Annotated in this window: 39 protein-coding genes and 1 pseudogene (1 of these 40 only partly in view); 18 read left to right on the top strand and 22 right to left on the bottom strand. The window is 73.5% G+C overall.

Annotation, left to right across the window (positions count from 1 at the left end; translation table 11 throughout):
* Positions 1–125: 125 nt before the first annotated feature.
* The 7 genes from RM844_RS28565 to RM844_RS28535 form a co-directional block, all read right to left on the bottom strand.
* Positions 126–359, bottom strand: a complete 234-nt coding sequence (locus RM844_RS28565) for a hypothetical protein (protein WP_311670307.1) — start codon at positions 357–359, stop codon at positions 126–128.
* 146 nt (positions 360–505) lie between these two features.
* Complete coding sequence (locus RM844_RS28560; protein WP_311670311.1) at positions 506–1,426, bottom strand: sugar kinase; 921 nt, start codon at positions 1,424–1,426, stop codon at positions 506–508.
* Between the two features lie 44 nt (positions 1,427–1,470).
* Positions 1,471–2,118 (bottom strand): bifunctional 4-hydroxy-2-oxoglutarate aldolase/2-dehydro-3-deoxy-phosphogluconate aldolase, encoded by a 648-nt coding sequence (locus tag RM844_RS28555; RefSeq protein ID WP_311670306.1) that lies wholly within the window; start codon positions 2,116–2,118, stop codon positions 1,471–1,473.
* 253 nt (positions 2,119–2,371) lie between these two features.
* A complete protein-coding gene (gene dgoD, locus RM844_RS28550; RefSeq protein ID WP_311670305.1) occupies positions 2,372–3,517 on the bottom strand; it encodes a galactonate dehydratase in 1,146 nt (381 codons plus the stop codon).
* 53 nt (positions 3,518–3,570) lie between these two features.
* On the bottom strand, positions 3,571–4,356 hold the full coding sequence (locus RM844_RS28545) for an SDR family NAD(P)-dependent oxidoreductase (protein WP_394814619.1): 786 nt from the start codon (positions 4,354–4,356) through the stop codon (positions 3,571–3,573).
* Between the two features lie 135 nt (positions 4,357–4,491).
* The gene (locus tag RM844_RS28540) at positions 4,492–5,274 is read right to left on the bottom strand and encodes a sulfite exporter TauE/SafE family protein (RefSeq protein ID WP_311670303.1); all 783 of its coding nucleotides are present in this window, start codon (positions 5,272–5,274) and stop codon (positions 4,492–4,494) included.
* 264 nt (positions 5,275–5,538) lie between these two features.
* On the bottom strand, positions 5,539–6,420 hold the full coding sequence (locus tag RM844_RS28535) for an alpha/beta fold hydrolase (protein ID WP_311670302.1): 882 nt from the start codon (positions 6,418–6,420) through the stop codon (positions 5,539–5,541).
* A 187-nt stretch (positions 6,421–6,607) separates the two neighbouring features.
* On the opposite strand from RM844_RS28535, the gene RM844_RS28530 reads away from it, so the two are divergent.
* Complete coding sequence (locus RM844_RS28530) at positions 6,608–8,608, top strand: AfsR/SARP family transcriptional regulator (RefSeq protein WP_311670301.1); 2,001 nt, start codon at positions 6,608–6,610, stop codon at positions 8,606–8,608.
* Between the two features lie 82 nt (positions 8,609–8,690).
* Here RM844_RS28530 and RM844_RS28525 read toward each other — a convergent pair whose 3' ends face one another.
* The 3 genes from RM844_RS28525 to RM844_RS28515 are packed head-to-tail and all read right to left on the bottom strand — an operon-like array spanning position 8,691 to position 11,841.
* A complete protein-coding gene (locus RM844_RS28525; RefSeq protein ID WP_311670300.1) occupies positions 8,691–9,566 on the bottom strand; it encodes a carbohydrate ABC transporter permease in 876 nt (291 codons plus the stop codon).
* Positions 9,563–10,522 carry a carbohydrate ABC transporter permease gene (locus tag RM844_RS28520; RefSeq protein WP_311670299.1) on the bottom strand — a complete coding sequence of 320 codons (960 nt, stop codon included), beginning with the start codon at positions 10,520–10,522 and terminating at the stop codon, positions 9,563–9,565. Before RM844_RS28520 ends, RM844_RS28525 begins: the two co-directional genes overlap by 4 nt.
* Positions 10,523–10,554: 32 nt before the next feature.
* Positions 10,555–11,841 (bottom strand): extracellular solute-binding protein, encoded by a 1,287-nt coding sequence (locus tag RM844_RS28515; RefSeq protein WP_311670298.1) that lies wholly within the window; start codon positions 11,839–11,841, stop codon positions 10,555–10,557.
* A gap of 300 nt (positions 11,842–12,141) precedes the next feature.
* On the opposite strand from RM844_RS28515, the gene RM844_RS28510 reads away from it, so the two are divergent.
* The 4 genes from RM844_RS28510 (at position 12,142) to RM844_RS28495 (ending at position 18,188) form a co-directional block, all read left to right on the top strand.
* Positions 12,142–13,356 carry an ROK family transcriptional regulator gene (locus RM844_RS28510; RefSeq protein ID WP_311670297.1) on the top strand — a complete coding sequence of 405 codons (1,215 nt, stop codon included), beginning with the start codon at positions 12,142–12,144 and terminating at the stop codon, positions 13,354–13,356.
* A gap of 194 nt (positions 13,357–13,550) precedes the next feature.
* On the top strand, positions 13,551–14,585 hold the full coding sequence (locus RM844_RS28505) for a LacI family DNA-binding transcriptional regulator (RefSeq protein WP_394814618.1): 1,035 nt from the start codon (positions 13,551–13,553) through the stop codon (positions 14,583–14,585).
* A gap of 106 nt (positions 14,586–14,691) precedes the next feature.
* On the top strand, positions 14,692–16,827 hold the full coding sequence (locus RM844_RS28500; RefSeq protein ID WP_311670296.1) for a beta-galactosidase: 2,136 nt from the start codon (positions 14,692–14,694) through the stop codon (positions 16,825–16,827).
* A 248-nt stretch (positions 16,828–17,075) separates the two neighbouring features.
* A complete protein-coding gene (locus RM844_RS28495) occupies positions 17,076–18,188 on the top strand; it encodes an ABC transporter substrate-binding protein (RefSeq protein ID WP_311670295.1) in 1,113 nt (370 codons plus the stop codon).
* A 219-nt stretch (positions 18,189–18,407) separates the two neighbouring features.
* Here RM844_RS28495 and RM844_RS28490 read toward each other — a convergent pair whose 3' ends face one another.
* The 8 genes and pseudogenes from RM844_RS28490 to RM844_RS28455 form a co-directional block, all read right to left on the bottom strand.
* A complete protein-coding gene (locus RM844_RS28490) occupies positions 18,408–18,632 on the bottom strand; it encodes a transposase (RefSeq protein ID WP_311670309.1) in 225 nt (74 codons plus the stop codon).
* Between the two features lie 13 nt (positions 18,633–18,645).
* Positions 18,646–18,829, bottom strand: a pseudogene (locus RM844_RS28485) (NF041680 family putative transposase); the annotation flags it as partial.
* Positions 18,830–19,037: 208 nt separating this feature from the next.
* Complete coding sequence (locus tag RM844_RS28480) at positions 19,038–19,628, bottom strand: SMI1/KNR4 family protein (protein WP_311670294.1); 591 nt, start codon at positions 19,626–19,628, stop codon at positions 19,038–19,040.
* A gap of 153 nt (positions 19,629–19,781) precedes the next feature.
* Positions 19,782–20,213: an SHOCT-like domain-containing protein gene (locus RM844_RS28475; protein WP_311670293.1), complete on the bottom strand. Its 432-nt coding sequence runs from the start codon at positions 20,211–20,213 to the stop codon at positions 19,782–19,784.
* Positions 20,214–20,248: 35 nt separating this feature from the next.
* Positions 20,249–20,509 (bottom strand): hypothetical protein, encoded by a 261-nt coding sequence (locus tag RM844_RS28470; protein WP_311670292.1) that lies wholly within the window; start codon positions 20,507–20,509, stop codon positions 20,249–20,251.
* Entirely contained in the window at positions 20,506–20,868 is a 363-nt protein-coding gene (locus RM844_RS28465; RefSeq protein ID WP_311670291.1) for a DUF2089 domain-containing protein, read from the bottom strand. Before RM844_RS28465 ends, RM844_RS28470 begins: the two co-directional genes overlap by 4 nt.
* 131 nt (positions 20,869–20,999) lie before the next feature.
* Positions 21,000–21,629, bottom strand: coding sequence for a TetR/AcrR family transcriptional regulator (locus RM844_RS28460; protein WP_311670290.1), 630 nt, complete (start codon positions 21,627–21,629; stop codon positions 21,000–21,002).
* Between the two features lie 51 nt (positions 21,630–21,680).
* Positions 21,681–22,457, bottom strand: coding sequence for an SDR family NAD(P)-dependent oxidoreductase (locus RM844_RS28455; RefSeq protein ID WP_311670289.1), 777 nt, complete (start codon positions 22,455–22,457; stop codon positions 21,681–21,683).
* Between the two features lie 192 nt (positions 22,458–22,649).
* Between RM844_RS28455 and RM844_RS28450 the strand changes: the two genes are divergently transcribed.
* On the top strand, positions 22,650–23,174 hold the full coding sequence (locus tag RM844_RS28450) for a hypothetical protein (protein WP_311670288.1): 525 nt from the start codon (positions 22,650–22,652) through the stop codon (positions 23,172–23,174).
* Between the two features lie 318 nt (positions 23,175–23,492).
* Positions 23,493–24,713, top strand: coding sequence for a right-handed parallel beta-helix repeat-containing protein (locus RM844_RS28445; RefSeq protein ID WP_311670287.1), 1,221 nt, complete (start codon positions 23,493–23,495; stop codon positions 24,711–24,713).
* 65 nt (positions 24,714–24,778) lie between these two features.
* Here RM844_RS28445 and RM844_RS28440 read toward each other — a convergent pair whose 3' ends face one another.
* The 3 genes from RM844_RS28440 to RM844_RS28430 form a co-directional block, all read right to left on the bottom strand.
* On the bottom strand, positions 24,779–25,579 hold the full coding sequence (locus RM844_RS28440; protein ID WP_311670286.1) for a hypothetical protein: 801 nt from the start codon (positions 25,577–25,579) through the stop codon (positions 24,779–24,781).
* Positions 25,580–25,673: 94 nt separating this feature from the next.
* Complete coding sequence (locus RM844_RS28435; protein ID WP_311670285.1) at positions 25,674–27,212, bottom strand: MFS transporter; 1,539 nt, start codon at positions 27,210–27,212, stop codon at positions 25,674–25,676.
* Positions 27,213–27,221: 9 nt separating this feature from the next.
* Entirely contained in the window at positions 27,222–27,791 is a 570-nt protein-coding gene (locus RM844_RS28430; RefSeq protein ID WP_311670284.1) for a TetR/AcrR family transcriptional regulator, read from the bottom strand.
* Between the two features lie 159 nt (positions 27,792–27,950).
* On the opposite strand from RM844_RS28430, the gene RM844_RS28425 reads away from it, so the two are divergent.
* The 11 genes from RM844_RS28425 to RM844_RS28375 all read left to right on the top strand — a co-directional run bounded on the left by RM844_RS28425 (position 27,951) and on the right by RM844_RS28375 (position 40,847).
* Positions 27,951–28,994: a lysylphosphatidylglycerol synthase transmembrane domain-containing protein gene (locus RM844_RS28425; RefSeq protein WP_311670283.1), complete on the top strand. Its 1,044-nt coding sequence runs from the start codon at positions 27,951–27,953 to the stop codon at positions 28,992–28,994.
* 96 nt (positions 28,995–29,090) lie between these two features.
* Positions 29,091–31,370, top strand: a complete 2,280-nt coding sequence (locus RM844_RS28420; RefSeq protein ID WP_311670282.1) for an APC family permease — start codon at positions 29,091–29,093, stop codon at positions 31,368–31,370.
* Between the two features lie 487 nt (positions 31,371–31,857).
* Positions 31,858–32,727: a hypothetical protein gene (locus RM844_RS28415; RefSeq protein WP_311670281.1), complete on the top strand. Its 870-nt coding sequence runs from the start codon at positions 31,858–31,860 to the stop codon at positions 32,725–32,727.
* A 2-nt stretch (positions 32,728–32,729) separates the two neighbouring features.
* Complete coding sequence (locus RM844_RS28410) at positions 32,730–33,467, top strand: hypothetical protein (protein WP_311670280.1); 738 nt, start codon at positions 32,730–32,732, stop codon at positions 33,465–33,467.
* A gap of 168 nt (positions 33,468–33,635) precedes the next feature.
* Positions 33,636–34,277 carry a hypothetical protein gene (locus RM844_RS28405; RefSeq protein WP_311670279.1) on the top strand — a complete coding sequence of 214 codons (642 nt, stop codon included), beginning with the start codon at positions 33,636–33,638 and terminating at the stop codon, positions 34,275–34,277.
* Between the two features lie 210 nt (positions 34,278–34,487).
* Positions 34,488–35,159, top strand: a complete 672-nt coding sequence (locus RM844_RS28400; RefSeq protein ID WP_311670278.1) for a hypothetical protein — start codon at positions 34,488–34,490, stop codon at positions 35,157–35,159.
* 133 nt (positions 35,160–35,292) lie between these two features.
* Positions 35,293–36,018, top strand: a complete 726-nt coding sequence (locus RM844_RS28395; RefSeq protein WP_311670277.1) for a hypothetical protein — start codon at positions 35,293–35,295, stop codon at positions 36,016–36,018.
* A 56-nt stretch (positions 36,019–36,074) separates the two neighbouring features.
* On the top strand, positions 36,075–37,187 hold the full coding sequence (locus tag RM844_RS28390) for a LacI family DNA-binding transcriptional regulator (protein WP_311670276.1): 1,113 nt from the start codon (positions 36,075–36,077) through the stop codon (positions 37,185–37,187).
* A gap of 441 nt (positions 37,188–37,628) precedes the next feature.
* Positions 37,629–38,573: a carbohydrate ABC transporter permease gene (locus RM844_RS28385; protein ID WP_311670275.1), complete on the top strand. Its 945-nt coding sequence runs from the start codon at positions 37,629–37,631 to the stop codon at positions 38,571–38,573.
* A complete protein-coding gene (locus tag RM844_RS28380; RefSeq protein WP_311670274.1) occupies positions 38,566–39,477 on the top strand; it encodes a carbohydrate ABC transporter permease in 912 nt (303 codons plus the stop codon). The genes RM844_RS28385 and RM844_RS28380 overlap by 8 nt, the downstream gene beginning before the upstream one ends.
* 44 nt (positions 39,478–39,521) lie before the next feature.
* A complete protein-coding gene (locus RM844_RS28375) occupies positions 39,522–40,847 on the top strand; it encodes an ABC transporter substrate-binding protein (protein ID WP_311670273.1) in 1,326 nt (441 codons plus the stop codon).
* A 14-nt stretch (positions 40,848–40,861) separates the two neighbouring features.
* Here the strand turns inward: RM844_RS28375 and RM844_RS28370 are convergent, their stop codons facing one another.
* On the bottom strand, positions 40,862–42,002 hold the 3' portion of the coding sequence (locus RM844_RS28370; RefSeq protein ID WP_311670272.1) for a P-loop NTPase fold protein. The gene runs 647 nt beyond the window's last position; 1,141 of the gene's 1,788 nt are visible here — the last part of the coding sequence; the start codon falls outside the window, past its right edge — the gene reads right to left on this strand; the stop codon is at positions 40,862–40,864.

The raw sequence follows: 42,002 nt of genomic DNA, 5'->3' as shown, positions 1-42,002 counted from the left end.
GGTTCCAGTGCACGGCGTGCGGGTTCGCGGCCAACGCGGACCACGTCGGCGCGACGAACGTCCTCAACCGGGCCGGGCTGGCCCTCCGCGCGGCGGCCTAGCCACCGACGCAGGAAGCCCGCGCGTTAACGCGTGGGTGGAGTCACGAACTCCCTGATCGCCTCGACGTCGTGCACCGCGCAGGCGTTCTCCCAGCTGGCGATGATCCCGCTCTCGGACGGGCCGGCCGCCGGGCCGTCCCCGCCGAAGGTGTTCCCGGGCGGCCCCGACTCCTCGTTCCCGCCGCATCCCCCGGCGAGCAGCACGGCCACCAGGGCCCCCGCGATCGTGCCGTGCGTCGCGCGACGTTGGTGCTCCACCACTGTCCCCCGTGTTCCGGCCCCGGTGCGGTGGGGCGCACCACAGCGCACCGGGGCTTGGTATCTCCGGGACGCAGCCTCCTACCCGACGCTTACCTGATGCTTTCCTCGGGTGGGCGGGCAGCCGTGCGGGGGACGGGATCGGGTCAGCGGACGGCGTCGCCGGGTGCCGCGTCCAGCAGGGGCAGTTCGTCCCGGTGGGGCAGTCCCTCCCAGTCGCCGTCCCCGGCGACGGCGAACGCGCCGCAGGTCACCGCCCGGTCCAGCCGCTCGGCCGGCCCCAACCCGTCGAGCAGGCCGGAGAGATAGCCGGCGCAGAACGCGTCGCCCGCGCCGACCGTGTCCCGCACCGGCACCGCCCGGGCCGGCGCCGCGTGCCGGCCGCCGGCGGCGGTGAACAACCCGGCGCCGTCCCCGGCCCGTTTGACCACCACCTCGTCCAGGCCACCGGCCAGCAGCTCGGCCACCCGGGCGGCCTCGTCGGCGCCGGCGTCCCCGGCGACCACCGGCAACTCGTCGGCGGACGCGATCAGCACGTCCAGCCAGGGCAGCAGCGGGCGCAGCGCGGCGGCGGCCGCCGCCATGTCCCACAGCCGGGCCCGGTGGTTGACGTCCAGCACGACCCGCCAGCCGGCCGCCCGCCCGTGCCGGGCCGCCGCCAGCACGGCGGCCAGCGGGCCCGGGCCCAGCGCGGCGGTGATGCCGGTCAGGTGCAGCACCCGGGCGCCGGCGGCGAGCGCCGGGCGCAGGTGTTCGGGCTGTTGTTGGGACGCGGCCGAACCGGCGCGCCAGTAGTGCACCCGGGCCAGGTCGGCGACCCGCCGTTCGCGCAGCATCGCGCCGGTCGGCGCCGCCGGGTCGGTGGTCGCGTGGCTGACGTCCACCCCCTCGCCGCGCAGCGTCCGCAGCACCAGCCGACCCGGCTCGTCCGCGCCCAGCCGTCCGGCCCAGGAGACCCGGTGCCCGAGCCTGGCCAGGCCGATCGCCACGTTGGCCTCGGCCCCGGCGACCGTCGCCCGCGGCCGGGCGCCGACCGCCAGCGGCCCGTCCGCCTGGAGGGAGAGCATCGCCTCCCCGAAGGTGAGCGCCGCCACCGGCGCCGTGCCGCCGGTCACGACGCGCCGCCGGCGCCGGCCAGGGCGGCGGTGAACGCCCGGGCCCGGGCGCGCAGTCGCGTCAGGTCGCCGCCGTGCGCCGCGTCACCGACCAGCGGCCCGCCGACGCCGACGGCCAACGCGCCGGCGGCCAGATACTGTTCGGCCGCCGCCGCGTCCACCCCGCCGACCGGCACCACCGGCAGCTCGGGGAACGGGTCGCGCAGCGCCCGCAGGTAGGCGGGCCCGCCGGCCGGTCCGGCGGGGAAGAGTTTGACCGCGGTGGCCCCGGCCGCCATCGCGGCCACACACTCGGTGGGCGTCAACGCGCCGGCCAACACCGGGAGTTCGGCCTCGACCGCGGCCGTCACGCCGGTGCCGAGGGCGGGCGTGACGATCCAGCTGGCACCGGCGTCCCGGGCACGGGCGAGGTCGTCGGCGGTGACCACGGTGCCGGCGCCGATCAGCGCGTCGTCCCCGACCTCCCGGCGGACCTCGGCGATCACCCGGCAGGCGTCGGCGGTGGTGAGCGACACCTCGACCAGGCCGACGCCCTCCTCGGCGAGTGCCAGCACGGTGCGCAGCGCGGCCCCGGCGTCCCGGCCGCGCACGATGGCGGCCAGCCGGTCGCGGCGCAGCCGCGCCAGGAACGGTTCGTGCTTCATCGACAGGCTCCTTCGTTCTCGCTCCGCGCCACTGATCTCGCTCCGCGCCGCCCGGTTCCGCGCGCCGTCCGCCGCGCGGCCGTCCTCCGGGCCGCACCGGCGTTGAGCACCGGGCCGCTCATTGCCGGGCTGTTCGGCACCGGCCCGTTCAGGACCGGGCCGTTCGCCCCCGGGCTGTTCAGCACCGGCCGGTTCACGACCGGGCCGTTCAACACCGGGCCGTTCAACACCGGGCCGCTCACCGCCCGGCCGGTCACCACTCGGCGAACGAGCCGTCCGGGTGGCGCCAGACCGGCCCGCGCCAGTCCGGCGCGCTGTTGTCGGCCGCCCGGACGGCCCGTTCGTCGACCTCGATGCCCAGGCCGGGCGCGGTGGGCCGGCGGAAGTGCCCCTCGTCGAACCGGAACACCTCCCGGTCCAGCACGTAGTCGAGCACCTCGGCGCCGGTGTTGTAGTGGATGCCGATGCTCTGTTCCTGGATCAGGAAGTTGGGCGTGGCGAAGGCGATCTGCAGGCTGGCGGCGAGCGAGACCGGGCCCAGCGGGCAGTGCGGGGCCACCGGCACGTCGAAGGTCTCGGCCAGCGCGGCGATCCGGCGCACCTCGGAGATCCCGCCGGCGTGTGAGAGGTCCGGCTGGAGTACCGCCACCCCGGCCTGCAGCGCCGGCAGCACGTCGGTGCGGGAGAACAGCCGCTCGCCAGTGGCCAGCGGCACCGGCGAGGTCTCGACCAGGCCGCCCAACAGGTGGCTGTACTCGGGGAGCAGGGGTTCCTCGACGAAGAGCGGGGCGCTGTCGGCCAGGTGCGGCAGCACCCGGCGGGCGTTGGCGACGCTGAACCGGCCGTGGAAGTCCAGCGCGAAGTCCCGGTCCGGGCCGAGCACCCCGCGGGCCGCCGCGGCCCGCTCCAGCAGCTGGTCCAGGTCGGCGACGGTGGCCAGCCGGTTCATCCGGCCGCTGGCGTTCATCTTCACCGCGGTGAAGCCGGCCGCCACCTGGGCGGCGACCGCGTCCGCGACCTCGGCCGGCTCGTCCCCGCCGACCCAGCTGTAGGCGCGCACCCGGTCCCGGACCGGCCCGCCGAGCAGCACGTGCACGGGCACCCCGAGGGTCTTGCCGGCGATGTCCCACAGTGCCTGGTCGAGGCCGGCGACGGCGCTGGAGAGCACCGGGCCGCCCCGGTAGAAGGAGCCCTTGGTCATCACCTGCCAGTGGTCCTCGATCCGCGACGGGTCCTGGCCGATCAGGAGTTCGGCCAGCTCACCCACGGCGGTGCGGACGGTGGCGGCCCGGCCCTCCACGACCGGCTCGCCCCACCCGACGACGCCCTCGTCGGTCTCCACCCGGCACAGCAGCCAGCGGGGCGGGATGGCGAAAGTCTCGATGCGGGTGATCTTCACGAAGGACGCTCCTGGCCTGTGCGGGTGGGGGTCGGGATAAGGGGGCCGGCCGGTCAGGCCCCGCCCTTGAGTACGCTCCAGCCGCCGTCGACGACGAGGGAGGCGCCGGTGACGAACGAGGCGTCCTCGTGCAGCAGGAACGCGATGGCCGCCGCCACCTCCTCGGGGCGGCCCAGCCGGCCGGCGGCGGTCTGTTCGGCCGAGGCGCGCCGGTCGGCCTCCCCGATGCCGTCCCAGGCCGGCGTCAGCACCGGGCCCGGCAGCACGGCGTTGACCCGCACCTCCCGGCCGTACTCGACCGCCAACTGCCGGGTGAGGCCGGTCAGTCCGGCCTTGGCGGCGGCGTAGGCCGGCCGTCCCGGCAGGCCGACCAGCGCGTGCACGGAGGAGACCAGCACGGCGCTGCCCCCGGTGCGGCGCAGGTCCGGCAGGCAGGCCCGGAAGCCGAGGTAGGAGCCGGTGAGGCCGACCGTCAGCTGGCGTTCCCAGTCGGCGGGGGCCAGTTGGTCGGCGGCCGCGATGGTGACCGTGGTGGCGTTGCTGACCAGGCCGGCGACCGGGCCGAAGTGTGCGCCGGCGGCCTGGACGGTGGCCGTCCACTGGGCCTCGTCGCCGACGTCGCAGCGCTGGTAGAGGGCGCGGCCGCCGGCCGCCTCGATCTCGGCCACCACGGCCGCTCCGGCGTCCGGCCGCACGTCGGCGACCACCACGCCGGCGCCCTCGGCGGCCAGCCGGTGTGCGGTGGCCGCGCCGATGCCGGACGCGGCGCCGGTGACCAGGACGCAGCGGCCGGCGAACCGGCCCTGGCTCGGGGGTGCGGATGCCACGGCACGCTCCAGACGCGGTTCGGGGACAGCTGGTTGGGCGGTGGTGTCGGGAACACCACACTGGCTCATTAAATATGAATTAACCGGTGCTGCCAAGAGGTGCCAGGCCATCGACGCACCCCAAAACGGCCGGCGCCGCCCGTCGGGTCAGTCGAAGAACACCATGTTGACCAGGGCCACCCCGCCCACCACCACGATCAGCCCGCGCAGCACGCCGGGCGAGAGCCGCCGCCCGAAGCGCGCCCCGGCCAGCCCGCCGGCGGTGGCGCCGGTCGCGATCAGCGCGACCACCACCCAGTCGATCGCCTCCCAGGTGACCAGCATGAAGGTCACCGCGGCCACCGCGTTGACGCCGGTGGTCAGCAGGTTCTTCAGCCCGGTGATGGTCTGGAGGGAGTCCGAGGTCAGCACGCTCAGCAGGCCCACGATCAGGATGCCCTGCGCCGCCCCGAAGTAGCCGCCGTAGATCCCCAGGCCGAAGACCGCCGCCGCCACCCCGGCCAGTCGCCGCCCGGTCGGCGGGCGCGGTTCGGCCCCCGCCCGCCGGCGCTCCGCCCGGCGCCGCACCGCCGGGCCGGCGACCACCATCACCAGGCCCGCCGCCACCAGCAGCGGCACGATCGTCCCGAACGCCTCGGCCGGCAGCAGGAGCAGCAGCAGCGCGCCCGCCACACCGCCGAGCAGCGAGGCGGGCAGCAGCGCCCGCACCAGCCGGCGCTGGCCGGCCAGTTCGGCTCGGTACCCGAACGTTCCCGACAGCCCGCCGCCGACCAGGCCGATGTTGTTCGAGACGTTCGCCACCAGCGGCGGATAGCCGAACAGGGTCAGCGTCGGAAAGGTCACCAACGTGCCGGAGCCGACCACCACGTTGATCATGCCGGCCCAGAACCCGGCCGCCGCGATCAGCGGCCACTGCACCCACTCGGTCACGGCCGGCACCGCCCGGGCACCCGGGGCGGGCGGTCGGCGACGCTCTCGGGCGGACGGACGCTGACCGGCACGGATACCTCCTCGGCGGACGAGTCGGCCCACGGTATCCGAGCCGCCGGCACTCCCGGCAGCCGGTCCCACCCCGTTCGCCGCACTCCATCCGCCGCATCCCGTTCGCCGCGCCCCGTTCAGCGGGGCCGTCCAGCGGCCCGCGCCGCGTCGTCCGCTCGGCCCCGTCGCCCGCACGCGAGCCGAGCCGCCCGCTCAGCCGCGCGCCAGCAGCTCCCGCAGCGCCGCCGCCACCGTGCCCGGCGCCTCCTCGGCCATGAAGTGGCCGCAGGAGACCGTGCGGTGGTCCAGGTCGGGCGCCCACGCGCCCCACAGCGCGGCGGCCTCGTACCCCAGCTGGGCGCCCCAGTCCTGCTGGAGCACCGTCACCGGCATCGCCAGCCGGTTGCCGGCCGCCCGGTCCACCCGGTCGTGCGCCGGGTCGATCCCGGCCGAGGCCCGGTAGTCCGCCACGATCGACGGCACCGCGGCCCGGCAGGCCGCGAGGTACGCCGCCCGCACCTCGCCGGGGATCGCCTCGGGGTCGTTGGTCCAGAGGTCGAGGAAGTGCCCGAAGAACGCGTCCGGCGCGGCCCCGATCAGCCGCTCCGGCAGCCCGGGCGGCTGCGCCATCAGGTACAGGTGGAAGCCGACCGCGGCGCTGACCCCGTGCAGCGCCTCCCACATGTCCAGCGTCGGCAGCACGTCGAGACAGGCCAGGTGGCTGACCGCCAGCGGGTGGTCCAGGGCGGCGCGGAACGCCACCAGCGCGCCCCGGTCGTGCCCCGCCAGCGCGAACCGCCGGTGCCCCAACTCCCGGGACAGGGCGACCACGTCGGCCGCCATGGTGCGCTTGGCGTAGGTCTCGGGGCCGTCCTCGGCCGGCTTGTCACTGGCACCGTAGCCGCGCAGGTCGGGGCAGATCACGGTGTGCTCGGCCGCCAGGTCGGCGGCGACGTGCCGCCACATCAGGTGGGTCTGCGGGAAGCCGTGCAGCAGCACGACCGGCGGCCCCGAGCCGCCGACCGCGGCCGACAGGGCGACGCCGTCGGCGACGGTCACCCGCTGGTGCTCGAAGCCGGGGATGGTGGGTGTCATGGGGAGTCCCTCTCGTGGTGCGGTGGGCGCGGCCACCGGCCGGTCCGGTGGCCCGTGCGCCCGGTTTCCACCCTGGGGCCGGCGAATGAGCAACCGATGAGCGCGCCCGAGCGGCCCGGGCCCGGCGGCGCCGCGCCCCCGGCGTTACGGTGACCGGAGTACGGAAGCAGAGGGCGGGCGGCGACGGATGCGGGTCACGGTGGGAGTCCTGGGGCCGGTGGCGGCCTGGGACGCGGACGGGCGGCCGCTGGGGCTGAAGGGGCCACGGCACCGGGCGGTGCTGGCCCGGCTGGTGGTGGCGCGCCGTCGGGTGGTCCCGGTGCCCCGGCTGGTCGCCGACCTCTGGGACGAGCCGCCGAAGGACGCGGTCAGCGCGCTCCGCACCTTCGTGGCCGCGCTGCGCCGCGCCCTGGAGCCCGACCGGCCGCCGCGCGCCCGCCCCCGGCTGCTGGTCACCGAGGGCCCCGGCTACGCGCTCCGGCTGGCCGACGAGCGGGTGGACGCCTGGCGGTTCGAGCGGGCGGTGACCGACGTCGCCGAGCTGCCGCCGGCCGCCGCGGTGGCCCGGCTGACCGAGGCGCTCGGCTGGTGGCGGGGCCCGGCCTACGCGGACGTGGCCGGGGCCGACTGGGCCCGCACCGCCGCCGGCCGGCTGGCCGAGCTGCGCTGCCAGGCGGTCGAGCGCCGCGCCGAGGCGCAGATCGCGCTGGGCGCCGCCGCCGAGGCCGTCCCCGACCTGGACGCCTACCTCAGCGAGCACCCGTGGCGGGAGGACGCCTGGCAGCTGCTGGTGCTGGCGCTCTACCGGTCCGGTCGGCAGGCCGACGCGCTCGCCGTGGTGCGGCGCGCCCGGCACACCCTCGCCGAGCGGCTCGGCGTCGACCCGGGCCCGCGGCTGCGCCGGCTGGAGGCCGACGTGCTGCGGCAGGCCGAGCACCTCGACCCGGGCCCCGGTGGCAGCGCCGCCCAGATCTGGGCGCAGGCCACGGCGGCCTACGAGCGGGCGCTGCCCCCGTCGGCGCACACCCGGCTGGAGTCCACCGCCGGGCTGATGCGGGACCTGGCGGTCACCGGCGGCGGTGGGCTGGCGGCCGCCGGCCGGCACCGGGTGGCCGCGGTCGCGGCGGCCGAGCAGCTCGGCGACCCGCTGCTGACCGCCCGGGTGATCGGCATCTACGACGTGCCGGCGAACTGGACCCGCGCCGACGACCCGGAGCAGGCGCGTTGGCTGGTCGCGGCGGCCGAGCGGACGCTGGCCGCGCTGCCGGCCGGCGCCCCCGAGCGGGCGCGGGCCCGGTTGTTGGGCACCGTCGCGCTGGAGTCCCGGGGCACCCTGCCGGTGGACCGGCCGGCCACGGCCGACCGGGCGTACCGGGCCGCCGCCGAGGCGGAGCGGATCGCCCGGCGGCTGGCCGACGGGCCGCTGCTGGCCTTCGCGTTGAACGGGGTCTGGATGCAGACCTTCGAGCGGACCGGGCTGGCCGGCCGGCGGGACGCGATCGGCGCCGAGGTGCTCGACCTGGCCCGGCGGCACGAGCTGGTGCGGTACGAGGTGTTGGGCCACCTGATCCGGCTCCAGGCCAGGGCCGCGCTCGCCGACCCGGCCGGCGCCGACCGGCACGCGACCGCCGCCGACCGGCTGGCCGAGCGGCACGGGCTGGCCCTGGTGGGGGTGTTCACCACCTGGTACCGGGCGTCGCGGGTGGCCGCCACCGGGTCCGCGTCGGCGGCCGAGGCCGCCTACCGGCGGGCCGCCGAGGCCCTGGTCGGGGCCGGCATGCCGGGGCTGGCGGCCGGGCTGCCCGCGGTGGCCGCGCTGAGCCTGGCGCTCCGGCACGGCGGGCCGCTCCCCGAGGTGCCGGCGGCGGAGTGGGGTCCTTACGAGGTGTGGGTGCGGCCGCTGCTAACGGCCTGGCGGGGGGAGCGGGCGGCGGCCCGCGCGGCGCTGCGGGCGCTGCCGGCGCCGCCCCGGGACCTGATGAGCGAGGCGCTGTGGTGTCTGGTGGGCCGGGCGGCGCTGCTGGCGGGCGAGCACGCGGCGCTGGCCCGGGCGGTCGAGGCGCTGCGCCCTGCGGCCGGCGAGGTGGCCGGCGCGCAGGGCGGCCTGCTCGATCTCGGCCCGGTGGCGGAGCACCTGGCCGCGTGGACGGCGGAGCTGGCCGGGAACGACCGACCCCGCGACGACTGACCCCGCAGCGACTGACCCCGCGACGCCCGACCGGCCGCCGGCGACGGGTGGTCGCCGGCGGCCGGGCGGGGGCGGAGTCCGCTCAGCCCTTCAGGCCGCCGCTGATCATGTCCAGCCGCCAGAACCGCTGGAGGAAGAGCAGCAGCAGGATCAGCGGGACGATGGACAGCGCCGTGCCGATGATGGCGATGCCGTAGAGCGACGGCTCCCCCGAGCCCTTGGCCAGCAGCGTGTACAGGCCCAGGTTGATCGGGTACTTGTCCTCGTCCGAGAGCATGATGAACGGCAGCAGGAAGTTGTTCCAGCTGCCGACGAACTGCAGCATGAAGATGGTCACCATGCCGGGGAACATCATCGGCAGGCCGATCGAGGTCAGGATGCGGTACTCGCTGGCCCCGTCCAGCCGCGCCGACTCGATGGTGGAGTCGGGCACCGAGGCGTCCGCGTAGACCCGGGCCAGGTAGATCCCGAACGGCGAGATCAGCCCGGGCAGCAGCACCGACCAGTAGCTGCCGACCATGTCGGTCTTGGTCATGATGATGTACTGCGGGATCGCCAGCGTCATGCCGGGCAGCAGGACGCCCGCCAGGATGGCGTAGAAGAGTCCGGTCCGGCCGGGGAACTCGTATTTGGCGAAGGCGTAGCCGGCGGCGGTGGAGATGACCGTGCACAGCACGGCCCCGAGCCCGGCGTACAGCAGGCTGTTGGCCGCCCAGCGCAGGTACTGGCCGTCGCCGTAGGCGAACAGGTCGCCGATGTTGTCGAACAGGCCGGTGCCCGGCTGGAAGGTGAACGTGGAGAACAGCTCGGCGTTCGACTTGGTCGCCGCGACCACGATCCAGGCGACCGGGATGAGGGCGTAGAACGCGCCGATCAGCAGGACGACGGTGGGCAGGATCTTCGCCCGCTGGTGGGGCAGCAGCCCCTCGCGGCGTCGGGTGGCGGTGGCCTGGCTCATCGGATGCCCCCGAACGCCCGGCGCTGGGTGACCTTGAGCAGCACCAGCGAGACGACCAGGGTGCCCACGGCCAGGATCACCGAGCCGGCGGCGGCCAGCGGCAGGTCGTCCCGGATGAACCCGTCCCGGTAGATCTGCATGAGCGGCACCCAGGTCTGGGAGATCTCGTTGGTCATGGGGCTGAGCATGGTGGGCTCTCCGTATACCTGGATGGTGCCGATGAGGGCGAACAGCCCGGTGATCACCAGGGCCGGCGCGACCAGCGGGATCTTGATCCGCCAGGCGATCCGCCACTCGCTGCACCCGTCGATGCGGGCCGCGTCGTAGAGCTCGGCGGGGATGCCGCGCAGGGACGTGTAGATGATGATCATGTTGAAGCCGACGCCGCCCCAGATGGCGATGTTGGCCAGCGAGGGGAAGATGGCGCCGCCGTCCAGGAACGGGATGGTGCCCAGCCCCAGCTTGTCGGTGACGTAGCTGAACGGGCTGGTGGACGGCAGGTACATGAAGCCCCACATCAGCGAGGCGACCACGCCCGGCACCGCGTAGGGGATGAACACCGCGGTGCGGGAGAAGCGGCGGGCGCGGGAGCTGGCGTTGTCCAGCAGCAGTGCGAAGAGCAGCGCCAGGCCCAGGGTGAGCGGGACGGCGATCAGCCCGTAGAGGGTCAGGCGGCCGAAGCCGGCCCAGAAGTCGCCGTCGGCCAGCACCTGGGTGTAGTTGGCGAGGCCGACGAAGACCTCGCTGCGGATGCCGAAGACGCCCTCGTCCACGATGCGCAGGCCCTGGGTGCTCAGGAAGAGCGAGTAGCCGATGGGTATCGCCACGAAGGCGGCGAACAGCACCAGGGCCGGGGCCAGCAGGACGAACGGCGCGCGGGTACGGGGGCCGCGCCGGCGCTCCCGCGCCGGGCGGCGTGGCCGGCCGGTGTCGGCGGCCGGGGTGGTGGAGGTCATGGATGCCCTGTCCGTTGCGGGGTGGAGGGGAGTCAGTCGGTGACGTCGAAGCCGACGCGCGTCATGTCGTCGAGCACGGTGCGATGGGTCTCGCGCAGTGCTTCGGCCAGTGGCCGCCCCCCGCGGACCGCGGCGGAGACCGCGTCGTTGTAGGCGTCGGCCGCGGTGCTGACGTTGGGGCCCCAGGCGATGGAGGGCACGGTGTGGTCGGCGGCGTAGGCGGCCACCTCCCAGTAGTCCTCCTGCTCGCCGGTGAGCGGCGGCGCCGGGCTGGCGGCGGCGGTCTCCTGCCCGCTGAGACTGGCCGGGTACTGGCCGTCGGCGATCTGCAGGTCGACGGCCTCCGGCGCGGTGTTCATCCACATCGCGAACTCGGCGGCCTCCTCCGGGTGGTCGGAGTTCTTGGTGACGGTGAGCGCGGTGCCGCCCTGGAGCGCGACCTCGGGTCCGTCCCCCTCCCAGTGCGGGAGCGGGGCGATCGCCCAGTCGCCGGCCTGGCCCTCGGCGATGCCGTAGATCACGCCGGGCGCCCACAGCGCGGACGGCCAGGTGAGCACCTCGCCGCGGTTGACCCGGTTGTTCCACTCGGGGGTGAGCAGCGGCTCGGACCGGACCAGATCCTGGTCGATCAGGTCCTGCCAGTACTCGGCGACCCGCATGGTCGGCTCGTCGTCGATGCCGACCGTCCACTCCCGGTCGGCCACCGACCACCAGGCGGCGCCGGCCTGTTGGGCCAGACCGGCGAAGTTGCCGAACTCGGTGGGGGCGAACGTCGCCAGGTGGGTGTTCGGGTCGCGCTCCCGCACCTGCGCCGCGACCTCGGCGAACTCCTCCCAGGTGGCCGGCACCTGGATGTCCAGTTCCTCGAACCTGGCCCGGTTGTAGAGCAGCACCATCGGGCCGATGTCCTGCGGGATGCCGTACACCTCGCCCTCGAACCTGGTCATCTGCCAGATCTCGGGGGAGAACTCGTCGGTCACCGCCTCCGTGTAGGGGGCGATGTCCGCCAGTACGTCGGAGACGACCATCGCGGGGACGGTCTGGTACTCGACGCAGGCGATGTCCGGGGCGTTGCCGGCCCGGCTGGCGGTGAGCAGTTTGGTCGCGGTGTCGGTGCCGCCGCCGGCGTCGGTGTGCCGGACCTGGATGTCCGGGTGCGCGGCGTTGAACGCCGCGACCTTGGCGCCCTGCGCCTGGCTCCAGCACCAGTAGTCCAGGGTCACCACGTCCCCGTCCGCCGGCCCGCCGGCGCAGCCCGCCAGCAGCAGTGCGGCGCCGGCCAGCGCGGTGGTCAACCGGGTGCGATGTCGATCAGCCATTGTCTCTCTCCCCTGGACCCGGTGCTCCGGCCGGCGCGGGGCGGCCTCGCGTCGGCCGACAGCTGTCGGCCGGTCCCGACGCAGGACGGCTCAAGCCGGGCAGTTGGTTTCGTGCCGGAGTCAACCTAGGCCACTGGGGGAAGAGTGTCACTACCCTTGACCGGAGAAACCCGGCATCAGTGGTCGGCTGGGCCCTCAGGACGGAGATAGTTAATTGCGTATCAAAACCCAGGCGCGGGCTGTTCTCGTCGCCGCCCGCGTCCTCCCCACCGTCCGCGCCGTCCGCGTAGGGGTGCCCGGATGACCGACGACCGCCGGGGACCGCGGCCCCACCGCCCCGCGGGCCGCCCGGCGCTCGACCTCTGGGGGACCGTGACCCCGGCCGCCCGGCCGGTGGTCCGCGAACTGCTGGTCAACGGGCCCGGCACCCGCACCGACCTGGCCCGCACCCTCGGCCTCTCCGGCGGCAGCCTCACCCGGCTGACCAAACCGCTGGTCGAGGCCGGGCTGGTGGCGGAGCGCAGCGTGGTGCACGACCCGGACAACGGGCGGCCCACCCGCCCGCTGGACATCGCCGGCGACGGCCACCGCTTCCTCGGCGTCAAACTCACCGCCGACCACCTCTACGCCGTCGTCACCGACCTGCGGGCCACCGTCCTGGCCGAGCGCGCCGAGCCGCTGGCCGGCCGGACCCCGGAGGCGGTCTGCGCCCAGGCCCGCCGGCTGCTCGACGAGATGGGGCCCGACGGCCCGCCCGAGGCGGCCGGCGTCAGCCTCGGCGGCCACCCGCGACCGGCCGGCGGGGCCGGCCCGGACGGCACGGCCGAGCAGCTGTGCGACGCCCCGTTCCTCGGCTGGCGCGACGTCCCACTGGCCCGGCTCTTCCGGCGGACCACCGGCCTGCCCACCGTGGTGGACAACGACGTCGCCGCGCTGGCACACGCCCAGCACTGGTTCGGCGCGGCCCGCGGGCACCGGGACTTCGCCCTGGTCACGGTCGGCGCCGGCATCGGCTACGCGCTCTTCCTCGACGGCCGGATGCGCCCCCTGTCGGCGCTGGACCTGAACGGCTTCAGCCACCATGTGCTCGACCCCGGCGGGCCGTTGTGTCCCGACGGGCACCGCGGCTGCCTCGCCGCCCACCTCTCCACCCAGTCGCTGCTGGCCGCCGCCGCCCAGGGCCTGCGGCGCCGGGTCACCCTGCGGGAGGTCACCGAACTGGCCGTCGCCGGCGACCCGATCTGCCGGAGCGTGGCCGGCTCGGCCGCCTGGGCGCTGGGCGCGGTCGCCGGCACCATCGCCAACCTCACCGGGGTGCGGACGGTGATCGCCGCCGGCGAGGGCGTCGAACTGGTCGGCGCCGCCCGGGCCGCGCTCGCCGACGGCATCCGGCAGCGCCGCCACCGGGACCACCACACGCTGGAGGTCTCCCTCGGCCCCGACAGCTTCACCGAGTGGGCCCGCGGCGCAGCGGTGACCGCGATCCGCGCCTTCGTGGTCCGCGACCCGGCCTGACCAGCCGTTCCACGTCCGCGCCAGCCGCGCGCTGAGCCCGCCGGGCGGCGGCCCGGTGTTGACGGGAGCGGCCTGACTGCGTAGACATGACTGCGCAGTCATACGCGGTGCTCCCGACACGCGGAGCCCGCCACGGTGGTGTCGTCAAACGGTCCGGTCAAACGGTCCGGTCAAACGGTCGGGGGAGAGCGGTCATGGCACGAGGGGCGACCCGGGGCCCGGGCGCTGGCGCGCCCCGCGGGGTGGACGTCGCCCGCCGGGCCGGCGTCTCGCAGAAGACGGTCTCCCGGGTGCTCAACGACGAGCCCTACGTCTCGGCCGAGGTGCGCCAGCGGGTGCTGGCCGCCGCCGCCGAGCTGGGCTACCGGCTCAACACCGCCGCCCGGGCGCTGGCTTCGGGCCGGACCGGCTCCATCGGCGTGGTCACCCTGGGCACCGCGCTCTACGGGCCGGTCACCATGCTGATGAGCATCGAACGGGCCGCCCGCGATGCCGGCTACGCGCTGCGCGTCGTCAACACCGTGGAGGGCGACCCGGACGGCATCACCGCCGCCGTCAACTCCCTGGTGGAGCAGGGGGTGGACGGGGTGGTGGTCTCCGAGCCCATCGACGAGGGCGCCTTCTCGTTCCGCCCCGACGTCCCGGTGCTGGTGCTGGGAATGCCGGCCGCCTTCTTCGCGCCCCCCGCGGTGACCGTGCCGGGCCACGCCGCACAGGCCGCCCGGTCCGCCACCGAACACCTGCTGGAGCTGGGCCACCTGACGGTCCATCACGTCGCTGGTCCGGCCCGCTGGTACGCGGCCGGGGACCGGCTGCGCGGCTGGCGCGCGGCGCTGGCCGCGCACGGCCGCCCCGAGCCGCCGGTCATCGAGGGCGACTGGTCGGCCGCCTCCGGCCGCGCGGCCGGCCGGCGGCTGGCCGCCGACCCCGGGGTGACGGCGGTCTTCGCCGCCAACGACGAGATGGCCGTCGGGGTGATCCGCGCCCTGGTCGAGGCCGGCCGGCCGGTGCCGGCCGAGGTCAGCGTGGTCGGTTTCGACGACATCCCGCTGGCGGCCTACCTCAACCCGCCGCTGACCACCGTCCGCCAGTCCTTCGACGCGGTGGCCAGGGAGGGGCTGGCGCACCTGCTGCGGGCCATCGAGGGGCCGGACGCCGCCCCGCCGCCGGCCGGCGACCCACCGGTGGAGCTGGTCGTGCGCGGCTCCACCGCGCCCCCGCCGGCCTGACGCGCCCGTCAACCACCGCCGCCCGCCCGGGAGACGGCTCGGCGGGGCGCCCGACCGTCCACCACCAGCGACCACCGCACGCGGATACCAACCCGGAGGTTCTGTCATGCCCGAGCTGCCGCCCCGCGTCCTCTTCGGCGCGGCCTACTACCACGAGTACCAGCCCTACGAGCGGCTGGAGACCGACCTCGACCTGATGGCGGAGGCCGGGTTCACGGTCATCAGGGTCGGCGAGTCCGTCTGGTCCACCTGGGAGCCGGAGAACGGGCGCTTCGAACTCGACTGGCTCCAGCCGGTGTTGGACGGTGCCCACGCCCGCGGCATCTCGGTGCTGCTGGGCACCCCGACCTACGCGGTGCCGCCCTGGCTGGCCCGGCTCTACCCGGAGATCGCCGCCGAGCGCGCCACCGGCGAACGCGTCCCCTGGGGTGCCCGGCAGGAGATCGACATCACCCACCCGGCGTTCCGGTTCCACGCCGAGCGGGTGATCCGCCGCATCGTCGGCCGGTACGCCGAGCACCCGGCGGTCATCGGCTACCAGGTGGACAACGAGCCGGGCCTCGAACTCCTCCACAACCATGGCGTCTTCCAGCGCTTCACCGACCACCTGCGGGCCAGGTACGGCGACGTGGCGACCCTCAACCGCGAGTGGGGGCTGGTCTACTGGTCGCACCGGCTGTCCACCTGGGCCGACCTGTGGCGGCCGGACGGCAACGCCCAGCCGCAGTACGACGTCGCCTGGCGGGAGTTCCAGGCCCGGCAGGTCACCGAGTTCATCGGCTGGCAGGCCGACCTGGTCCGCGAGTACGCCAGGCCCGGCCAGTTCGTCACCACCTGCGTGGACTACCCGCGCCCCGCCGTGGACGACTACCGGCTGGCCGGCCGGCTGGACGTCACCTGTGGCAACTCCTACTACCCGATGCAGGACGCGCTGGCGCACCCCGGCACGGCCACGCCCGCGGACGCCCGGCCGGCCGACGACGCCTCCCGGACCTGGGCGGTCTTCCAGAAGGCCGACTGGATGTTCGCCTCCCGCCAGGAGCCCTTCCTGGTCACCGAGACCAACGCCAACGCCATCGGCTCGCCCTGGGAGAACCTGCCGGCCTTCGACGGCCAGTGGCGGCAGGCCGCCTGGGCGCAGATCTCCCGGGGGGCCCGGATGATCGAGTACTGGCACTGGCACACCCTGCACTTCGGCACCGAGACCTACTGGGGCGGGGTCCTCCCGCACAGCGGCCAGCCCGGCCGCACCTACCGCGAACTGGCCCGGCTGGGCGCCGAGTTGAACACCGCCGGCGCGCTGGTCGCCGGCCTGCGGCCGGACGCCGACCTGACCCTGGTCTACTCGACGCCGAGCAAGTGGCTGATGCGGAAGTACCCGCCGCTGGCCACCGCCGACGGCGGCCCGGACGCCGAGTCCTACCACGGCATCCTCGACCCGTTCTACCGGGGCGCGTTCGACGCCGGCCGGCAGGTCAGGCTGGTGCACGACCGGCAGTTGCACGACCCGACCAGCGCCGGCCCGGGCCCGAGCCCGGAGGAGGCCGCGCGCCGGCACCCGGTCCTGGTGGCGCCCGCCCTCTACCTGGTGGACGACGCGACGATCGACTGGCTGGCCGGCTACGCGCACGCCGGCGGCCACCTGGTCCTCGGCCCGCGCACCGCCTACGCCGACCAGGAGGCCAGGGCCCGGCACGAGCCGGCGCCCGCCCGGCTGGTCGCCGCGGCCGGCGTCACCTACGACGAGTTCAGCAACCTGTCGCGGGACCTTCCGGTGCGGGCCACCGCCGACGGCCCGCTGCGGCTGCCGGCGGAGGCCACCGCCACCCGCTGGGTCGACGGCCTGACCGTCACCGACGCCGAGGTGCTGGCCACCTACGAGCACCCGCACTTCGGCCGCTGGCCGGCCGTCACCACCCGCCGGCACGGCGCGGGCCGCGTCACCGTGGTCGGCACCGTGCCGGGCCGCGCGCTGGCCAGGGCCCTGGCGGGGTGGCTGGCGCCCACCGCGGCCCACGGCTGGTCGGGGCTGCCGGACTCGGTCACCGTCGCCACCGGCACCGCGCCGGACGGCCGCCGGACGCACATCCTGCACAACTGGGGCTGGCGGCCGGTCAGCGTGCCGGCGCCGGCCGAGCTGACCGACGTGCTGGCCGACGCGGCCGTGCCGGCCGGGGCGGCCGTCGAGCTGGCCGCCTGGGACGTCCGGGTGCTCGCCGGCCCGGCCGCCGGACGGGACTAGGGGGTGTGTCGAGAGTGGCTCGCTGAGGTGCGGGCGCTGGGTGCTTGGTGGTGCTGATGTTTGCTGGGCCCGGCGGCTCGGCGAGCGGATAGTCGGTTGACTACTCGCTCTGGTGGCGGATCCAATCACCAGCGTGATCACCCGGGCGCTCCTGCCGCGGCGAGACGTGATGAATGCGGACCGGCGGCCCTGACGAGGTGCGGTTCGGGCAGACCGTGACCGCATAGCCCCAAGGGAGACGTTAACCGATGACCACACCACCATCGCCGTCCGGAGCGGAGCACGCGGAGGGGGCGTCAGTCCGTGTGGGCGTACTCGTCCCTTTGACGCGGCCAGGCTGGGCCGAGGCGGGGCGACACTTGCTCGCGGGGTTCGAGCTGGCCGTTGCCAAGGTCAACGACACAGGCGGGATTGACGGCCAACCACTGGAGCTGGTGGTCCGGGACACCGCGGCCGATCCGGAGCGGGCCTCGGCGGCCGTGGACGAACTGGCCGCCCTGGGCGTGGCTGTTGTGGCGGGCGAGTATCACAGCGTCGTCGCCCGCGCCGCCGCCGGCCGGGCCGACGCCCTGGGCGTGCCGTTCCTCTGCTCGTCCGCGGTGCTTGACGAGCTCACCGAGGAGCCGACGGAGTGGGTCGCGCGCCTTGCCCCGGCGCAGTCCCGTGGCTGGCGGATCTACGCGGACTTCCTCCTCGGTGCGGGACGTCGCCGGATCGCCGTGGCGACCCAGCCGAGCGTCTACTGGGCGTCCGGGACCCGCGTCCTGCGGGAGCACCTGGCTTCACACGGCGGCACTGTCGTCGAACTCGACGCGAGCGCGCTCACCCCCGAGGCCCTGTGCGATGCGCTCGTGGACCACGGCGCGACGGCGCTGGTCCTGCTGGTCGGCCACCCGGAGCCGGCGGTGCCGATCGTCAGGGCCGTACGGGATGACGTGCGGCTCGCGGAGATCCTGATCGGCGCTCCGGCCGGACAACCGGAGTTCGCTGAATGGGCCGCGCTTCTGGGCGAGGACGGCGCCGAGATCCCGTTTCTGCGTTACCTGCCCGAGGTCCTCGGCCCGCTCGGCGAACGCGTCGAGAGGGAGCTTCGCGGGCGTCTGGGCGAAGCGCCCTCCTTCGTCGCCTTCGAGGGCTGGGACACCGTCACCGTCCTCGCCGAGGTGTTGCGTTCCCACGGCACGGACCGGGCGGCCATCGCCGAGTCATGGCCGCGCGTGGTGGTCGATGGCACCCGCGGGCCGATCCGGTTCTCCCGCACCACGGGCATCAGCGTCTGGCAATGGGCTTGGACACCGATCCAAGTCGTTGACCGGGACCCCGCGGAGCCCGATCGCTTTCGGATCCTGCGCGCCGGCTGAGAGGGCGCGGAGGCTCGACTGCCCAGGAGGCCAGACAGATCTCATAGCCATTCGTTCCGCGGAGAGCCTCCTCGCTGCCCGGCCGTCACCAGGATCGTCATGGGTTTCTGGCCCTGCTCGACGGCCAGGCGCGACGTGGTGCCGAACCCGCCGCGCGAGCGGCCCAACCCGTGATCACGAGACTCGGCGAACACGCCACCCGCCGGCTCCCTCTGCAGATCACCCTTGCTTGCGGGCCCCGGCCGCATGCTGATGAGCGCGGCAGACCGTGGAGTCGACGTTCAGGTTCCACGTGATCGCACCGTCCGCGTCGGCCATGGACGGAAGGCGGGCGAGGCTGCGGTGCCAGGTGCCGTTCCGCTGCCATCGACGGAAGAGGTCGTGGACCCGATTCCCGGGCCCGTACTCGGCGGGAACGTCCCGCCACGGAACACCGGTCCGGATCCGGAACCGTATGTCGTCCGGGCCGGGCAGGCGAGGTGAGCGCGGATGTTCCTGAACCCCCGGCGAACCCGGGCGGGGGTGAGCCGGTGCGTGGCGGTGGGTTTCTCCCACGGCCGGCGAAGGTCCTCGGCGAGGGGACGGGCGAGCCGGAGCTGGGTGTGAGCGACGATCAGTGTCCAGGTCCAGCGGTCCGCCGCCCATCTGGCAGCAAACTCATCCTCACGGCCTTCGTCGTGGTCACGTGCACCTTGGTCGGAGCACATGATCAGACGAAGGCCGCCCCTGCGTCCGGCAAATCCCCAGGTGAGCGACCTAGTGCGAGTCGTCGTTCGATGCTGGCGCCACATCGATCCACATATGCCGAGGCGAGTACGACCCACCGGGCTCAACAGCGCCTCCGTCTGCTCACCAGTCGATTTCTCCGGCCTCGTCTACGGAAGGATGGGCGACGGGATGGAGCAAGTCGGCCCGATCGTGGTGTTCCATGGCCATGGCCACCTCGTGGAGCCAGGATCCAAGGCTTGGCCACCCCAGGAAGTAGGCATGGTCGTCGTGCGGAGCGTGGCCAAGGTGGTTGTGCCAGAGGCCTGGGCCCGCGTCCATGAAGTGATCATCGCCATCGCTGCCGGCGAAGGGGATCCACTGCGTTCCCCACCAGGGATTTTCCTGCTCATCTGGGTCGTTCTCGCCTTCCCAGATCTCCATGCGCATCTGTCGCACTTCGGCGATTACATCCGTGGAGTACAGCGGGCCGCACGGCAAAATGCCGAGATAGGAAGAATCCCCGTCGTGACACAGCAGTGATGCGCGCAGGTCGGTGGGCAGCCCGACGCCCAACAGGACTTCGAGCTGGTCGATGGCATGGGGCGACGCCGGAGGACCAAGCTCCGCGAGTCGAGCGGGCGCATGCTGGGCCAGCCATGCGTCGATGCGCTGCCAGGAGGTGGCAACGGGTGGAATCACCGGCGTGATGCCGTTCAGAGGAGGCTCAATCATGAGCTGAAGGGTCTCACCCGGGTTCAGCAGCAGGCTTCGAGGGGATCGCTCTCATGCGCTTGGGCCGGGCTGGTAGATGAAGAACAAGCTGAAACCCGGCCGCCCGGCCGTGGAGTTGGCGCTGTCGGGCCGCCAACTCCCGCCGGGCGGGGGTCACTCGCAGAACACCCGCACCTTGCCGTCGGGCTGGTCGACGTCGACGCTCATCTCGCCCAGCTGCTCGATCAGTTCCTCGATGTGCTGCGGCTTCAGCTCGGTGAGGTCGAGCGGCACGCCGGCGCGGTTCAGCTCGGCGTTGACCCGGCTGAGCGCCTGCGGCGGGACGAGGCTGGTGAGCCGGACCCCGGCGCGCAGCAGTTGGAGCGGGATCTGGATGTTGACCCGGTTCGGCCCGTCCCCGCCCGCCTGGTCGTCCGAATCCACCACCACCCGCAGGTACTTGAGGCGGTGCGCGGTGCGCGGCTGGGCCTCCGTCGGTGTCCTGGGGGAATCGGGCCCGAGGGCGTCGATCAGCCGCTCGGCCTCGTCGGCGGTGATCCGCCCCTCGGCCAACAACTCCAGGATCTGACGGCGCTGCTCGTTCATGCTCGTGCTTCCTCTCTCCGGTCTGTGGATCTCGCTCATCTGACGCTGACCATGAGGGCCGAGCGGCCCTCCGCGATCTCGAACCTGGTGCCCGGCAGCGCCCACAGCACGGCCGCCGCGCCGCGCAGCGCGCCCACCGGGCTCACCCGGGTGGCGAGGCAGGCCACCAGTCCGGCCAGCACGGCGAGCAGCAGCAGCGGGAGAAGCACCAACAGCACTGGCAGTACCGGGATCTGGAGCCGCAGCCAGCCGCCGTTGGCACGGCGCCGGCGCACCGTCACCAGCTGCGGCATCATCGATCCCGCTCCAGCTCGGCCAGCGCCTCGGCGGCGCTGATCTCCCCCCGGCGCAGCCGGTCGATGACATCGGCCCCGCTGGGCGCCGGGTCGGTGGCGACGAAGTCGAGCCGCTCGGCGATCCGTTTCAGCCGGGACTTGATCGTCGGGTAACTCACCCCGAAGATCCGCTCCATCTCCTTGATCGAGCCGTGCGACCGGACGAACGCGGCGACGAACACCTGGTCGTCGACGTCGAGTTGGGCCAGCTGCGGCGGCTTGAAGCGGCCCTCGACCGCGACCTCGCTGTCCACCAGCCGGACCCGCTCGACCACGAACGGGCGCCCCTGGGTCAGCTCCGTCAGCTCCTGCCACTCCATCCTCGGCTCCCTCAGCTCGGCGACGCGCTCAACACCCTTTGTACCTCGGGTTTTTGAAAGCGTCAACGCGGAGAGTTGAAGATTCTGAAGTTCGACTTCAATAATCTTGAAGGTGGGGGCATTCGTTGGGGTCAGTCCGGCCGCGGCCACCAGTGGGGGAGCTGGGCCGCGATCTCGGTGGCGGCGGCCGCCACGTCGGTCTCGTCGCCGAGGGCCCAGGCCTCGAAGGCGGCGACCACCCCGCCCGCGATGTAGGCCGCCGGGTAGCCGGCGGCCCCGCCGGGGGCGGCCACCCCGAGCCGGGCCAGCTCGCCGATCGCGGCCGCCGCCCGGTCCCGTTGGGCCGCCACCAGCCGCCGGTGGAAGCCGGCGTCCGCGTCCGAGGTGAACAGCGTCCGGTAGGCGGCGCGGTGGTCGAGGATCTCCCGCAACTGGCCGTGCAGCGCCCGCTCGTAGGCGGCTGCCAGGTCGGCGGGGACGGCGGCGGCGCTCAGCACCTCGTCCGGCACCCGGGCCAGCCGGTCGACGGACTGGGCGAAGACCTCGGCGGCCAGGCTGCGGATGTCCGGCCAGTGGCTGTAGAAGGTGACCCGGTGCACCTCCGCCCGGCGGCAGACCTCGGCGACCGAGAGCGCCTCCAGCGGCTTCGCGGTGAGCGCGTCGAGCAGCGCGCCCACCAGTCGGGCGCGGGTGCGCACGGCGCGCGGCTCGGCGCGGTCGGCGGCCCTGGCGCTGCCGCGCCGGGCGGGGGGACCGGGCATGGGGCTCCTTCCGGGGGTCGCGACCGGCGGTAGGCGCCCCCCGGTCGGTGCTCAGCGTACGGAGGTCTGGCCCCCGTCGACCGGGATGAGCTGGCCGGTGATGAACCGGGACCCCTCGGAGGCGAGGAAGACCATCACCGGGCCGAGGTCGCGGTCCGGGTCGCCGTACTTCTGGCCCAGCGCGATCGACTGCTCGTTCTGCCAGTAGTGCGCGGTCATCCCGTCCTGGTCGAGCCGCCCGAGCGCCTCCTCGTACATCGGGGTGGCGATGGCCGGCAGGATCGCGTTGACCCGGACCCCGTCGGCGCCCCAGGCGGCCGCGGCGGTGCGGGTCCAGGAGTGCACCGCGCCCTTGGACGCGGAGTACGCGGGGGCCACCGGCTCGGCGCGCAGGCCGGAGACGGAGCCGAAGTTGATGATCGAGCCGCGCTTGTTGGGCGCCATCAGGCGGTGCGCCGCCTGGTTGGTGAGCATCGTGCCGCGCACGTTGACGGCCATCATCACGTCCCAGTCGGCGGCGGTGACGTGGGACGCGTCGCCGGAGCGCTGGATGGCGGCCGGGTGCGCCAGCACGTCGAGGCCGCCGAGCGCCTCGGCGGCCGCGTCGAAGGACCGGGTCACGGACTCCGGGTCCGCGATGTCCACCGTCATGAACGTCGCGGAGCCGGGGCCCGCCTCGGTGGCCTCGGCCGCGACCCGCTCGCCGCTCTCCTGGTCCAGGTCCATGCCCACCACCCGGGCGCCGGCGGCGACGTAGGCGCGCAGCGTGGCGGCACCCATGCCGCGCGCACTGCCGGTGACGATGATCCGGTAGTCGTTGAGTTCCATGTGCTGACTTCCTTGTCCACTGCCGGCGTTCCCAGGGTGGGGGCGCCGGCGCCACACCGCGCTGATCAGCGCGGTCCCTTCTAATTTACGCCTGTAGTCCAGCGTTGGGCGGCCGGGGCGCGGCGCGTCACCGAGCGTGATCGGGTGGGGGCGTCACCGGCGCTGACCGGTGGCGCTGGGAGCATGGGGCGCATGCTGTCGCTGAGCCTGAACGACACCGCGGCCCGCCTGTTGCACGGGCCGGCCGGACCGGCCGCGGCGCCGACCGACGGACTCGCGCCCGGGCTGCGGGCCCGCCTGGCCGGTGGGATCGTCCGCCGTGGGCCGGTCCTCACCTGGGCGGACTCCCCGGGCGACGCCACCGCCGCGCCCGGGCCCCATCCCGACCTGACCGGCTGGGAGTGCGCCGACAGCGCGCTCCACCTGACCGACCTGGTTCCCGTCGAGGTCGCCCTGGTGGACGACGTGCCCCAGCTCGACCCGGCGGGCCAGCGGCTGCTGCTGCGGCAGGGGCTGGGCCTGGCCCTGGGGTTCGGCGAGCTGGTCCGCGGCCTGGGCGCCCCGGCGCGGGTGCGCTGCGTCCTCGGGGTGAACGAGACCGGTGGCACGTTCCGCTTCCACCAGGTCCGCGCTGGTGAGTCCTGGCACCACCCCGACCTCGACGGCTACCACCCCGAAGCGGTCTGCGTGCTGGAGGCGGCGCCGGCCGCCGGCTGAACTGGTGCCGAACCGGGTGGACGGCAGGGGGAACATCCGGGGCGCGTGAGCGGCCATGGGCGCCGGGGTGTACGCCGGGGTGCGCGGTATTGTCCACGCCGCGCGCTGCATTGTTCTGTCTCTCGCTCCTACGCTTCCCGCACTGGCCGTCGCCGCTCGGGAGAGCCCCCGCGTCGCGAGGGCCGGCCACCGGTCGACGGGGGCACGTTTCGGGAGCCGCCCCGCCCCGTGCCGACCACCGCCGTCCCGCGGCGCGACGTCCTGTCGCCGCGGGGCGGCCACCCCCCACCGCGGCTCCCGGTCTGGAGAGATGACCCGATGGCACGAACCCGTGGTTTCGGAGGCACCCGCCGGCGGCACGCGGTGCTGGCCGCCTCACTCGCCGGTGTGACGTCCGCCTGGTTGCTCACCGGGGTCGGCAGCGCCGGCGCCAGCGACGGCACCGAGCAGACCCTGGCCGAGGACGCGATCTACGTCGCCCCGGACGGCACCGAGGACGCGGCCGGCACGGAGGCGGACCCCACGACGCTCACCGCGGCGATCGACCGGGTCGCCGCCGGCGGCGCCATCTACCTGCGCGACGGCACCTACGACTTCGCCGAGACCGTGACCCTGGAGCCGGGCAACGACGGCACGGCGGACGCCCGCACCACCCTGTCCGCCTACCCGGGCGAGACCCCGGTGCTGAACTTCTCCGCCCAGGACGAGGACCCCGCCAACCGCGGGCTGGCCGTCAACGCCTCCTACTGGCACGTCTACGGCATCGTCGTGGAGCACGCCGGCGACAACGGGATCTTTGTCGGCGGCAGCAACAACATCATCGAGCGCACGATCACCCGCCACAACCGCGACACCGGCCTCCAGCTCTCCCGGATCGCCTCCGACACCCCGGAGAGCGAGTGGCCGGCGAACAACCTGATCGTGAGCGCGGTGTCGCACGACAACGTCGACTCGGACGGCGAGGACGCGGACGGCTTCGCGCCCAAGCTGACCGTCGGCGCCGGCAACGTGTTCCGCTACACCGTCTCCCACAACAACATCGACGACGGCTACGACCTCTACACCAAGTCGGACACCGGCCCCATCGGCGCGGTGACCATCGAGCACTCCCTCGCCTACGAGAACGGCACCCTCAGCGACGGCTCACAGGCCGGCAACGGCGACCGCAACGGCTACAAGCTGGGCGGCGAGGACATCGGCGTGGACCACGTCATCGAGGGCAACATCGCCTACGACAACGGCAAGCACGGCTTCACCTTCAACCGCAACACCGGCTCGATGGACGTCACGGGCAACGTCAGCATCGGCAGCGCCGAGCGGAACTTCAACTTCGACGGCGGCTCCTCGGTGTTCCGGGACAACGTCTCCTGCGACAGCGGCTCCAACGACCGGACCATCGGCGACGTGGACGACTCCAACGCCTTCTGGTCCGGCGAGAACGGCCCCGCCTGCGCCTCCTACGACGGCGCGCTGGAGTGGTCGTTCGCCGACGACGGCAGCCTGGTGGTGACCTTCGGCGGCACCCGCGTGCTGGGCTGACCCAACCGACTCGCCGGCCGGCCGTCCACCGCCCCCGGGCGGCCGGCCCGGCGGGGCTCGCCCGGTCACCCGCAGGCGGGCGGCCGGTAGCGCTCCTGGGCCAGTGGGTCGCGGACGCTCCCCGGGTCCCGGGCGACGAGGACGTCGGCATCGTCCTCCGCGTCGTACCAGAGCAGGACGGTGCCGCCGACCACCGGCGCCTGGGCGACCTCGGTCAGCAGCTCGCCCGTCGCCACCAGCGTGCCGCGCGGCGTGTGGAAGCGGGCCCGCACGGTGAACCGCGGCCGGTCGCCGACCCACAGCGGCACCTCGACGGCGAGCACCTCGGCGCGCACCCGCGTCCCGTGCGCGCGCAGCCGGGCCACCCGGGCACGCCGCCGGGCGAGGCCCTCGACGTCCCGGGTGAGCCGGCCGACCAGCACGGCGGTGACGCAGCCGCAGGCCAGCCCGAGGGACCAGACCAGCGCCGCGCCCAGCGGGTCTCGGAAGCCCGGGGTGGCGGCGAACGCCCCCAGCGCCACGCCGCCGAGGACCGCGTTCCGGCCGGGCGCGGCGAACGCGTCGGGGGAGCGTTCCCAGGTGGGCAGCCGGTCCAGCACGGACTGCGCGAGGAGGGCCAGCACGACGCAGCCGAACACCAGGGCCGTCGCCGTGCCCTCGGCGAGTTCGGGCCAGCGGGTGCCGGCGGGGAAGAGTTGCCAGGTCTCCTCCTCGTCCGCGAGCAGGTGCGCCAGCACGCTCCAGGTGGCCACCGCGGCGGGCAGGCAGACCAGCCCGAGCAGCGTGCCGGTCAGCGCCCAGCCGGCGGCCGGCGGCCCCAGCGGCGTGGGGGTGGGACGACGGGCTGGTCTGGCGGGACGCGGCATGGCACCTCCGGCGGCGTCGGCTGGCCCGGCCAGCCTCGCGCCGGCGCCCCGGCTACCGATCACAGGATCGGCGGCCGGGGCGCGGCGGCGGGGGTCAGTGCGTCGCGTCGGTGGGGCGGACGTCCCGCGGCACCCAGCGCCAGGCCACCGCGGCGGCCACCAGCGTCAGCAGCGCGCCGGCCAGGATCGCCGGCGTCATGGCCTGGGTGAACGCGTGTGTGGCCCCCACCAGCAGCTGCTGGCCCGCCTCGCCGCCCAGCACGTCGGCCGCGTGCGCCGCCTCGCCGATCGAGTCCCCGGCGGCCGGCCCCGCCTCGCTCCGGTAGAGCGCGGCGGCCAGGCTGCCCAGCGCCGCGACGCCCAGCGCCGCGCCCAGCTCGTAGGACGTCTCGTCGATGGCCGCCGCCCCGCCGACATGCTCCTGCGGGGTGACCGCCATCAGCGTCACCGACGCCGTGGTGGTCGCCACCCCGACGCCAAGCCCCATCGCGGCCAGCGCGACGGCCACCCCCGGGTAGGTCAGCGACCAGCCCTGCTGGAGCAGCCACGGCGCGGCCAGCCCCAGGCTGGTCAGGACCAGCCCCCAGGCCATCACCTGCCGCACCTGGTAGCTGTGCATCAGCCGCGGCGTCACCACCGAGCTGACGATCAGCGCGATCGGCATCGGGAGCAGCCGCACCCCCGCCTCGAACGGGGAGTAGCCGTTGGCGTACTGGAACCACTGGGTCATCAGGTACATCACCGCGCCCAGCGCGATCATCGCCAGCAGGATCGAGACCACGGCGACGGCGAACGCGCGGTCGGCGAAGAGCCGCACCGCCAGCAGCGGCCGGACGCCCGTCCCGCCCCGGGCCAGCCGCAGCTGGCGGCGGACGAAGAGCACCAGGACCGCGGCCCCGAGCGCCAGCAACAGCCAGCCGAGCGGGGAGCCCACGCCGCTCTTGCCGAGCTGCTTGATGCCGCCGACCAGCGCCACCATGCCGACGAACGACAGCCCGACGCCGAGCCAGTCCCAGCGCCCGGTGTGCGGCGCCCGCGACTCGGGCAGCAGCCACAGCCCGACGCCGACCGCCACCACCGCGACGGGCACGTTCAGCAGGAACGCCGAGTGCCAGCCGTGGTGCTCCACCAGCAGGCCGCCGACCACGGGGCCGAGCGCCATCCCGCCGCCGATCACCGCGGTCCACACGGCGTAGGCGAAGGCCCGCTCCTTGGGGTCGGTGAAGACGTGCCGCAGGATCGACAGGGTGGACGGCATGATCGCGGCGCCGCCGACGCCGAGCAGCGCCCGGGCGGCGATCACGTGCCAGGCGGCCGTCGCCAGCACGGCGGCCACCGAGGCCACCGCGAAGATCACGAAGCCCGCGACCAGCAGCCGCTTGCGCCCCAGCCGGTCGCCGAGCGCGCCGGCGGTCACCAGCAGGCCGGACAGCGCCAGCGCGTAGGCGTCGATGATCCACAGCTGCTCGACGGAGTTGGGCTGGAGGTCCGAGACCAGGGAGGGGAACGCGACGTTGAGGACGGTGGTGTCCATGGCGACGAGCAGCAGGCTGCCGCAGAGGATCGCCAGGATGCCCCAGCGGCGGGCGTGCACCCGCTGTTCTTCCGGGGTGCGGGTGGTGGTGCGGGTCACGGCTGTTCCTCAGTGGCTTTCGGTCTGGTTGCCGGTGCGGTAGGTGGTGGTGACGAGCCGGCGCACCTCGCGGCGGCCGAACTGGCCCTCGTCCACGCCGTAGGCGGCGGATTCGAGCAGGCCCCACAGGCTGTGCCAGAGCCAGGCGGCGGGCAGGTCGGGACGCAGTCGGCCGAGCCGCTGCCCGTGCGCGAAGAAGCGCAGCGCCCGCTCGTCCTGCGCCCGGACGTCGGCGCTCAGCTCCGGGTCGGCGAGCAGCTGCGGCTCGTAGCAGGTGAACCCGTAGAGGTGGATGGCGGGCGCGAGCCCGTCGATGAACCGGTCCAGCGCGGGGTCGAACGCCTCGGGAGCGGCGTCCGCCGGCAGCTCGGCCTCGGCCAGCAGCTCGTCGACCACGGCTATGGAACGCTCGCCGACCGCCCGCAGCAGCGCCTCCCGGGTAGGCCAGCGCCGGTGCAGCGTGGCCCGGCTGACGCCGGCCGCCCGGGCGACCTCGCCGAGCGCGGCGCTGCGGTTGCGCGAGAGGTGCTGGGCGGCGGCGTCCAGGAGGGCGGAGTCGCTCGGCAGCACCTGAATCACATCCTCATCTTGTGAGACAAAAATGTATCACGGGGTGCCGCCCCACCCGGCTCGGTGGGCCGGCACGGCCGAGCGGACCACGCCGGGTGGCGGGCGCGGGTGGCCGTGGTCCGATGGGACAGCGAGACGCGTTCCCCCGGGCCGAGGAGGTGAGCCGCGGTGCCGCGGCAACCCGACGACGCTCCGGCGGGGTGGCGCCCGCGCTCACGCGGCCGGCTCAACCGCTGGTGGGCGGCGGCCCTGGCGATCGTGCTGGCCGTCTCGGTCGTCCTGGTCGTCACCCGCCGGCACGACCTGACCGAGGCGCTCCACCTGATCAGCCGGGTCCGGCCGCCGGACCTCGCGGTGCCCCTCCTGCTGGAGACCCTCTCCCTGGTCTGCTTCGCGGCCGTCCAGCGGACGCTGCTGCGCTCGGGCGGCGTGCGGTGGAGCCTGCCGCGGGTGACCGGCTTCGCCGTCGCCGGCAACGCCATGGCCGGCACCCTGCCCGGCGGCACCGCCTTCGCCGCCCTCTGGGGCTACCGCCAACTCACCCGCCGGCTGGTCGAACCCGTCCTCGCCGGCGTGGTGCTGGCGGTGACCGGCGCCCTCTCCGGGCTCGCGCTGCTGCTCCTGCTGGCCGTGGGCGCGGTCACCGCCGGGGCCCTGGTGGGCCCGGTGCTTGGCGCGGGGGCCGGCCTGGCCGCGCTCGCCCTCATGCTCCTCCTGCTCGCGCGGCTGGCCGGCCCCAAGCTTGCCGCCCGCCGCCTGCTGGCCGCCGGGGGCCGGCGCTTCCGGCGGCTCCGACGGGCCGAGGACGCGCTGACCCGGGACGTCGACCCGCGCGCGGCCGGCGGCCACGGCGTCCTGCTGTCGGTGTGGCTGCGGCCCTTCCTGTGGGCCCTGCTCTACTGGCTCTGCGACGCCGCCTGCCTGGTGGCCTGCTGCTGGGCGTTGGGCATCGGCCCGCCGTGGCACTCGCTGCTGCTGGCCTACGCCCTCGCCCAGGTCGTGGGCAGCCTCCGGGTCACCCCGGGCAGCCTGGTGGTCTTCGAGACCAGCCTGAGCACGCTGCTGGTCGCCCACGGGCTGCCGTCCAGGGAGGCGATCGCCGTCACCCTGCTGTACCGGATCTTCAACTACTGGCTGCCGCAACTGGTCGGCTGGGTGTGCTGGGTCGCCTTCACCGCGCGGGGTCGCCACCGCCCCGCCGGGACCCGCTGAGCCGGCCACCGCCCCGCCGGTGCGCGCTTGGCCGGCCAGCCGACCTGCCGTGCCAGGTTCCTCACCGTGCGCGTTCCCCGGGTGACACTGGGTCGCATGGCGCGACGGGCGGACAGGGCAGGGGACGGGGACGACGACGCGGCGGACGTCGGGGGCATGCCCAGCCCCTCCGCGCTGCTGCCGCCGCTGGACGCGGAACAGGTCGAGGTGCTGCGCCGGGTGGGCCGCGAGTGGGGCCGGGTGACGGGTGACCCGGCCGCCTGGCGGCGGGCCCTGCCCGTCTCACCCGACCTCGGCGGCTTCCCCGCGCCCGGCGAGATCCGGCCGGCCGCCCTCGGCCGGCACGTCCGTATCTCCTCCCTCGGCGGCGAACCCTCCGCCATCGAGCTGACCGAGGGCGACGAGGCCGGCCCCGGCCGCCGGGCCAGAGCCGCCCGGCTGCTCCGCCGGGCCGTGCTCGGCATGCCGCTGCGCAGCAGCGCCATCGCCAGGGAACGGCTGCGGAAACGGGTGGCCCTGCCGGTGCTCTCCGCCGACGCCCTCTCCTCGGTCGCCTACGGACCGGAGGCGCTGCTCGCCGTCCTGCTCCTCGCCGGGGTCGCCGGCCTCGGCTACACCTCGCCGATCGCGGCGGTCATCGTCGTGCTGATGGTGGCCGTCGGCCTCTCCTACCGGCAGACCATCCGCGCCTACCCGCACGGCGGCGGCTCCTACCTCGTCGCCAGCGCCAACCTCGGCCGCACCCCGGGCCTGCTGGCCGCCGCCGGCCTGATGACCGACTACGTGCTGACCGTCTCGGTCTCCGTCGCCTCCGGCGTCGCCGCCATCAGCCCGGTCTTCCCCAAAGTGGCCAACTCGCCCGTGCCACTGGGTGTGTTGGTGATCCTGCTGCTGCTCGCCGGGAACCTGCGCGGCGTCCGCCAGGCCGGCCGGCTGTTCGCCCTGCCCACCTACGCCTTCGTGCTGGCCATGTTCCTCCTGGTGGGCGTGGGGCTGTTCCAGGCGGCCGGCCACGGCTTCACCCCCGAGGCCACGCCGCACCCGCCGGCCACCGAGGCCGTCACCCTGTTCCTGGTGCTGCGCGCGCTGGCCTCCGGCTCGACGGCGATGGCCGGCATCGAGGCCATCTCCAACGCCGTGCCGATCTTCCAACCCCCGGAGTGGCGCAACGCCCGCACCACCCTGACCATGATGGTCTCCCTGCTGGTCGTCCTCTTCGTCGGCATCATCACGCTGGTCCACCTGACCGGCGTGATCCCCCACCACCACGAGACGCTGCTCTCCCAGCTCGCGCACCACGTCCTCGGCTCGGGCCCGGCCTACGTCTTCGTCCAACTCGCCACCGCCAGCGTGTTGTTGCTCGCCGCCAACACCGCGTACAACGACTTCCCCCGGGTGCTGTTCCTGCTCGCGCGGGACTGGCACGCGCCCCGGATCTTCCTCCGTCTCGGCGACCGACTCGCCTTCAGCCACGGGATCATCGTGCTCACCGTGGCGGCGCTGGTCATCTTCGTCGCCTTCGGCGGCCGGACCGCCGCCCTGATCCCGCTGTACGCGGTGGGCGTCTTCCTCGCGTTCACCCTCTCCCAGACCGGGATGGTGGTGCACTGGCACCGCGCCCGCGGCCGGGTCCACGACCGGCACCGGCGGCGCAGCCTGCTGCTCAACGGGACCGGCGCGGTGCTCGCCGGCATCGTCTTCGTCGCCGCCGTGGTCACCAAGTTCCTGGCCGGCGCCTGGGTCGCGGTGTTCACCATCGGGGGCTTCCTGCTGCTGGCCAAGCGCGTCAGACGGCACTACGACCGGGTCGGCGAGGCGCTCCGGCTGCGCCCGCACGCCTTCGACCTGCCCACCGCCGGCTCCCAGGTGCCGGCCCCTGAGGCGGAGCCGGAGACCGGCCCGGAGACGGGGACGGGGACCGGCCAGGCGACGGAGACCGCGACGGACGCCGAGACCGAGGAGGCCCCGGAGCAGATCCACCACCTCTCCGTGGTGCCCGTCGCCGTCCTCGACCTCGCCGGCATGCGGGCGCTGGCCTACGCGGCGGCCCTGCGCCAGCCGGTGCTCGCGCTGCACATCAGCCCCAGCGACGAGGAGGCGGAGCGGTTCCGGGAGAACTGGCGCGAGTGGGGCGACCACCTGCCGCTGGAGGTCGTCGTCACCCCGTACCGGGCGATCGTCGCCCCGCTGATCGACTACCTGGAGGTGCTGCACCGGCAGCGGCCGGACCTCACCATGACGGTGATCCTCCCGGAGATCGTGCCCCGGCGACGCCGGCACCGGCTGCTGCACAGCCGCGTCGCCGGCCGGCTGCGCCGGGCCCTGCGCACCCTCCCGAAGATCGTGGTCACCACCGTGCCGTTCCACGTCGAGTGACGCCCACCGCCCGGCCAGCCGCCGAGACACGGCCTCGTAGCGCACCCGGGCACGGCCAGGCAAGGACGGACTTCCCCCGGTCCTAGCACCTTTGAACGATGGTGCCTTCGGGAGTGGGGTCGCGGTTAAACCGCCTGCCCCGCCCGAGTCGTGGTGAACTTCCGGCGGCGCGCCGTGCGGCCGGCGTGGGCGACGCGCGCGATGGTCCGCACCGCTCCCGTGAACGCACCGGCTTCCTCGGCACCCGCACGAACCGAACCGTTTCTTCAACTTGCCGAGCCACGGCGAGAGATGCGGCGCACGGCCAGTCAAGTGAAATAGCCGGGCGCCTGGCCGGCGGCTTCCCGCCGGCCCGTTCCGCTCACCTATCGTTCCCGGCGTATTCGCGCCCGCGCACCACATCCGGCGATACCGGAATTCCTGGTGGACGCGCGTTCCCGGCAGGTCGAGAACCTGCCGCTTCGGCAGGACGAACGGAGAATCCCCCATGTTTCACCAGGCTCCGGCACGCCGGCTGCGCCGTGCCCTGTTGGGTGTGGCCGCCCTTGCCTCGACCGTCACGCTGCTCGCTGGTCCGGAAACGGCGTCCGGCGCCCCGTCGTCCGCCGCCCCGATGGTGGCGGCCGGATACTGCGGTGATCCCACGACGCCGGCCGGCATCGAGGGAAACCAGGGAATTCCGACCGAGAACCAGCAGAAGTTCCAGGCGTTGGTCACCAAGGAGCGCCAGTACCTTGTCGATGTGCGGCCCACCAACGTGAAGTCGGTCCCCTTCCTCAAAAACCGGACTGGTCTCCCCAAACCCCAGGAGGTCAAGGCCAAGACGATCAACGCGCTGGATGTCCAGTTGGGAGCCCAGGCCGGGATCACCGAGGCCGACCAGGGCAAGGTGGGCTACTTCAAGCCGGTCATGCCGGAAGGGCCGTCGTCCGACCCGCTCACGAAGCGGTTCCAGCAGCGCGACGACGAGTTCAGCTACCTCGCCGGGGACATGCAACGGCTGGTGGCCAGCGGCGAGTTTCGCGTCACCCACGGGGTGGTCGAGCGTCAGGACCCGGCGGGCGGTGGGTTCAAGCCGCTGGTGGGCGACCACGACGTCTTCGACATCCGGAACCTCCAGAGCCAGGAGGTGAGCATGCCCGAACACGACGCGCTGATCCAGGAGATGCGGGCGGGCGACATGGCCGTGATGCACGGCGCCCACATGTACTGGATCACCAAGAACGCGCACGAGGAAGAGATGAAGCAGCAGATCATCCAGGCGCACAGCGCGCCGAACGGGGAGAAGCTGGTGCGGTTCATCCCCAACGCGCAGCCCCGGCTGGTGTTCGCCGCCGAACCGCTGTGGTGCGCCTGACGGTGGACGCGACCGACCCCCGGCCCGTCTCGGATCCGCACCTGGTGACGGCCCGGGCCCGGCTGGTGGCCGCCTGCGCCGCCGGCGCCGGGCAGCTCGGCGGGGCCGAGGCCCGGGCCGCCTACCGCGCCTGGCTCCCGGAGGTCCCCGTCGCCAGGTGCCCGGCGAGCGGCCGACTGGTGACCTGGCCGCTGGACCAGGTGGATCTGGACGGCCCCTGGTGGAACGTCGACGCCCCGGTGCGGCGGCTGCCGGCCGAGCCGCCGGCGGCGTGGCTGGCCATGACCGGGGCGCTGCGCCTCGACCGGTCCGCGCTGGCGGTCGCCCCGTTCCGGGCCCGGCCGGGCCCCGGTGTGCCCTACGTGCTGCCCCGGCTGCTCGGCCTCCCCGGAGTCCGGGCGGTGCTGGGCCAGTTGGCGGTCGGCCCGCACACCGCCTGGGTGACCAGCTACTTCGGCTCGGTGCCGCCCGGCACGGAGTTGGCGGACCTGTGGGGCCAGGACAGCTACCCGGTGTGGCGGCACGGCCGTTGGCAGGGCTGGGCCGCGGCCGGGTTCCGTGCCGAGGACAACGACCACGACCTGCTGCCCTGGCTGCGGCGCGGCAAGCTGTGGTGGATCGCGCCCGGCGACCGGTCCTGGACGCCGCGCCAGGGGCTGGACTGCCCTTTCCTGGGGTTGCCCGGAACGAGGGAGAACCAGGTCGTGCGGCGCGGCGAGGTGTGCCACCCGCCGCGCTAGGGATCGACCGGCGGGTACGCCGGGCGCCGGATTTCCGGATTTCGCTGTCGAACCGTTGCCAGGCGATGGGATTGACGGTCGATTCCGTTCACCGGGACGAGGGACTCCCGTCCTCCCCGGGCGGCGGGACAATGGAGGGCCTCCGTCAGGACCCATGGAAAGGGCGATGTGAAGTACTACAACCTGTCCCCGGTGCGCGATATGGATCTTCCCTTTGCCGCGCTGCCCACTCAGACGATCGACGGTCACCAGGGTATTTCTATGGCCCGGTTCAAGGTAGTCGCGGAAGTGGCGGGATTCAAGACCCTCTGGAAGCTCACCCTTCTCAAGGGGGTGGTCAAGAGTGCCCCCTTCATGCAGCAACTCCACGATCGCATCGACCATTTCACCGCCATGCGGGAGGAGCACGGCGGGAAGATCAAGACAGCCGATTTCCAGCAGGCGAAGGAGCTGCTGGACGGCCTTCGGTCGAACCAGATCGGCCATTCCGCGCAGAGTCAGGAGCGGCATCCCGGATTCGACACCTTCTGGCAGATCTTCTGCTGGCTGCCCGGGAATCTCTTCGAGGGCCCGGCCATGCGGGCCGACGACCAGCGGGGGAATTTCGAGGACGGGGCCGCGCCCATCGTGGGCCAGGCCAGGTACGACCTCCTCAAGGCCATCAACTCCAGCATCGCTTTCGAGAACATCGACCCGGCCTGGGCCTCGTTGCGGCAGATCCTCGACAGCACGGACCCGGTGGCCTTCAAGGCGGAGCAGTGGGAGTGGGACCAGGCCGCGGACAGCCCCCGGATCAAGGCCGGCGGCTGACGCCGGCGCATCCGGCCGATTCGCACTCGGAGGCGAGTGGTCACTCGCTTCCGCGTAACTCGTATCAACAGAGCGCGTCCGCCTGGACACGTTGTGCGAGCATCGGTGCCGCGTGAGCAACTCCCCATCGATCGTGCGGAGTTGTCTCGGTCGGGCAGCCCGGCCCGCGCGTGGCCCAGCGGTACCCCACGAGTCCATGAGGAGGCCTCCATGGCCGACGTCTACACCCTCACCCTGCACAACAACTCGCAGCAGCCGAACTTCAGCCTCGCCGTCTACACGGTGTTGCCCGTGCAGGGAACGACCTCCACCCACCCCCTGGCCTGGCTGGCGAAGCCGGTGAACCACGGCAACACCGTCATCTGGCAGTGGACCCTCCAGTACTCGGTCAAGTTCATGACCCGGGGCTGCCAGAACGGCGCCGTCTGGACCGAGAGCCGCTCCCTGGACGTCTCGCCGCTCTCCGCCAAGCAGAACGCGGCGCTGCTCTCGTACCCCAACGGCGACTACGACTTCAACCTGGCGCCCGACACCCACCCGGTCGACCCCGGCGCCGTCTACATCGACACCGACGCCCGGATTCCCCCGTGGACCCCGGCCAACGGTCCCTCGGTGGGCCTGGGCATCCTGGCCGGCGAACAGGGCCACGACGCGACGCCGGTCCCCGCGATCGTCGGCGACAGCGGTCCCAACCTGCAGCACTCCTTCCAACTCCATCCCACCTACTACATCCAGGCCGGCAGCATCGTCCAGGGCACGATGGCCGACCTCGCCACCGTGACGCGTTTCCAGGAGGTGGTCTTCAAGGACGGCGCCCACGCCGCCGAGTGGACGCTCAACCCGGACAACACCTGGACCGAGGGCAAGCCGCAGCGGCCCTGACGGCGCCGGACGCCGCCGACCGCCCCTGAGTGTCCGCCGAGTCCGAGGCGTTGACCGCCGCCTATGGACGGGCCGACCCCCGCCCGGGCTCGGCGGCGCCGCCCGGCCCGAACCGACCGGAGAGGGAGGGGCGTTGGCCCAGACCTACACGCTGACCCTGCACAACCGCTCCACCCAACCCGGCTTCGACTTCGTGGTCTACGCGGTCGTCCCGATCCTCAGCGGGCTCCAGGGGGCGCGGCCGGACGGGTCGGCGCCCGGCCGCGCCCGCCGGGAGAACGCCCCCCGGAACTTCCCGCTGGCCTGGCAGGCCCGCCCGGTGCCGTACCAGGAGAAGACGGACTTCTGCTGGAGCCTCGACTACTCCCTGGTTTACGCCTCGGTCGGGTGCCGCGCGGGCGCCGCCTGGTCGGCGGCGCAGGCGCTGCCGGTCAGCGCCGACGACCGGAACCAGAACACGGCCCAGCTCACGTACGCTGGCGACGCCTACGTGTTGTCCCGCAAGCGGCCCGGGCGCCCGCCCGACCCGCCCGAGACCTACCTGGAGACCAGCGCGACGGTGCCGCACTGGAGTCAGGAGAACGGCCCCTCGGTCGGCGTGGCGATCACCACCGGCCCAGCTGGCAGGTCGACCCCGGCCCTGGTCACCGACAGTGGCCCCAACCTGCTCCACGTCGCCACCCTGCGACCGGCCTACTACATCTGGGCCGGGCAGCAGGACCCGGGAACCCAGACGGATCTCGCCACCGTGCTCGGCCACCAGCAGGTCACCTTCGACGACGGAGCGGTCACCGCCGAGTGGACGCTGGACGCCGACAACCGCTGGATCGAAGGGGCGCCGCCACCCGGCCCGGGGTGAACGTCCCGACGGAAGCCCCGGCCGGGGCCGTTGGCGCCGCGGATAAGCTGCACCGCATGGTGGAACCACGGCCGAGGGGCGCGCGCGAGGGGAAGAAGCCGCCGACCATCCACGAGGTCGCCCGGCTGGCGGGGCTGTCCCACCAGACGGTCTCGCGCTTCCTGCGCAAGGACCCCACCATGCGGCCGGAGACCACCCGCCGGGTGGCGGCGGCCGTCGCCGAGCTGGGCTACCGCCCCAACCTGGCCGCGCGGAGCATGCGCACCCGCCGGACCGACCGGATCACCGTCATCCTGCCGGGGGCCGTCGAACGGATGCCGACCCGTGTCCTCGGCGGCGCCGCGGCCGCCGCCCGGGAGGCCGGCTACCTGCTGGACGTGGTCAGCCTGGAGGGCGACGCGGCCGCCCGCGCCGAGCGGCTCCGGGCGCTGCTCCAGCCGGAGAACACCGACGGCATCCTCTCCTTCACCTCCCTCACCGACGACTTCGACGGCGAACTGGCCGGCGCCCCGGTGCCGGTGGTGGTGGACGGCGCCTACGACGACAACATGCGGTCGCTCGGTCCGTTCGCCGAGGCGTCGATGGGCGCCGAGCTGATCCGGCACCTGGCGGACCTCGGGCACCGCCGGTTCGCGCACGTCGCCGGCCACCCCGACTGGCCGTCGGCGCGGGCCAGACGCGCGGTCTACGAGGCGACCGTCGCCGAGCTGGGGCTGGAGTCGCGGGCCGTGGTCGAGGGCGACTGGAGTGCCGGGTCCGGTTGGGAGGCGGCCACCGGGGTGCTCGCGGACTGCGGGGCGACCGCGGTCTTCGCGGCCTCCGACCAGGTGGCGTTCGGTGTGATCACCGGCTTCCAGAGCATCGGGTTGCGGGTGCCCGAGGACGTGAGCGTCTTCGGCTGGGACGACCTGGAGCTGAGCCGCTTCTTCCGGCCCTCGCTGACCACCGTCGCGGTGGACCGGGAGCGGCAGGGCCGGGACGCCGTGCACCGGCTACTGGCCGTGCTGCGCGGCGAGTCCGGCGCCGCTGGCCCGCTGGCCCACTTCAACCGCGTCATCCTGCGCGACTCCACGGGGCTGCCGCCGGCCGCCGACGCCCGGCGCCGGCGGGGTGCCCCGCCCCGGGGCCGCAACCGGCGCCCGACGCCGGACGACCCGAACCGCGCCTGAACCCGGGCCGGCCCGAACCCCACCCGCGTTCTGCACCCCGCCCGGAGTCCGGGCCTCCGTCGGCCCCGTCGGCCCGCCGGCCCGAAACTGAGCCCCGTCGGCTCCGCCCCGAGCCTGCGCCGGCTCCGCACCCCGGCTGTGCCCGCGCGCCCGGCGGGCCGGAACACCCGCGCTCCCGCTCCGCCCGCCGCCCGCCGCCTGCCGGTAGTCGGCCGTCGGCCGAGCGCCCCGAACCCAGCCCGGAGCTCGCCGAGAACCTGCTGCGCGGAACCTTGTGTGATCGATCACCTGGACCTAGAGTCGCGCCACACCGGCGCCGTGTTTCCGCTGGGAAGCCCACGCGCGCGCCCTCCCGCAGGAATCGAGAGCGGAGAACTCTGCCATGAGGGTCACCACACCACGTCGGCTCGGGCGAGCCGCACCGACCACCGGGGTCCCGGGATGAGCGCGCTCGGCGAGTTCCGCTCGCTGAGCCGGTCGCGGCGCCGGGCCGGGGCGGCGGACCAGCGCGAACAGCACCGCGACAACAAGGCCGCCGCGTTCTTCCTGGCGCCCTGGGTGGTGGGACTGCTCGGCATCACCATCGGCCCGATGATCGCCTCGCTCTACCTGGCCTTTACCGACTACAACCTGCTCCAGGACCCGGAGTTCACCGGCCTGGACAACGTCAGACGGCTGCTGTCCGACGACCGGCTGGTCGAGTCGCTGAAGGTCACCTTCACCTACGTGCTGGTGGCCGTGCCGCTCCAACTGGCGGTCGCGCTCGGGCTGGCCGTCCTGCTGGACCGGGGCGTGCGGGGCCTGTCCCTCTACCGGTCCATCCTCTACCTGCCGTCGCTGCTGGGCGCCAGCGTCGCCATCGCGGTGCTCTGGCGGCTGGTGTTCGGCACCGAGGGCCTGGTCAACGCGTTCCTCGCGCTCTTCGGGATCGAGGGCCCCGGTTGGGTCTCCGACCCGGACACCGCGCTCGGCACCCTGATCATCCTGCACATCTGGACCTTCGGCGCGCCGATGGTGATCTTCCTCGCCGGACTGCGGCAGATCCCGCGCGAGCTGTACGAGGCGGCGTCCACCGAAGGGGCTTCCCGCAAGCGGCAGTTCTTCTCCATCACGCTGCCGCTACTGAGCCCCATCATCTTCTTCAACCTGGTGCTCGGGCTGATCGGTAGCTTCCAGTCCTTCACCCAGGCGTTCATCGTCTCCAACGGCACCGGCGGCCCGAACGACTCGACGCTGTTCTTCTCGCTCTACCTCTACCAGGAGGGCTTCACCAGCTTCCGGATGGGCTACGCCTCGGCGCTGGCCTGGCTGCTGCTGATCATCATCGGCGTCTTCACCGCCCTGAACTTCTGGGCCTCAAAGTATTGGGTCTTCTACAATGACTGACGCGCTCAAGGCCGCCGGGCCGGACGAACCGCCCGTCATATCCGAAGCCGCCGCCCTGGTCCGCGGAAAACGTTCCCGGCGCCGCGTTCGGACCGTTCTCAAGCACGGCGTGCTGGTCGCCGTCTGCCTGCTGATGCTCTACCCGCTGCTGTGGATGGTGGCGAGTTCGCTCCGGCCGAACAGCGACATCTTCACCAGCTCGGGGCTTTTCGTCGACACCTTCGACTTCGACCACTACCCGAACGGCTGGGACGCGCTCAGCTACCCGTTCAGCACCTACCTGCTGAACTCGTTCCTGGTGGTCCTCGGGTCGGTCATCGGCAACCTGGTCTCCTGCTCCATGGCCGCCTACGCGTTCGCCCGGCTCGACTTCCGGGCCAAGCGGCTGACCTTCGTGCTCATGCTGCTCACGATCATGCTGCCGATCCACGTGCTGATCATCCCGCAGTACGTCTTCTACGCGCAGCTCGGCTGGATCAACACCTACCTGCCGCTGATCGTGCCGAAGTTCCTCGCCACCGACGCGTTCTTCATCTTCCTGATGGTCCAGTTCATCCGGGGTATTCCCCGGGAACTCGACGAGGCCGCCCGCATCGACGGCGCCGGCCATGTGCGGATCTTCGGGCAGATCATGCTGCCGCTGATGATCCCGGCCCTGGCGACCACCGCGATCTTCACCTTCATCTGGACCTGGAACGACTTCTTCACCCAGCTGATCTTCGTGACCAAGCCCGACCTCTACACCGTTCCGGTGGCGCTGCGCTCCTTCATCGACGCGCAGTCCACCTCCGATTTCGGGGCCATGTTCGCGATGAGTGTCGTGTCGTTGATCCCGGTGTTCCTGGTGTTCCTGTTCGGCCAGCGGTTCCTGCTTCGCGGCATCGCCACCACCGGCGGCAAGTAGCCGGCGCCACAGCCGGACACCAACAGCCAGAAAGGGGAGTGAAGATGACGACCTCACGTGGGCGGCGGACGGCGCGCGCCGGCCTGGCCGCCGGCACCAGCGCGGTGGTCCTGGCCAGCTGCGGGGTGGGCGCCAACCCGGTGATGAACCCGGAGTTGTCCGAGGGCGAGGTGACCATCACCGTCAACTGGTGGGGCGCCGACGCCAGGACCCAACAGACACTCGAAGCGCTGGAGTTGTTCGAGGAGGAGTACCCCAACATCAGCGTCGAGCCGCAGTACTCCGACTGGACCGGCTACTGGGACCGGATGGCGACCACCACCGCGGCCGGCGACATGGCCGACGTCTCCCAGTTCGACCAGCTCTACCTGGCCTCCTACGCCGAGCGCGGCGCGCTGATGGACCTGGCCACCGTCACCAACATCCTGGACCTCTCCGCGCTGGGCGAGAACGTGCTGGACACCGGCCGCGTCGGTGACGCGCTCTTCGCCGTCCCGACCGGCGCCACCACCAACGGCATCCTCATCAACACCACCCTCTTCGAGCGGCACGGCGTTCCGCTGCCCGACACCGCCGACTGGACCTGGGACGAGTTCGAAAGCGCCGCGATCGAGCTGACCGAGGCCTCCGGCGGCGAGGTGAACGGGGTCTCGCCGTTCGGCGGCGACTCCTTCAGCCTCACCACCTGGGCCCGGCAGCACGGCGACCAGCTCTTCGACGCGGACGGCGAGGTGGCCATCGACCCGGCGACCCTGGCCGCCTACTGGGAACGGGAACTCGACCTGATCGACAGCGGCGCCGCCCCCTCGGCCGGGCACCTCAGCGAGGTGCAGGGTCTGCCGCTGGACCAGACCGACCTGGTGACCGGCCGGACCGCGATGGGCTTCATCCCGGCCGGCCAGTTCGTCTCCTACCAGTCGGCGGCCCCCGACTTCGACTACGCGCTGGCCAACTGGCCGACCGACCCGGACACCTCGGAAGGTTTCCAGTACCTCAAACCCACCATGTACTGGGCCGCCGCCTCCACCTCCGAACACCCGGCGGAAGCCGCGCTGTTGCTCGACTTCCTGACCAACGACACCCGGGTCGCCGAGCTGTTCGGCCTGGACCGGGGCGAACCCGCCAACCCCGCGTTCCGGGAGGCCGTCGAACCACTGCTGGACGAGCCGGGCCGGGAGTCGCTGGCCTTCACCGAGGCGATGTCCGAAGAGGTGGGCCCCACCCCACCCATCACCCCGAACGGCGCCAGCCACATCGAGAACCTGCTGGTCCGCTACAACCAGCAGGTGCTCTTCGACGACGCCACCCCTCAGGAGGCGGCGGACGACCTCCTCAACGAGCTACGCGACTCCATCAACGCGGCGGGCTGACCCGGCCGGGCCGCTCAGGGGGTGGACGGGAGGTGTGTCGCCTGACGCACCAGTCGGTGGAGTTGAGCCGGGGCGTCCGTGATGCCCAGGGCACCCAACTGCCCCGCTCGGTCCTTGCGTGCCGGGGTGACCCGGCTGGTGTAGAAGATCACCGGGCCCGAGTAGCCGCCGTTCGCCCGTAGGTATGCGACGTCGGTGAAGCCCGCCTGCTGGTCCGGGCCACGGGTGACGTCGGAGATGAGCAGAGCGGGGGTCTCCGCGCGGAGTTGCCGCTCGGCTTCGGACCGGCTCCTCACGACGGTTACCTGGGCGCCGGACCAGCGCAGCTGCTCGGCCTCGAACTCGATGTTCTCTGGGGAGTCGTCGACCCACAGGATCCGAGTCGGACGGAGCAGCTCGCTGGCCTCCGCCTCGGACGGGTCAGCGGCGAGATGGGGGTAGGCGGTGGGTGGCGGATTTCGTGCGGGGGGCTGTTGCCGTAGCTGTCGGATCAGCTTGTCGGCGTGCGGCAGCTCCATCAGGTCCTCGATCAACGAGGTGAATCCGCGATCGGCGGCCAGCGCCGGGAAGTCGGCGGGTAACAGGGACTCCAACTCGACCAGGGAATCGGCCCAGGTGTCGGGGGCCTCCTCGGAGGGCGGGCGCATCTCGTGCCGGGTGAAGAAGTCCGCCACCTCGACGGGGCCCGCGTCGTCGTCCGGTAGTTGTCGTAGCACTCGCCGCACCTGGCGGTAGGCCCGGAACTCGGCGACGACGTCCCCGTGGGACGCCCCGGGGCGCACCAGCATGCGGTAGAAGTCCGGGTAGAGGTCCTGGAGCAGCAGCACCCTGACCACGGCGTCGACGATCCGCGGCTGAAAGTCCCGCCACAGCGGGTTGAGCGTCATCTCCAGGACGAAGCCGTTGACCAGCTTCTTGATGGAGCGCGGATTGCGGCCGGAGCGCTCGGCGAGCAGCGCGGCCAAGTCGGCGTCGAGCAGCGAGCGAATGCCGGACTGGTGGGCACAGACGCTCACGAACTCCTCGATGTCGGCGTCACCGGGGCCGGGAATCCGGTAACTCGTCTGCAGGATCTTGTCCATGAACGCGGAGCCGGCGGGGGTCAGATCCCGCAGCATCCCGCCGGGGGTCAGCGCCGAGCGGTCGCAGCCGATG

Source organism: Streptomyces chisholmiae, from assembly GCF_031845445.1.
Classification (GTDB): domain Bacteria; phylum Actinomycetota; class Actinomycetes; order Streptomycetales; family Streptomycetaceae; genus Streptomyces; species Streptomyces chisholmiae.
This window is presented reverse-complemented; position numbering and strand designations above follow the sequence as displayed.

What these genes read in the sequence shown, in the direction of transcription:
- RM844_RS28515 (WP_311670298.1), bottom strand. Translation starts at nt 11,841, where the DNA reads ATGGCTGATCGACATCGCACCCGGTTGACCACCGCGCTGGCCGGCGCC.
- RM844_RS28440 (WP_311670286.1), bottom strand. Translation starts at nt 25,579, where the DNA reads ATGCCGCGTCCCGCCAGACCAGCCCGTCGTCCCACCCCCACGCCGCTG.
- RM844_RS28455 (WP_311670289.1), bottom strand. Translation starts at nt 22,457, where the DNA reads ATGGAACTCAACGACTACCGGATCATCGTCACCGGCAGTGCGCGCGGC.
- RM844_RS28560 (WP_311670311.1), bottom strand. Translation starts at nt 1,426, where the DNA reads ATGCTCTCCCTCCAGGCGGACGGGCCGCTGGCGGTCGGCGCCCGGCCG.
- RM844_RS28500 (WP_311670296.1), top strand. Translation starts at nt 14,692, where the DNA reads ATGCCCGAGCTGCCGCCCCGCGTCCTCTTCGGCGCGGCCTACTACCAC.
- RM844_RS28530 (WP_311670301.1), top strand. Translation starts at nt 6,608, where the DNA reads ATGCGGGTCACGGTGGGAGTCCTGGGGCCGGTGGCGGCCTGGGACGCG.
- RM844_RS28380 (WP_311670274.1), top strand. Translation starts at nt 38,566, where the DNA reads ATGACTGACGCGCTCAAGGCCGCCGGGCCGGACGAACCGCCCGTCATA.
- RM844_RS28505 (WP_394814618.1), top strand. Translation starts at nt 13,551, where the DNA reads ATGGCACGAGGGGCGACCCGGGGCCCGGGCGCTGGCGCGCCCCGCGGG.
- RM844_RS28385 (WP_311670275.1), top strand. Translation starts at nt 37,629, where the DNA reads ATGAGCGCGCTCGGCGAGTTCCGCTCGCTGAGCCGGTCGCGGCGCCGG.
- RM844_RS28460 (WP_311670290.1), bottom strand. Translation starts at nt 21,629, where the DNA reads ATGCCCGGTCCCCCCGCCCGGCGCGGCAGCGCCAGGGCCGCCGACCGC.
- RM844_RS28470 (WP_311670292.1), bottom strand. Translation starts at nt 20,509, where the DNA reads ATGATGCCGCAGCTGGTGACGGTGCGCCGGCGCCGTGCCAACGGCGGC.
- RM844_RS28510 (WP_311670297.1), top strand. Translation starts at nt 12,142, where the DNA reads ATGACCGACGACCGCCGGGGACCGCGGCCCCACCGCCCCGCGGGCCGC.
- RM844_RS28495 (WP_311670295.1), top strand. Translation starts at nt 17,076, where the DNA reads ATGACCACACCACCATCGCCGTCCGGAGCGGAGCACGCGGAGGGGGCG.
- RM844_RS28420 (WP_311670282.1), top strand. Translation starts at nt 29,091, where the DNA reads ATGGCGCGACGGGCGGACAGGGCAGGGGACGGGGACGACGACGCGGCG.
- RM844_RS28400 (WP_311670278.1), top strand. Translation starts at nt 34,488, where the DNA reads ATGGCCGACGTCTACACCCTCACCCTGCACAACAACTCGCAGCAGCCG.
- RM844_RS28555 (WP_311670306.1), bottom strand. Translation starts at nt 2,118, where the DNA reads ATGAAGCACGAACCGTTCCTGGCGCGGCTGCGCCGCGACCGGCTGGCC.
- RM844_RS28535 (WP_311670302.1), bottom strand. Translation starts at nt 6,420, where the DNA reads ATGACACCCACCATCCCCGGCTTCGAGCACCAGCGGGTGACCGTCGCC.
- RM844_RS28465 (WP_311670291.1), bottom strand. Translation starts at nt 20,868, where the DNA reads ATGGAGTGGCAGGAGCTGACGGAGCTGACCCAGGGGCGCCCGTTCGTG.
- RM844_RS28450 (WP_311670288.1), top strand. Translation starts at nt 22,650, where the DNA reads ATGCTGTCGCTGAGCCTGAACGACACCGCGGCCCGCCTGTTGCACGGG.
- RM844_RS28525 (WP_311670300.1), bottom strand. Translation starts at nt 9,566, where the DNA reads ATGAGCCAGGCCACCGCCACCCGACGCCGCGAGGGGCTGCTGCCCCAC.
- RM844_RS28520 (WP_311670299.1), bottom strand. Translation starts at nt 10,522, where the DNA reads ATGACCTCCACCACCCCGGCCGCCGACACCGGCCGGCCACGCCGCCCG.
- RM844_RS28415 (WP_311670281.1), top strand. Translation starts at nt 31,858, where the DNA reads ATGTTTCACCAGGCTCCGGCACGCCGGCTGCGCCGTGCCCTGTTGGGT.
- RM844_RS28375 (WP_311670273.1), top strand. Translation starts at nt 39,522, where the DNA reads ATGACGACCTCACGTGGGCGGCGGACGGCGCGCGCCGGCCTGGCCGCC.
- RM844_RS28445 (WP_311670287.1), top strand. Translation starts at nt 23,493, where the DNA reads ATGGCACGAACCCGTGGTTTCGGAGGCACCCGCCGGCGGCACGCGGTG.
- RM844_RS28390 (WP_311670276.1), top strand. Translation starts at nt 36,075, where the DNA reads ATGGTGGAACCACGGCCGAGGGGCGCGCGCGAGGGGAAGAAGCCGCCG.
- RM844_RS28475 (WP_311670293.1), bottom strand. Translation starts at nt 20,213, where the DNA reads ATGAACGAGCAGCGCCGTCAGATCCTGGAGTTGTTGGCCGAGGGGCGG.
- RM844_RS28480 (WP_311670294.1), bottom strand. Translation starts at nt 19,628, where the DNA reads ATGATTGAGCCTCCTCTGAACGGCATCACGCCGGTGATTCCACCCGTT.